Annotated in this window: 47 protein-coding genes, 1 tRNA gene and 2 rRNA genes (1 of these 50 running past the window's edge); 33 read left to right on the forward strand and 17 right to left on the reverse strand. The window is 44.9% G+C overall.

All coding sequences use genetic code 11. The features are described from left to right. The 4 genes from JJ941_RS00005 to JJ941_RS00020 form a co-directional block, all read left to right on the forward strand. Nucleotides 1-271: ribosomal RNA gene (locus JJ941_RS00005) — 23S ribosomal RNA — on the forward strand; the annotation flags it as partial. A 123-nt stretch (nucleotides 272-394) separates the two neighbouring features. Further along, nucleotides 395-504 (forward strand): 5S ribosomal RNA (rrf, locus tag JJ941_RS00010). A gap of 226 nt (nucleotides 505-730) precedes the next feature. Further along, nucleotides 731-3040, forward strand: a complete 2310-nt coding sequence (locus JJ941_RS00015; protein WP_290960607.1) for a two-component regulator propeller domain-containing protein — start codon at nucleotides 731-733, stop codon at nucleotides 3038-3040. A gap of 62 nt (nucleotides 3041-3102) precedes the next feature. Next, nucleotides 3103-5178: a glycosyltransferase gene (locus JJ941_RS00020; RefSeq protein WP_290960610.1), complete on the forward strand. Its 2076-nt coding sequence runs from the start codon at nucleotides 3103-3105 to the stop codon at nucleotides 5176-5178. Here JJ941_RS00020 and tgt read toward each other — a convergent pair. Then, on the reverse strand, nucleotides 5175-6302 hold the full coding sequence (gene tgt / locus JJ941_RS00025; protein ID WP_290960613.1) for a tRNA guanosine(34) transglycosylase Tgt: 1128 nt from the start codon (nucleotides 6300-6302) through the stop codon (nucleotides 5175-5177). The genes JJ941_RS00020 and tgt overlap by 4 nt on opposite strands. A 92-nt stretch (nucleotides 6303-6394) precedes the next feature. Here tgt and JJ941_RS00030 point away from each other — a divergent pair, with 92 nt between their 5' ends. The 11 genes from JJ941_RS00030 to JJ941_RS00080 all read left to right on the forward strand — a co-directional run bounded on the left by JJ941_RS00030 (nucleotide 6395) and on the right by JJ941_RS00080 (nucleotide 15077). Then, nucleotides 6395-7804 (forward strand): sugar transferase, encoded by a 1410-nt coding sequence (locus JJ941_RS00030; protein WP_255133313.1) that lies wholly within the window; start codon nucleotides 6395-6397, stop codon nucleotides 7802-7804. Nucleotide 7805: 1 nt separating this feature from the next. Continuing rightward, on the forward strand, nucleotides 7806-8534 hold the full coding sequence (locus JJ941_RS00035) for a polyprenol monophosphomannose synthase (RefSeq protein WP_255133311.1): 729 nt from the start codon (nucleotides 7806-7808) through the stop codon (nucleotides 8532-8534). A gap of 71 nt (nucleotides 8535-8605) precedes the next feature. Then, the gene (locus JJ941_RS00040; protein WP_290960619.1) at nucleotides 8606-9562 is read left to right on the forward strand and encodes an acetyl-CoA carboxylase carboxyltransferase subunit alpha; all 957 of its coding nucleotides are present in this window, start codon (nucleotides 8606-8608) and stop codon (nucleotides 9560-9562) included. A 5-nt stretch (nucleotides 9563-9567) separates the two neighbouring features. After that, the gene (locus JJ941_RS00045) at nucleotides 9568-10005 is read left to right on the forward strand and encodes a thioesterase family protein (RefSeq protein ID WP_290960622.1); all 438 of its coding nucleotides are present in this window, start codon (nucleotides 9568-9570) and stop codon (nucleotides 10003-10005) included. Nucleotides 10006-10050: 45 nt separating this feature from the next. Beyond that, a complete protein-coding gene (locus JJ941_RS00050) occupies nucleotides 10051-10479 on the forward strand; it encodes a DUF2085 domain-containing protein (protein ID WP_290960626.1) in 429 nt (142 codons plus the stop codon). An 8-nt stretch (nucleotides 10480-10487) separates the two neighbouring features. Beyond that, nucleotides 10488-11039: a hypothetical protein gene (locus JJ941_RS00055; RefSeq protein ID WP_290960629.1), complete on the forward strand. Its 552-nt coding sequence runs from the start codon at nucleotides 10488-10490 to the stop codon at nucleotides 11037-11039. A 9-nt stretch (nucleotides 11040-11048) separates the two neighbouring features. Beyond that, nucleotides 11049-12005, forward strand: a complete 957-nt coding sequence (locus JJ941_RS00060; protein WP_290960631.1) for a type II CAAX endopeptidase family protein — start codon at nucleotides 11049-11051, stop codon at nucleotides 12003-12005. Next, a complete protein-coding gene (locus JJ941_RS00065; protein WP_255133299.1) occupies nucleotides 12002-12283 on the forward strand; it encodes a DUF2007 domain-containing protein in 282 nt (93 codons plus the stop codon). Before JJ941_RS00060 ends, JJ941_RS00065 begins: the two co-directional genes overlap by 4 nt. 12 nt (nucleotides 12284-12295) lie before the next feature. After that, nucleotides 12296-13117: a phosphatidate cytidylyltransferase gene (locus JJ941_RS00070; protein WP_290960635.1), complete on the forward strand. Its 822-nt coding sequence runs from the start codon at nucleotides 12296-12298 to the stop codon at nucleotides 13115-13117. Further along, nucleotides 13104-14129: a dipeptide epimerase gene (locus tag JJ941_RS00075; protein WP_290960638.1), complete on the forward strand. Its 1026-nt coding sequence runs from the start codon at nucleotides 13104-13106 to the stop codon at nucleotides 14127-14129. The genes JJ941_RS00070 and JJ941_RS00075 overlap by 14 nt, the downstream gene beginning before the upstream one ends. Nucleotides 14130-14180: 51 nt before the next feature. Further along, complete coding sequence (locus JJ941_RS00080) at nucleotides 14181-15077, forward strand: TIGR01777 family oxidoreductase (protein WP_290960641.1); 897 nt, start codon at nucleotides 14181-14183, stop codon at nucleotides 15075-15077. Between the two features lie 167 nt (nucleotides 15078-15244). Here JJ941_RS00080 and JJ941_RS00085 read toward each other — a convergent pair whose 3' ends face one another. Beyond that, complete coding sequence (locus tag JJ941_RS00085) at nucleotides 15245-17878, reverse strand: hypothetical protein (RefSeq protein ID WP_290960643.1); 2634 nt, start codon at nucleotides 17876-17878, stop codon at nucleotides 15245-15247. A gap of 108 nt (nucleotides 17879-17986) precedes the next feature. Here JJ941_RS00085 and JJ941_RS00090 point away from each other — a divergent pair, with 108 nt between their 5' ends. From JJ941_RS00090 to tsaD, 9 genes are all read left to right on the forward strand, one after another. Beyond that, nucleotides 17987-20089 carry a BatA domain-containing protein gene (locus JJ941_RS00090; protein WP_290960646.1) on the forward strand — a complete coding sequence of 701 codons (2103 nt, stop codon included), beginning with the start codon at nucleotides 17987-17989 and terminating at the stop codon, nucleotides 20087-20089. Continuing rightward, nucleotides 20089-20673 (forward strand): hypothetical protein, encoded by a 585-nt coding sequence (locus JJ941_RS00095; RefSeq protein ID WP_290960649.1) that lies wholly within the window; start codon nucleotides 20089-20091, stop codon nucleotides 20671-20673. The genes JJ941_RS00090 and JJ941_RS00095 overlap by 1 nt, the downstream gene beginning before the upstream one ends. A gap of 16 nt (nucleotides 20674-20689) precedes the next feature. Beyond that, nucleotides 20690-21979, forward strand: coding sequence for a GTPase HflX (hflX, locus tag JJ941_RS00100; protein ID WP_290960652.1), 1290 nt, complete (start codon nucleotides 20690-20692; stop codon nucleotides 21977-21979). Nucleotides 21980-21985: 6 nt separating this feature from the next. Continuing rightward, a complete protein-coding gene (locus JJ941_RS00105; RefSeq protein WP_290960654.1) occupies nucleotides 21986-22651 on the forward strand; it encodes a CBS domain-containing protein in 666 nt (221 codons plus the stop codon). A 36-nt stretch (nucleotides 22652-22687) separates the two neighbouring features. Beyond that, nucleotides 22688-25684 (forward strand): tetratricopeptide repeat protein, encoded by a 2997-nt coding sequence (locus JJ941_RS00110; RefSeq protein ID WP_290960657.1) that lies wholly within the window; start codon nucleotides 22688-22690, stop codon nucleotides 25682-25684. Beyond that, nucleotides 25681-26970 (forward strand): 3-phosphoshikimate 1-carboxyvinyltransferase, encoded by a 1290-nt coding sequence (aroA, locus tag JJ941_RS00115; RefSeq protein WP_290960659.1) that lies wholly within the window; start codon nucleotides 25681-25683, stop codon nucleotides 26968-26970. Before JJ941_RS00110 ends, aroA begins: the two co-directional genes overlap by 4 nt. 248 nt (nucleotides 26971-27218) lie before the next feature. Further along, on the forward strand, nucleotides 27219-27653 hold the full coding sequence (locus tag JJ941_RS00120) for an Hsp20/alpha crystallin family protein (RefSeq protein ID WP_255133280.1): 435 nt from the start codon (nucleotides 27219-27221) through the stop codon (nucleotides 27651-27653). Nucleotides 27654-27767: 114 nt separating this feature from the next. Next, entirely contained in the window at nucleotides 27768-29723 is a 1956-nt protein-coding gene (gene dnaK / locus JJ941_RS00125) for a molecular chaperone DnaK (RefSeq protein ID WP_290960663.1), read from the forward strand. A 493-nt stretch (nucleotides 29724-30216) separates the two neighbouring features. Further along, nucleotides 30217-31200 carry a tRNA (adenosine(37)-N6)-threonylcarbamoyltransferase complex transferase subunit TsaD gene (gene tsaD / locus JJ941_RS00130; RefSeq protein ID WP_290960666.1) on the forward strand — a complete coding sequence of 328 codons (984 nt, stop codon included), beginning with the start codon at nucleotides 30217-30219 and terminating at the stop codon, nucleotides 31198-31200. Between the two features lie 69 nt (nucleotides 31201-31269). Here tsaD and rnhA read toward each other — a convergent pair whose 3' ends face one another. Together rnhA and pyrF are read right to left on the reverse strand one after the other, a co-directional pair. Continuing rightward, nucleotides 31270-31713, reverse strand: a complete 444-nt coding sequence (gene rnhA / locus JJ941_RS00135) for a ribonuclease HI (RefSeq protein ID WP_255133274.1) — start codon at nucleotides 31711-31713, stop codon at nucleotides 31270-31272. Next, the gene (gene pyrF, locus JJ941_RS00140; RefSeq protein WP_290960672.1) at nucleotides 31706-32545 is read right to left on the reverse strand and encodes an orotidine-5'-phosphate decarboxylase; all 840 of its coding nucleotides are present in this window, start codon (nucleotides 32543-32545) and stop codon (nucleotides 31706-31708) included. Before pyrF ends, rnhA begins: the two co-directional genes overlap by 8 nt. 413 nt (nucleotides 32546-32958) lie before the next feature. Between pyrF and JJ941_RS00145 the strand changes: the two genes are divergently transcribed. Continuing rightward, on the forward strand, nucleotides 32959-36294 hold the full coding sequence (locus JJ941_RS00145; RefSeq protein WP_290960674.1) for an amidohydrolase family protein: 3336 nt from the start codon (nucleotides 32959-32961) through the stop codon (nucleotides 36292-36294). Between the two features lie 69 nt (nucleotides 36295-36363). On the opposite strand, the gene JJ941_RS00150 is transcribed toward JJ941_RS00145, so the two are convergent. The 8 genes from JJ941_RS00150 to JJ941_RS00185 form a co-directional block, all read right to left on the reverse strand. Further along, nucleotides 36364-37038, reverse strand: a complete 675-nt coding sequence (locus tag JJ941_RS00150) for a hypothetical protein (protein WP_290960677.1) — start codon at nucleotides 37036-37038, stop codon at nucleotides 36364-36366. 220 nt (nucleotides 37039-37258) lie between these two features. Continuing rightward, entirely contained in the window at nucleotides 37259-39442 is a 2184-nt protein-coding gene (locus tag JJ941_RS00155; protein ID WP_255133267.1) for a sodium-translocating pyrophosphatase, read from the reverse strand. Between the two features lie 60 nt (nucleotides 39443-39502). Further along, nucleotides 39503-40060: an aminoacyl-tRNA hydrolase gene (gene pth, locus JJ941_RS00160; RefSeq protein ID WP_290960680.1), complete on the reverse strand. Its 558-nt coding sequence runs from the start codon at nucleotides 40058-40060 to the stop codon at nucleotides 39503-39505. A 44-nt stretch (nucleotides 40061-40104) separates the two neighbouring features. Continuing rightward, the gene (locus tag JJ941_RS00165; RefSeq protein WP_290960683.1) at nucleotides 40105-40824 is read right to left on the reverse strand and encodes a 50S ribosomal protein L25; all 720 of its coding nucleotides are present in this window, start codon (nucleotides 40822-40824) and stop codon (nucleotides 40105-40107) included. A 19-nt stretch (nucleotides 40825-40843) separates the two neighbouring features. Then, the gene (locus JJ941_RS00170) at nucleotides 40844-41776 is read right to left on the reverse strand and encodes a ribose-phosphate pyrophosphokinase (RefSeq protein WP_290960685.1); all 933 of its coding nucleotides are present in this window, start codon (nucleotides 41774-41776) and stop codon (nucleotides 40844-40846) included. 103 nt (nucleotides 41777-41879) lie between these two features. Further along, nucleotides 41880-41950: transfer RNA gene (locus JJ941_RS00175), tRNA-Gln, on the reverse strand. 48 nt (nucleotides 41951-41998) lie between these two features. Further along, on the reverse strand, nucleotides 41999-43168 hold the full coding sequence (locus tag JJ941_RS00180) for a DUF2851 family protein (protein ID WP_290960688.1): 1170 nt from the start codon (nucleotides 43166-43168) through the stop codon (nucleotides 41999-42001). Continuing rightward, the gene (locus JJ941_RS00185) at nucleotides 43161-43472 is read right to left on the reverse strand and encodes a YtxH domain-containing protein (RefSeq protein ID WP_255133258.1); all 312 of its coding nucleotides are present in this window, start codon (nucleotides 43470-43472) and stop codon (nucleotides 43161-43163) included. Before JJ941_RS00185 ends, JJ941_RS00180 begins: the two co-directional genes overlap by 8 nt. A 123-nt stretch (nucleotides 43473-43595) precedes the next feature. On the opposite strand from JJ941_RS00185, the gene JJ941_RS00190 reads away from it, so the two are divergent. The 3 genes from JJ941_RS00190 to JJ941_RS00200 are packed head-to-tail and all read left to right on the forward strand — an operon-like array spanning nucleotide 43596 to nucleotide 46332. Then, entirely contained in the window at nucleotides 43596-44099 is a 504-nt protein-coding gene (locus JJ941_RS00190) for a phosphoribosyltransferase family protein (RefSeq protein ID WP_290960692.1), read from the forward strand. A gap of 17 nt (nucleotides 44100-44116) precedes the next feature. After that, nucleotides 44117-44992 carry a DUF3078 domain-containing protein gene (locus JJ941_RS00195; RefSeq protein ID WP_290960695.1) on the forward strand — a complete coding sequence of 292 codons (876 nt, stop codon included), beginning with the start codon at nucleotides 44117-44119 and terminating at the stop codon, nucleotides 44990-44992. Then, the gene (locus tag JJ941_RS00200; RefSeq protein WP_290960698.1) at nucleotides 44992-46332 is read left to right on the forward strand and encodes an aminotransferase class I/II-fold pyridoxal phosphate-dependent enzyme; all 1341 of its coding nucleotides are present in this window, start codon (nucleotides 44992-44994) and stop codon (nucleotides 46330-46332) included. The genes JJ941_RS00195 and JJ941_RS00200 overlap by 1 nt, the downstream gene beginning before the upstream one ends. On the opposite strand, the gene JJ941_RS00205 is transcribed toward JJ941_RS00200, so the two are convergent. Continuing rightward, nucleotides 46323-46538: a hypothetical protein gene (locus JJ941_RS00205; protein WP_290960701.1), complete on the reverse strand. Its 216-nt coding sequence runs from the start codon at nucleotides 46536-46538 to the stop codon at nucleotides 46323-46325. The two genes, JJ941_RS00200 and JJ941_RS00205, sit on opposite strands and share 10 nt — an antisense overlap. A 238-nt stretch (nucleotides 46539-46776) precedes the next feature. Between JJ941_RS00205 and JJ941_RS00210 the strand changes: the two genes are divergently transcribed. After that, nucleotides 46777-47643, forward strand: coding sequence for a DUF3667 domain-containing protein (locus JJ941_RS00210; protein WP_290960704.1), 867 nt, complete (start codon nucleotides 46777-46779; stop codon nucleotides 47641-47643). A 101-nt stretch (nucleotides 47644-47744) separates the two neighbouring features. Then, nucleotides 47745-50303, forward strand: coding sequence for a CotH kinase family protein (locus JJ941_RS00215; protein WP_290960706.1), 2559 nt, complete (start codon nucleotides 47745-47747; stop codon nucleotides 50301-50303). Between the two features lie 12 nt (nucleotides 50304-50315). Here the strand turns inward: JJ941_RS00215 and JJ941_RS00220 are convergent, their stop codons facing one another. Beyond that, the gene (locus JJ941_RS00220) at nucleotides 50316-50819 is read right to left on the reverse strand and encodes a cupin domain-containing protein (RefSeq protein ID WP_290960709.1); all 504 of its coding nucleotides are present in this window, start codon (nucleotides 50817-50819) and stop codon (nucleotides 50316-50318) included. A 68-nt stretch (nucleotides 50820-50887) separates the two neighbouring features. Continuing rightward, on the reverse strand, nucleotides 50888-52396 hold the full coding sequence (locus JJ941_RS00225; RefSeq protein WP_290960711.1) for an aldehyde dehydrogenase family protein: 1509 nt from the start codon (nucleotides 52394-52396) through the stop codon (nucleotides 50888-50890). A 220-nt stretch (nucleotides 52397-52616) separates the two neighbouring features. Between JJ941_RS00225 and JJ941_RS00230 the strand changes: the two genes are divergently transcribed. Further along, the gene (locus tag JJ941_RS00230) at nucleotides 52617-53390 is read left to right on the forward strand and encodes an RNA methyltransferase (RefSeq protein ID WP_290960713.1); all 774 of its coding nucleotides are present in this window, start codon (nucleotides 52617-52619) and stop codon (nucleotides 53388-53390) included. A 197-nt stretch (nucleotides 53391-53587) separates the two neighbouring features. Next, a complete protein-coding gene (locus JJ941_RS00235) occupies nucleotides 53588-54919 on the forward strand; it encodes a PhoH family protein (RefSeq protein WP_290960716.1) in 1332 nt (443 codons plus the stop codon). An 83-nt stretch (nucleotides 54920-55002) separates the two neighbouring features. Here the strand turns inward: JJ941_RS00235 and JJ941_RS00240 are convergent, their stop codons facing one another. Next, entirely contained in the window at nucleotides 55003-55245 is a 243-nt protein-coding gene (locus tag JJ941_RS00240; protein ID WP_290960718.1) for a hypothetical protein, read from the reverse strand. A gap of 283 nt (nucleotides 55246-55528) precedes the next feature. On the opposite strand from JJ941_RS00240, the gene JJ941_RS00245 reads away from it, so the two are divergent. Next, on the forward strand, nucleotides 55529-57577 hold the full coding sequence (locus JJ941_RS00245; RefSeq protein ID WP_290960720.1) for an oligopeptide transporter, OPT family: 2049 nt from the start codon (nucleotides 55529-55531) through the stop codon (nucleotides 57575-57577). A gap of 73 nt (nucleotides 57578-57650) precedes the next feature. Here JJ941_RS00245 and murI read toward each other — a convergent pair whose 3' ends face one another. After that, nucleotides 57651-57671, reverse strand: the 3' portion of a protein-coding gene (murI, locus tag JJ941_RS00250; protein ID WP_290960723.1) for a glutamate racemase. 789 nt of this gene lie beyond the right edge of the window; the window shows 21 of its 810 coding nt (coding positions 790-810); its start codon lies beyond the right edge, outside the window; the stop codon is at nucleotides 57651-57653.

Raw genomic sequence — 57671 nt, forward strand, 5'->3', positions numbered from 1 at the left:
CTGTGGGCGTAGGAATATTGCGGAGAGCTGCTCCTAGTACGAGAGGACCGGAGTGGACGCACCGCTAGTGTACCTGTTGTGTGGTCGCATGCATCGCAGGGTAGCTATGTGCGGAAGTGATAAGCCGCTGAATGCATCTAAGCGCGAAGCACGCTCCAAGATAAGTATTCCCTAAGAGCCTCCTGGAAGACGACCAGGTAGATAGGTAGCAGGTGTACCCATGGTAACATGGTTAGCCGAGCTATACTAATTAGGCCACTGGCTTCGGTTATATGGTTTGCACGGGTCCCCGTGCATTCCCCTGTAATCAGCTAAGTTTATAAACCCCGTTACTATTGCTGGCCTCATCATGTCAAAGAACGTTTTTTTAGACAGTATACATACTGATTTTATTGAAGGTGACTCTAGCGCAGGGGTCCCACCCGTTCCCATCCCGAACACGGACGTTAAGCCCTGCAGCGCCGATGGTACTCCCGCAAGGGGTAGAGTAGGTCGTCGCCTTCTTCCTTTTTTTCCCAAAGCCTCTTCCACTCAACGAAGAGGCTTTTTTTATGTCGTTAATTTATTTTTTGATTTAATTTACCTACCTGATCTTTTTCCTTAAGTTATTAGCACTGAATAATTTCAAACATCAAATCAGGCATCATAGAAAACAGCTACGGTTAGTGACCATCTGCGAGCAACTGCTTGCATTCAATTACTTTAAGAAACCGACATCTAATTGGTTGATATGATTAAGAAATTATTCTTTCTATCTATTCTCTGTAGCCTTCCTTTTGTAACCCTATCGCAAGGTCTTGAAAGCTGGAACGCTTATCCTTCATATTCTACGGTAAATTCCATCACGGTAAATAAGGGCGAAATATTTAGTGCTACTTTAGGGGGTATATTCAGCGTAGACAATGGAGAGATCAGTCACCAATTAACGACCCTCGACGGGCTGTATCGATCTAACCCCACTTCGATTATTGCCGACACAGCCAACAATCGTTTGATCGCCGGATATATCGACGGAAATTTGGATGTTATTGTTCTTGAAACTAATGAAATAGAAAGAATAGAAGACATCAAAAGAGTTTCGAGATTTAATTCAAAAAGCATTAATGCGTTTCAGGTATATGAAAATCGGCTTTATGTAGCCACCAGTTTTGGTATTGTGGTATATAACCTTCAAAACCTGTTTGTCGAGAACAGTTTTCTTCAGCTGGGTGATTTTGATATCGGTGTTCAAGTAAATGATCTCGATATCGTTTCAGATACCATTTATGCTGCTACAGTTCAGGGGGTAGCTTACGGAAGTTTAAATACTAACCTGGTTGAAAGCGATAATTGGGTTAACTACACGGAAGCAGAGGGACTCCCGGCCAATAGTGTGCAGGAGATTAACTTTTTTAATTCCCAAATTAACGTTCTGATTGACGGTAGCATTTATTCGGAGGAGAATAGCGCTACATGGTCCTTACATCCTGAATTTCCGGCAAATGGTATCCGCAGTTTCCAAAAAAGCATGAGCAGTCAGGAATTGGGAGCTGCTTCAGCATCAAGACTTACGATTATAGACACAGAACAGAATTCTGAAAGCATTAACCTGAACCTGGAAAGTTCAATTACGGAATTGCGCTTTGATAGTGAGCGAATTTTTTTAGGGACAACCAATGAAGGACTTGTAGTGCTGGAGAACAGGAACAGCAATGCCGATTTTTATCTTCCCAGTGGGCCTTACCTCAATTTTTTTGGTAATCTACAAGTGGAGGATAATATATTGATTGGTACTTCAACCACCTCATTCCCAAGTGCAGACGCATTCGCTTTTCTAAGAGGGTATTATATTTTCGAAGACGGATTATGGAATAACTTTAACAGAAACACGAATCCCGCATTAAATAATACAGCCTATGCGTTTTCGGTAGGCTCAAACGATTCTTCCTATTTTTTTGGAAGCTGGGGCGACGGTATTATTAAGCATCAGAAATCAACAAACGAAATCACTCAATATGACAGGTCTAATTCGAGCCTGGTGGGGATTGATGAAAACCCCAATTATGTGGTGATTTCCGGACTGGGTGATGACAGCGAAAATAATATGTGGGCTGTTTCATATTGGGCTGAGTTCCCGCTATACGTTCAACTGAATGAAACAGAAGAGTGGATTCCTTTTAGAGGACGAGCCGGAAGCAGCTTATACTTTAATTTATTTATAGACTCTTTTGATCAGAAATGGATTTCGCTGGTTAATAGTGACAATGTAGGGCAAGGCTTGTTGATTTTAGAAACCGGGGAACCTACGGACCCCAATGATGACCGTTCGGTGCGATTATCATCAGCAATATCAAATGGAAATCTTCCTGATGATAAAATTAATGCCTTTATTCAGGATAAAAACGGAGAAGTTTGGATTGGCACCGGAAGGGGAATTGCCCGGTTCATCTTCCCGGAGCTAATTGTTGAAGGAGGTCCGGAAGAGCGGCAGGCTCAATGGCTGATTAATGAAGATACTACAGCTGCATCCCGCTTTTTACTGCGAGATGTAAATGTAAGCACCATGGCGGTTAATGATGCCAACCAGAAGTGGATTGGCAGTGTGAACCAGGGAATATGGGTATTAAATGACGAAGGCAGCCGGATCATAAAACGGTTTACCACAGAGAACAGTAACCTGATCTCAAATAATATTGAATCTATTTCCATAAACAATGAAACGGGTGAGGTGTTTGTAGCTACTGATTTGGGATTGGTGAGTTATCTCGATATTCCAAAAGCTCCGGTTAAATCAATGGATAAACTTAAAGTGTTTCCAAACCCATTTAACTATGCTAAACATAGCCGGATTGTGGTAGAGGGATTGAGCGAATCAACCCAGATAAAAGTGTTGGGCATAGATGGCATTGTGGTGAACGAACTTACGGCCCAAGGTGGAAGAATAAGCTGGGATGGATTTGATTACAGTGGCAACCGATTGGGAACCGGCGTTTATTTCCTGATTGCTTTTGAAGACAGTGGCCGGGAGACCGGAGTTGGGAAAGTAGTCATCGTAAAATAAGGGGGGGATATGTGTTGGAATAAAATATTGACTATCACCCCAAGAACTTAGGATTTTAAAGCGTGCAAAATGCAGCTCCTCATATCTCGGTGGTTATTGTTAACTATAAGGTTAAAGAGTATATAGCCAATCTCCTTAACTCTTTAAAAAAAGCACAGCACGACTTTGCCCTGGAAATATTTGTTGTGGACAATGACTCCGGCGATGATTCCGTTTCCTACCTCAAAGAGCGATATCCGGAAGTTAATTACATAGCCAATGAGGAGAATGTCGGTTTTGGGAAGGCGAACAACCAGGCCATCAGGCAGGCAAAAGGGGAGTTTACGCTGATCATTAACCCGGATACGCTGGTAAGTGAAGATACGCTTGATGTATTGGTGAACCACATGAATGAAAACCCGGAGTGTGGGGCGGCGGGGTGCAAAATTTTAAATCCGGATGGTACTTTTGCTCCGGAATCCCGGCGTTCGATCCCTACTATTTGGTCAGCTTCGTGCAAAGTTTTTGGGCTGAATACGTTATTCCCGGAAAGTAAACTGTTTAGCCAATACTACCTGAGCTGGATGGGTGAAGATGAGGCCAGTGAAATCCCAGTGCTTTCCGGATCCTTTATGTTCTGGCGAACCGATTTACTCAAAGAGCTGGACGGTTTCGATGAGCGCTTTTTTATGTATGGGGAAGATATCGATTTGTGCTACCGCGTTCAGAAAACAGATTTTCGAATTGATTACGTGCCCGATACCTCTATCATTCACTATAAAGGAGAGAGCACCAAGAAAGGTGATCTGCGGTACATCCGAATCTTTAATAAAGCGCTGTATCAATTTTTTGACAAGCACTATAGCGCCCGGTACAGTTTATTTTTTCGGATATTTATCTATCTGGCTATTTGGTTGAAAACGGCTCTTTCTTTTATCTCAACCAATCTGAAAAAACTGAAGCCCGTATTTGCCGACCTGATATTACTGAATTTGTCGGTGGCTTTAGGGTTTTTGATCCGCTACGGAATAAAGGGCACAAACATATTGACCCCGGAAGGAACCAAATACCTTTGGATAAACCTGTTGATGACGCTCTTATTCCTCTTTAGCGGAAGCTTGCTGGGGATGTTTAAAAAGAATAAGGAATCAATTTCAACGGCTCTTAAAGCGTTAAGTATTACTTATTCCGGAGTGGTAATAATCACGTTTTTTGTAAGGAATCTTGCTTACTCGCGGTTGGGGCTGATATTTGGATTTATTTTGGGAGTGATTTTTTTCGTCACCTTTAAACTCATCAGAGCAAACAGGAAGGATGCTGGAAACATGAACAGGGGCAGACTGAGGAATTCACGGGTAATTCTGGTTGGTGATGCCGGGCAGTCGGCTGATATCATTTCAAAAATACACACGCGTCCCGACTGGAGTTATGAAGTGGTAGGCTATGTGAATGTGGATGAAGATGATGAAAAAGCATTGGGAGGGCTGACTCAGCTTCGTGATCTGGTAAAAGCCTATCAGGTAGATCAGGTGTTTTTTGCGTTGAATTCCATCAGCTATAAGCAGATGCTGAAGGAAATATCCAATCTTCAGAAAGAAGAAATTGTATTTAAGCTGATCCCGGACTCCATGGATTTCATTTTGGGGAAATCTAATGTGGAATACCTCGAAGTTATTCCCCTGGTTGAAGTAGAGTTTGAATATTCCAAGCCCATAAATCGGTTGCTGAAAAGATTGCTGGATCTTGGGTTATCGGTTCCTTTGTTCGTGTTGCTGTTGTTGGTCTGCTGGCCGGCCGTGCTGTTTTCGAGACGAGACTGGGTTTTTGTGGATGGCATAAAACTGTACCGGCAGATAGAGCAAAATAAGTGGAAAAACCGGCTCCGGTTATTGTGGTATGTGATTTCAGGTAAGCTGAGTTTAGTCGGGGCGCCCATCAGTGAATCAGTAATGGAGCAATCAAGCACCGCCAAAAAGGGGGTTACGGGCCTCATTCAAATCAGCAAAAACCGGATTCAGCAGGAAGAGGAAGCCGAAAGCTTTGGCTTGTATTACCTGCAAAACTATTCGCTGTGGATGGATATTGATATCCTGATAAAAACCATATTTAATGGTCCGCATCCTTTAGAAATATTATCAGAAACAGAGAAAAAGGACTAAATCCTATTCTCCAGTCTTTCAACCATTCCCGGATACCATTCGCCAAAAGTGTCATCTGCTATTCGCTCCCGCACTTCTTCCATCAGCCATAAATAGAATGTCAGGTTATGGATAGATGCCAGCACCATCCCAAAAATCTCGTTATTCCGAATCAGGTGGTGGATATAAGCCATCGTGTATTTGCTGCACAAATCGCTGGGAAAATCAGGATCGAGATAATCGTGATGTTCTTTCCATTGCGCATTCCGGATATTCACTCTTCCGTTTCGGGTAAAAATGGTCCCGTTTCTGGCATTCCGAGTGGGCATCACGCAGTCGAACATATCCACGCCGCGGGCCACTCCTTCCAGCAAGTTGGCTGGAGTTCCAACACCCATCAGGTAGCGTGCTTTTTCTTTGGGGAGATAATCGGTGTTCAAATCGGTAAATTCGTACATCATGTCAATGGGTTCCCCTACACTCAGTCCACCAATGGCAATACCTTCAAAATCCTGATCGGCCATAAATTTGGAAGACTCAATCCGTAAATCCTTATACGTTCCTCCCTGGACAATACCGAACTGAGCCTGTTCGTGACCATACAGAGGTTCCGTTTCAAGAAATGCTTTTCTGCCGCGTTTGGCCCAGCGGTGTGTTAGTTCCATGGAGTTTTTGGCGTAGTCATACGAACTGGGATAGGGCGGACATTCATCAAGTAGCATCATAATATCGGACCCAAGAATACGCTGGGTTTCCACCACATTTTCCGGAGTAAACGTATGTCGGGAGCCGTCAATATGGCTTTGGAAGTGAGCTCCTTCCTCGTCCAGCTCCCGGTTATCGGAAAGGGAAAAAATCTGGTATCCGCCGGAGTCGGTAAGAATAGGCAGATCCCAGTTCATAAATTTATGCAATCCACCCGCTTCTTTGATTATATCACACCCCGGCCGCAAATACAGGTGATAGGTATTGCCAAGAATTATCTGTGCTTTAATCTGATCTACCAGGGTATCCTGTGAAACTCCTTTTACGGTTCCCAGGGTGCCAACGGGCATAAAAATGGGAGTCTGAATAGTACCATGTGCCGTTTGTAGTTCGCCAAGCCGTGCTTTTGTGGTAGATGCTGTCTTTTTAAGTGTGTACAATCTAAATTAAATTTAAGTTTTAGAAGTTATGCAGCCTATCTAAAATTGCTTATTTTGGCAATCTTAAAAATGAAAGGCCTCATATAAATATAGTGCTGAAGTTAAAAAGATATCGGGAAGTAATTTTTACCAGTATTCTGGATTTCCTCATCGTATTGGCCAGTTGGTTTGTATTTCATTCCTTCTATCCGAATACGATGAATATTCTGATTCAGGATTTTAACCTGGATTTTATTTCCGGCGGTATCATTATAAGCTTTTATTGGCTGGCTATTTTTGTGGTGATGGGGTCATATAAAAAGCTATATCTCGTATCCCGCCTCGATGAGTTTATAAAAGTACTGAAAGCCAGTGTGCTTGGGGCGCTCATCTTATACTTCATCATTAATATCAACGAGAGTATATCCATCAGCGAACAGCGGATGATTATCATCACCTATTGGGCTACCATTTTTGTGCTGTTGGCGTTAAACCGGTTTATCGTTCGTACCATCCAGAAATACTATGCGCAAAGAGGAAAAGGACTGCACCGTACGGTGATTATCGGTACCGGCCAAACTGCCAAAGCGGCCTACGATGATTTGAACCGTAATAAAATACTGGGGATGCAGGTGCTCGGGTTTATACAGGTGAATGGAAAAGCACCCGACCCCGAAACAGGTATTACCGAAGAGGACGTAATCGGTAACCTCGATCAGATTAAAGAAATACTGGAAGAACGGCAGGTTCAGGATATTTTAGTAGCCCTGGAGCCTGACCGCCGGCAGGATTTGGTGGATGTTATTTCTAAAGTGGATGCTCCCGAGATCTCACTCAAATTATTACCCGATTTTTATCAGCTGGTGAGCGGACTCAGTAAAACCAACCAGATTTTTGGAATGCCGCTGGTTGAAATTTCCCCGGAACCGATGCCTCTTTGGGAAAAAACGATTAAAAGAGCATTTGATATCATTGTCTCTGCGGTTGTTTTACTGCTCACCTTCCCCTTCTTGATTTTGATAGGTTTGGCCGTTCGCCTTACATCACCGGGGCCGGCTATTTACCGGCAGAGAAGAGTGGGGAGAAACGGTAAGATTTTCACCATCTATAAATTCCGCACCATGCTGGATAATGCGGAAAAGCACAGCGGACCCACCTGGGCAAAGAAAGATGATCCTCGCGTAACCAAGCTTGGCTACTGGTTAAGAAAGCTGCGGGTTGACGAAGTACCACAGTTTATAAATGTATTGAAAGGCGATATGAGTTTGGTAGGCCCCCGGCCGGAACGCCCTCATTTTGTGGAGCAATTCAGTAAACAAATTCCCCTATACACTCGCAGGCTGAGAGTTCGACCAGGGATAACCGGCTGGGCTCAGGTAAAATGGAAATACGATGCATCACTCGATGATGTAAAAGAGAAAACAAAATTCGACCTGTTTTATATTGAAAACGCATCACTAAGAATGGATGCGAAAATCCTGATTAACACTATGATTACCGTCATAAAAGGAAAGGGACAGTAGCATGGCTTCAGATACCTTAATTATTGTCCCCACATACAACGAAGCGCACAACATAACCAGACTGATTGAGCGCGTGATGAATCTTGAAAACCAGGTGGATATTCTTGTGATTGATGACGGTTCACCGGATGGAACCGCTGATTTTGTACGGAAAGCCCAGAAAGAATATTCCAGTCGGGTGGCACTTATCGAACGTTCCGGTAAACTGGGGTTGGGCACGGCTTACGTAAAAGGTTTTGAGTACGCCCTGGATAAAGGCTACGATTATGTATGTGAAATGGACGCCGATTTCTCCCACGATCCTGATGATGCCGAGAGGCTGATTAACGAGGTGAAATCGGGTAAGGCTGATGTAGCCGTAGGCTCCCGGTATGCAAACGGAATTAGTATTATAAACTGGCCGTTAAGCCGTTTGATATTATCCTACTGTGCCAACATTTATGCCCGCACCATTACAGGGCTGCCCATTTTTGATACTACCGCCGGTTTTAAATGTATTCACCGGAAGGTACTGGAGTCTATTTCTATTGAGCGGATAAAATCGAACGGGTATGCTTTTCAGATTGAGCTACACTTCAGAGCCTGGAAAGCCGGTTTTAAACTGAAAGAAGTTTCGATTGTATTCCGGGAGCGGGAAGAAGGGGTTTCTAAGATGTCGAAGGCCATTGTGAGAGAAGCCATCTGGCGCGTTTGGGCGCTTAAATTCCGCAGTATTTTTGGTGCTCTGTAACTCCTAATTGAAACTCTCACCTCAGGTGAGGATTCCTTATATTATTGCTGATAAAAAATTAAAAATCAGATATGCAGTATTTAGATTTTGAACAACCCATTGCCGAACTCGAAGGTAAAATTGAAGAACTCAAAGAACTTTCAAATGTAAGTGATGGCGTATTGGATAAAGAGATTCAAAGCCTGAAAAAAAGGGTTGATAAGCTCAGAGAATCTATCTTTAGTAATCTCACCCGCTGGCAAAGAGTACAGCTGGCCCGCCACCCGGATCGGCCTTACACACTGGATTACATCTACAAAATCACGGAGAATTTTGTAGAGCTCCATGGAGACCGCTACCATGCTGATGATAAAGCTATTGTTGGCGGACTGGCTACCATTGACGGGCAGTCGGTTATGATTATCGGACACCAAAAAGGTCGGGATACCAACAGCCGTAAATACCGCAATTTTGGAATGGCCAATCCGGAGGGATATCGGAAAGCCCACCGGCTGATGAAGCTTGCCGAAAAGTTCGATATTCCCATCATCACGCTGTTGGATACACCCGGTGCTTACCCCGGCCTGGAAGCCGAAGAACGCGGTCAGGCTGAAGCCATCGCTAAAAACCTGAAAATGATGGCGATGCTGAAAGTGCCTTTCGTGACCATTGTAATTGGTGAAGGAGCAAGTGGCGGAGCGATTGGTATAGGCATGGGGAATGAAGTTTATATGATGGAGAATACCTGGTATTCGGTTATTTCTCCGGAATCCTGTTCTTCCATTTTATGGAAAACCTGGGACTACAAAGAGCAGGCTGCAGCAGTTTTAAAACTGACAGCCGTTGACCTTGAAGAACTTGATGTGATTGACGGTGTGATACCCGAGCCTATGGGCGGAGCTCACCGTGATCATGATGAAGCCGCTTCCGCTCTCAAAAAACAAATTCTGCAGAGCCTCAAGCGTCTCAAAAAACTTAAACCTGAGAAACTCATCGAACAACGCATCGACAAGTACGCTGCCATGGGTGAGTGGAAGGTAGTTAAGTAACGATTGTGGAATTCCCGGACAAGCAGCCTATCATTGAATATACGCACCGACTCCGAAGCCGGTATGGTGAGACCGATAGGATGGGATACGCGTATTATGGTCGTTACCTGGAATATTTTGAAGTAGCCCGTACTGAGATGATTCGCTCATACGGGCTTTCATATCGGGAGATGGAAGATTCCGGTGTGATGTTGCCAGTGATTCATGCCGAGCTGGAATATAAAATGCCCATCACCTATGACGAGGAAATGCATATTAAAGTGATGGTATATGATATGCCCACCGTTCGGCTTCAAACTTTTTATGAAGTAAGAACTTCAGCATCCGATAAGGTGCATGTGTTTGGGGAAGTCAGTCTTTGTTTTATGGATCGTGAATCCCGAAAACCTCTGCGCGCACCCGAATCTTTTCTTCAGGGTATTAAAGGTCAGCTAAACGGGTAAAATGTGTGGAGCCTGCAGGCACATAACAAGACATTGTACTGGAGTTTGCTGTCGGCACTGTTGTTTCTGGATATTGCAGCCCTGGGCCCCGGTCTGTTTTCATCTTCATCAATAGCTATAAACAGCTGGCAATTTGCCATATTTGATGTGCTATGCCATCAGGATCCTGCCCGCTCATATACTCTTTCCGGGGTTCAAATGGCCGTTTGTGCAAGATGTTTTGGTATTTATGGGGCATTGTTGGCCGGCTGGATTTTACTGCCTGTGTATGCCCTGTTAAAAAAGCGGGGACAAAACATAGAAAAGGGCTGGTTAATTGCTGCTATTCTGTTAAATTTAGTTGATGTTTCGGGAAACTATTTCGGCCTTTGGACGAATACCCTTACCTCAAGATTTATTATGGGTGCCTTATTTGGATTACCGCTCGCATTTATCTTGGTACATGAATTTTTCACACTTAATAATTCGGAGTAACAATGGATATGGAAAACGAACAGATACAAGAAAACCCAAGTTATTGGAATTCAGTAATAATAGCCTCACTGGTAGTAGGGATTGTAGTTACAGCCTTTGCAATTATCGGCGGGTATATGACTTTAGGTTCTGAGCCATCAGGATCATTTTTTAGTTCAGCTCAACTTCTTGGTACCATAGGGTGTTTGGTCGGGGCCATTGGTGGAGTGCTTGCAAACTGGCACTACACTAAAGAGTATGACATTACCTACAAAATCGGCAAAGGTGCATTAATTGGACTTTTCGTTGGTCTGGGTGCTACCATTGTTTCTGTTATTTTAGGACAAATCTGGAATATTATTGATCCAAGTTTTCAGCAAGCTCTTGTAGACTGGAACATTCAGAATATTGAAGCCATGCAAATGCCGGCCGAAGCAAAAGAGCAAGCTATTTCCGGGATGGAAAATCCCAATTCCGCTAAAAACATAGGTCTTCAGGCTTTGTTTACTTTTATTGGTCTTGGTGTTATGAACGTAATCTCGGGCTTAATCGGCGCTAAAATTTTCGCATCAGAAGAGTAAAAGAAGTTAATGAATCAGGAAAAAGAGACGGCATCTTCGCACAGTGAGTATCAGCAAGTATATGAAAACAGTAAGCCAACCCCGTGGGTAGAACGTAATGGTTTTGCCCACTGGGGAATGGCTATTGCCTGGGTTTTTGTAGCACTAATCGCGTTTAACGTTGTTGGAATAATTGTTGGGTTCGTAGGAGTTTTAGCTACAGCTGAAAGCCTGGATGTGCAAACCATACTGGACGAGCTTTCCACCAACTTTGACATCCTTTTTCTGGCAAACTCCTCGGGTCAAATTCTCATCATGGCCCTTGCTACACTGCTGGTTGTCAAACTTCACGCAGTAAAGGGAGACCGGAAAGAATTTCTCAGAATGAAGCTTTCCGGGAATGTGTGGCAGGTAACCGCTTTGGCCGCCGTTCTTTTTGTTGTTGCTCAGCCCACTATTCTCTTTTTAGGATGGCTGAATTCCTTTCTGCCGGTTCCGGAAGCCATGGCTCAAATGCAGGAGACCATGGCCGAAATGATTTCAAACTTTCTGAAATCAGATAATGCCCTGCTTTTGGGAGTATTTCATATTGGTTTGGTACCGGCGGTGTGCGAAGAGATTATGTATCGGGGATATGTGCAGCGGGCTTTTGAAAAAAGCTGGGGCATAACGGCTGCTATCTTAATATCAGGGGCTATCTTCGGAGCCTATCACCTTCAAATTTCAAACTTTTTACCGCTGGCCACTTTAGGTGTTTTCCTGGCCTATGTTACCTACATCTCTGATAGTCTGATTCCGGCTATGGTTGCTCACTTTGTAAATAACGGCGGACAAGTAGTAGCCAGCAGCTTTTACCCGGAAATGCTGGATGAGAAAATTACCCCGGAAATGGACATCCCTGTTCTTTTGGTAATTGGCAGTGTCGTTTTAACCACAGGTTTGCTTTATTACCTGTACACGTTGAAACCAAAAGAGCAGGAATCATGAGTTTTTTCTCCAAATCCCCCAAGCCAAACGATATCGATAATTGGGTTTGTGTGCTTGAAGGCAGCACAGACCTCGAAATCGAAATGGCGAAGAACTACCTGTCTAACCTGAAGATTCCTTCCAATATCTTGTCCAAGCGCGATTCGGCCTACAGCCTGAATGTAAGTGAGATGGCGATGGTCTATTTATACGTGCCCAAAGAGTTTGAAAAAAAAGCCCGTAAGGCACTGGAAGATCTTGAAGAAGAAAATCCCGATTTCAATCCTGACACCGAATAACCGGAGCCTGACTTGAGTGAACTTGTAAAACGCATTCTTTTTGCGGTACCTGCAGCAATTTTATTCATTTTCTTGACATGGATGGGAGGCTGGTACTTCAAAGGCTTCATCATTTTTATAGGATTTTTTATTCAGCAGGAAGTGATGCGGTTGATGAGCAGTGCGGGCAATCCCACCGATCAATACTTTCCCTACACCATAGGTTTGTGGATTATGCTGTTCCCGGTACTTCCTTATGCTTTTGAAATAGGACTGGGCATTCTACTCCTCTTCATTGCCATTCAAACTTTTGATGTGTCCGAAGAGAGTATCACTAAATTGAGCACTTCTTTTTTTGCGGGATTGTATGCTCCCCTTGGTCTTCTTTGCCTGATGCTGATTCGGGATCTTGGCACCAACGAAACCGGCTTCCTGCTAACCCTGGCTGCCGTACTAATGGTGTGGGGCGGGGATGTGTTTGCCTACTTCGGTGGACGTTCATTCGGGAAAAGAAAACTGGCTCCTTCCATCAGTCCCAATAAAACCTGGGAAGGTTTTATATCGGGTTATTTTGGGTGCTTTGTGGGGTTGGCCATTGCCTTATATGCCATCCCATTTGAAACGAGTGTAACGATGACTCTGACTCTTCCGTTAATTTTGTTGGTGGGCACCTTTGGTCCCGTCGGGGATTTAATTGAAAGCAAAATCAAAAGAAAAGCCGGTGTAAAAGATTCTTCTGATTTACTTCCGGGGCACGGAGGATTCTTTGATCGTTTTGATGCACTGCTACTGGTAGCACCCGCCGTTTATATTTATTTACAGCTCATTCAGGAATTTGGATATGTCTCATTTTAAGGTCGATTGGGAAGTATTCCCGCTTAAGCTAAAAGAAGTTTTCACCATCTCAAGAGGATCAAAATCTCAGGTACCCAATGTATTTCTGTCTATAACCAAAGATGGATTTACCGGTTATGGAGAGGCCGGTCCTAATACGCGATACAATGAGACTCCGGAAAAAGTAAAAGAGTACTTTGATTCGCTACCCGATGACTTTTTTGATGAAATTGAACATGCGGAAGAAATAACTGAAAAGCTGGAAGGCCTGAATCTATCCTCCATTCAGTCAGCAAAATGCGCAATCGAAATGGCATGGCTGGATTGGTGGGCCAAATCCCAGGATCAACCATTGTGGAGGTTATGGGGTATAGGTTCTCCAACAGGCCCGGTGACCTCCTACACCATCGGCTTGGATAAGCCTGAAAGAATGCAGAAGAAAATTCAGGAAGCCGGTCAGTATCCGGTTTACAAGATCAAGCTGGGAACGGACAGGGACAGAGAGATTATTCAGGCTATCAGAGAAGTCACAGACAAACCCCTTCGGGTGGATGCCAATGAAGGCTGGACAAACCTTGACCAGGCCAAAAGAGAGATCGAGTTTTTAGCCACCCAAAATGTAGAATTGATTGAACAACCCATGCCTGCTGATGAGTTTGAGCTCATGAAAAAATTGAAGCAATGGTCACCATTGCCACTGGCTGCTGATGAAAGCTTTCGGGGAAATGAAGACCTCCGGGAAATAGCAGAAGCTTTCCATGTGATTAACATCAAACTGATGAAAATAGGAAGCTTGGTTAAAGCGAGACAGGTTCTGAAAGAAGCCCGTTCTTTGGGAATGGAGGTCATGATAGGGTGCATGATCGAAAGCTCTTTGGCGAACGCTGCAGGAACACTATTGGCCCTTGAAGCAGACTACGCCGACCTGGACGGCCACCTTTTGATAGGGAATGATCCGTTTAGTGGTTTAACAGTGCTGGAATCACGAGAAATTGAATTATCGGAGAAACCGGGTTTCGGGGTTAGTAAGTGAATGTTTTTGTAGCCGGATGTGGTTTGGTATGAAAACAAAGAAACCAAGATTATGAATATTCTTATTACGGGCGGAACAGGTTTTATTGGCGAAGAATTGAGAACTATGCTTCTCAAACAAGGTCATAACCTGGTAATTGTGAGTCGCAGCCCCAAAAAATATGAAGACGAAGCGGCCAAAAACCAGCGGTTTATTGGGTGGGATGATGATCTTGCCACCGAGATGAATGAAATAGATGGGGTGATAAACCTTGCGGGAGAAAACCTGTTCGGCCAACGCTGGACCGATGAAGTGAAGACGAGAATTATGGATAGCCGGGTTCGATCCACACAACAGTTGGTGGATGCCATGCGGGAAGCCGATCAAAAGCCGGATGTTTTTATATCCGCCTCGGCTTCAGGAATCTATGGAAACCGTGGTGATGATATTTTGGATGAAGAAGAAGCTCATGGAAGTGATTTTTTAGCTGACGTATGTGAGGCGTGGGAGGCGGAGTCTCAAAAGGCAGCCGGGTTTGGGGTTCGGGTAGTCAACCCGCGTATCGGAATTGTATTGGAGAAAGGGGGCGGAGCTCTTGGAAAAATGGTCCCGCCCTTTCAGTTTTTGGTAGGCGGACCCGTTGGCAGCGGTGAGCAATACATGAGTTGGATTCACAGAACGGATCTATGTAAAGCACTTACTTTTCCATTAGTGAATGAAGAGTTTACCGGTGCTTATAATGTATGTTCCCCTAATCCGGTTACGATGAATGAGTTTGCCGAGACTCTGGGTAACGTTATGAATCGTCCGTCCATATTCCGGGTACCTAAGTTTGCTCTGGATATTGTATTGGGTGAAGCCGCCAAGCCGGTAACCGACAGTATCCGCATGCAACCAAAGAAGCTGCAAGTTGCGGATTTTGAGTTTCATTTTGAGTATTTGGAAGAAGCCCTCGCTGACATTGTGTAGGAGGTGTTAGGGGCAAGGTTTTAGTTGTTAGGTTTTAGTGGTTCTTTAAATTGCCTTGACACTGCTAAAAGATTAGTACTAGAAAGTTAATGTGAAGACTTTTCGCTTACGATCCACATGCTCCACTAAAACCTAACACCTTGTCCCTAAAACCTATAACCTATAACCTAATTCTCCCTGTTAATCGTCCAGCAGCGAAGGCCTTCTCTTGTTTGAGCAATCAGTTCTTTTTGTCCATCACCGTTTAAATCTGTAATAATCGGATACTTCATTCCGGATGTGGGTATTCCAAATAAACGTTCTCCGGTCAGCACTTCCCAGGCATAAAGCCGGCCGAACTCAGCCAATGCAACCAGCTCAAGAGTGTTATCCGAATTTATATCGATAAGTTGCGGAGCAAATGTTGTGGAAGCAGGCTGACCGAGACTTTTTGTAAACCGGAGCTCTCCTTCCTTGTTGTATAAGAACAACGACCCATTTAAACTTTGGGTAATCAGTAAGTCATTCCGATAAAACCCGGTGCTGTCTCTGAGCAAAATGTTCTCCCGATAGTCAACGGATGAAAGCTCATTATTGGCTATGTAGAGTGAACGTATGGAAACGGAATCTTCAGAAATAGTAGTTGCCAGAGAATCACTGAAAACCGGATTAATCCCTAACGAATAAAGATAGCCATCAGCTGCACTGGCGGTTACCTGGTTTTCGAAAACGAGTGGGGAGTGGGTGAATCGAGCATTCACAAATTGTGGATATCCCGGGCGCGTGTTTCCACTTCTCAACCAGCTATGTAAGGCATTTTCAGAAAAAGCCCAGACCGACCAAACATCATCCAGAAGTGAAAATACCGGTTGTGACTGAACAGTTGCATTGGTGTTTTGAGGCCATCCGCGTACGTTTTCACCTCTCCCGTCCAGAACATGAACTTTCCTATCTTCGGTGGCTACGACAATTTCAGGGACACCGTTTCTAAGAACATCCTGAACTAAAATAGGAGCTGTAATTGGCTCGTTCATTTCAAGCGGGAAACGCGGAAGCAGGTTTCCGTTCTCGTTCCAGGCAAAGATTTTAGAGCCGGCCGCCAGGAAAATGATTTGTTGCCCGTTTCCGTACCAATCGTATAATTGAGGACCTCCAATGGGTGCGAGTCCATCGGTTGATGTTTGCATAGCAATGGTGCCGTCCAAAGCAAGAGCCATCACCCGGCCGTCCTGAGTTGAGAAAATGATTTCATCCGTACTGCTTCCAACTAAATCACCTAACACCGGTTTGCCGCTTAGCTCAAAATTGGATAGCGGCATGACCCATAATTCTTCATATGGCAGGCTCGACCCTTCTTTTGAGTAGGTGTTCAGCGTCAGGTTTATTGCATTGTTTTGGGTAGTCATCGTCATCGTTGTGATGTCGAAGCGACTGAGTAAACCGGCAACAGAAGTCTCCGTTTTCACATAGGGCCGGATGAATTGGAGAAAGTCGTTTGAGGCCGACCATACAAATCCACTCACTTCCTCAGGCAGGTTATCTCGTACATTTGAATAGGTTTCATCATAATAGATAACCCGCCGGCGGATTCGATCTGCATTCACGCTTTCAGCCAGTCCTTTTCGCTTTGCGATAACCACTATATCATTTGAAAAGGCAAGGTAAAAATCCCGCAGCGTGCTCATTTCAGATCCGATCAGCTTACCCATCACGCTGCTGCTGATTTGATACGTATTATCCTGAAAATTAATCAGTCCATCGCGTACCAACCTATTGAGTTGGCTCCGGAAAGAATTTCGGTCTTTAAGCTTTCGCATAACCAAAAACTCGCCGGTTGAGAGTAGCCCGGATTCCGGGAAAGCCTCGAAAGCAAATTCTGATGCCAGAGTGTTAGCCAGGTTTTGGTACAGGCTGATATTCTGAAGCAATACCGAATCAAGTTTAGTGGTGATGGTATTGGTTGGCTCTACAGGAACCGAAACGGGAGGTAGCCTAAACAGGGCAAAAGCTGCAGCGTTGCTTGCTATATGCCGATCGAGAGTGATGGGTTTGTTCTCATAAGAGAAAGCGTCCACTAAAATAGAATGCCGGTCTTCGGCCAGTTCGATATTTCCGGAAAGCTGGATATTATTGGTAGAGTCTGAATAGGAATCGAAAGTAAAGGCTGCGGGTTGAGTGCCCGAGAAAGAAGACATTACGGCCGGGCGATTAATGACCGTTGCAAACTGTTCAACCCAATGATCTAATTGCGGGGTATTCAACACAAGCGTGGAAGCCGGAGGGTTTTGCTGAAGCTGAATCGAAGGTTTATCACCGAGAAAAGCACGTAATGAGTTTTCTATAATCAGGCTCGATTCCGACAAAATAAGATAGTCATTTACCTGTGCTGCATAAATTTCCGTCTTATTGAAGAATAATTTATGAATGATGAACCCTTTAAATTCGTAATTATTCTGAGTGAACGGCTGATAAAACCTGGATGCCCATTGGCTCAAATCTGAGGAAGATGAACCCGTAATCCACAAAAAATTGGAGTGGAGGGAGGTAGCCGGATACAGAGCCACCGCTTTTATACTTAAGGGGTTATCCATTTCAGCATCGATGCCGGCCACTTGCTGCAGGGCCGATGGCGTTAAATCATCAAGGTAAGTGGCATACTCTTTGGTAATGATTTCTTGTACATTCAGTCCATCCTCGGGTACTACCAAAAAAGTGGCTTCCTCAGGAATTAATGCAAACCATTCATTATCCGGTGCGGATGAGCAGGCAGCTATAAGGCTAATGGAAAAAAAAGTAATTAAGAGTTGAAAAAGGCGTTGCATCAATAAGAAATAATAAGCTGTTTAGGTCTTGGTTCTGTATTGGCTAATTTCCGGGACTATAAAAAGTTCCGTATCAAAGAAATAAAGGTAACATTTTTTGAGCGCTAAATGAGTTTTCTAAATCCAATTTTTTTATTTGCGTTAATTGCGGTGGGTTTGCCCCTGCTCATTCATCTGCTTAACCTTAAGCGTCCGCAAAAAATAGCCTTTTCTACACTGGCATTTTTTCAGGAACTGAAGAACACCACCATCCGGCGAATCCGTATCAAGCGTTACCTTCTTTTGATATTGCGATTACTGGCTATTGCCTGCCTGGCGCTGGTGCTGGCACGTCCTTTTTTACCGCCCGGATTATCGGGTGGAGGAACTACCCAAGCCCCGGCATTAAACGCAATTTTGCTGGACAATAGTATAAGCATGTCGAGAATTGGGAAGCAAGGTCCCTTATTTGAATACGCCCGGGAAATTATCGGCGATATCGAAAGTTCTGCCAAAGATGAGGACCGGTTTATGCTGCAGCTTACAAACGGAGAAGGAGAATACAGCAATATTCTGAGCTGGGCCAACCTGCTTAGAACCGTGGATGAAGTTGAGATTAAATCCTCCGGCAATTTTACGCTGAACAGGCTGACGGGATTGATTGAGTCAGTCAAAGAAGCCCCCTATCAGAACAAGAATATTTTTGTGATTACGGATGGGCAGCTGAGTCAGCTGGATGACCTGCGTGACCTGGACATGGAAGATGTTTCTGTGAGTATTATTGATGTGGGAGAAGTAGAGGTTCAAAACACGATGATTTCTGATATTTCTACGTCCACCAATATGATTGGTACCAATATCCCATTTACCCTGAATGTGGAGCTGGCGAATGAAAGTGATGTGGCGGCGGTAAATCAATTTGTGTCGCTGGAATTTGAAGAGCAAAATGCCGGTCAGTACTCCATTGCTTTGGCTCCCAACGAGAGAAAAACCTACACTTTTGAAATCACTCCATCCCAAACAGGTTCATCCAAAGGAAAGCTGATTATTGAAGGAGATGAGTTTCAACCTGATAATGAGTATTATTTTACCGTTCAGGTTCCGGAAACGCGAAATGTATTGTGGGTAAGTGAGGAGAACCGAAATCCGCAGTTTATTTCTTATACCGGGGCTATGCTCCGTGTGGCAGGAGAAAATGACGCCCAGCTTTCTTATCAGGAAGCAACACCGGACATATTTGAAACCGCAAACCTCAGCGAATTTGATGCGGTGCTGCTGGATGGAGTAGAATCGATCCCCGAATACAGCTTTCAAGCCCTGCAAGAGTATGTGCAAAATGGCGGGGGAGTGATGTTTTTCCCTTCTGAAAACGGAAATATCAATAATTATAATAATCTGTTTGCTCAGTTCAATGCCGGAAGGTTTGCGGGTATTCAGGGAGAATATGCCTCCTTTAGCGCTGTGGCAACTGCAGATGAATTGCTGGAAGATCATCCCGCATTTACCGGACTGTTTGAACGGGAGCAAAATGAACAGCTTCGGTTCACCAATCCCGATATTTATTATTACCTGAAGTTAGTAACAAACTCTTCGGGCACCGGATTCGATTTATTGAGCATGAACAACGGGGATGTTCTGGTTCATGAAAAACGATTTGGCGAGGGAAGTCTGCTTATTGCAACCATAGGAAACGATCCGGGCTGGTCTAATTTTCCGGTCAAGCCTCTTTTTGCCCCTTTCTACTATCGCATACTGCTGTATTCGGCTTCATCCGACCAGGGTGGGTTTGCTAATCATCAATTGGGGAACACTTTTAGCTGGAGAGGAAACATTGACGGAGAAAATGCCGTTATTAAAGTAGGTGAAGACGAAATTAAGCCGACCGTAGATGTAGTTTCATCGGGCATCCGGCTCCGGTACCCTGCCGAAGAATGGACACCCGGCTGGGTTACGGTTACCGATGGTGAAAAACAATACGTATTGTCGGCAAACCTCAGCGCCGATGAATCTGATTTTTCAGAAACCAATGAGCAGCAGCTTGAAAATTTGATTGAAGACGCAGAAATAAGCTGGGTTCAAACAACCGAGCTCAATGAGGAAGAATTACAGAATGAAATTATGGCCTCAGGATTCGGTAAAGAAATATGGAGCTGGTTTATGTTGGCAGGCTTGTTATTTTTAATACTGGAATCGTTAGTGTCTATATGGTATAAAGCTGAAACCGTAAGTTAATGGAAGAGATACTCTCACTTTTTTTTCGCGGTGTGATTGTGATGTTTACCATTGCATCCACTTTGCTGGCCGGATATTCTTTTCAGAATAAACTTCGGTTACGGAAAGTGCGCCTGAGCTGGCGGGCCGGGAAGCTGCAGGGGTATCCGCTGTTTGCCACTGTATTTCTGGGAATTGTACTGGGGCTGTCGGCCATTGTGGTATTTACCGGCGACATTGCCCGGTTCCCGATTTTCTTTGCCTACGCCTGGATCGGCACGATGTGGTTTATTTCCAGTTATCTGGCTTCCAAGTATTATATCACCGACTACGGCATTGTGAAGAACATAAATGAACCCTCTCAAACTATTCCCTGGTTTCAAATTCTGGATTATGTGGAAAGGCCGGAAAAAAACGGGGTTGAATACCTGTTTAACTACTCAGAAATGGACAAATCGCTGATTGAAGGGTATAAACAGCTAAAACTATTTGTGCCACGGAACCGATATAAAGCAGTGAAAAAAATTGTATCTTTAAAACTGGAAAATAAGATTGAAGGACAAGCGATACCCGATATCGACCTCAAGAGAATTCAGGAAGACTAATTAAGAAAACACCCATTTGTTAGACGACGTTAAAAATTCCGATATAGAACGAGAACGAGTTGTATTGGTAGGTTTGTATGGACCTGAAACCACGAGATTTCAGGCGGAAGAATATTTAGACGAGCTTGAACTACTTGCCGATACAGCCGGGGGAATTACGGTAGAAAAAGTACTTCAGAACAAAACGCACCCCGACCCTTCCACGTATGTAGGTAAAGGTAAACTTAGTGAGTTGAAGCGCATCATGGGAGAGGAGCGCATTGATACCGTAATTTTTGATGATGACCTTTCTCCCACGCAAATACGAAATGTAGAAAAAGGCACGGATGCTAAAGTACTGGATCGAAGTTCACTGATTCTTGACATTTTTGCAGCCCGTGCTAAAACAGCTGCAGCTAAAACACAGGTGGAACTTGCCCAGCTGGAATACCTGCTCCCGCGACTTACCCGATACTGGACTCACCTTTCCCGACAAAAAGGAGGGATTGGAACAAAAGGTCCGGGTGAAACCCAGATTGAGACCGATAGAAGGCTGATTGGCCGGCGCATTTCTGTGCTAAAAGATAAGCTTGAAAAGCTGAGCAAGCAGCGAACCACGCAGCGTAAAGGTCGTGAGGGAATGAACAGAGTATCGCTGGTTGGATATACCAATGCCGGTAAATCCACCCTGATGAATGCCCTGACTGAAACAGGAGTGTTTGCCGAAGACCGGCTTTTTGCTACTCTTGATTCCACTGTTCGCCGTCATGAGCTTGAAAACCATTCGGTACTTCTGTCTGATACTGTAGGATTTATCCGAAAGCTGCCCCATAATCTGGTAGAGAGTTTTAAATCTACTTTAGATGAAGTTCGGGAAGCCGATATACTGTTACATGTAGTGGATGCATCTTCCAAAATGGCTCAGGAGTATATTGAAGTGGTGGAAGAGACCCTGGAAGAGATTGAAGCCACGAACAAAAAAACCATTTTAGTATTCAATAAAGTGGATAAAATGGATGCAAACCAGGTTGCAGATATGAAAAGGATGTATCCGAATGCAGTGTTTGTGTCTGCTGAACAGCGAATTGGCCTTAAAGAGCTGGAAAACAGTATCGAGGAGATGATTGAGCTCGATTATAGCCGTCATACACTGCAAATTCCGGTTTCAAAATACAAAGCAGTTGCTTTTATTCATGAAAACGCCAACGTTGAAGAGGAAACATACGATGGTACCGATGTTGAATTAACGTTCAGTATCGCCAAAAAAGATTTTAAGCAATTATCCCATTTGTTGGATACTATTGGTGCTAACGGCGAAGTTGTATAGTCACTTATGTTAATAAACGAAATCCTGAATACAGACATATCACCCCTTCATATCGAAGACACGGTAGCTACGGCACTGATGAAAATCGATTTGTTGCACACCACAAAGTTTGCCGTTGTGGATGCCGACAACAAGGTGGTGGGCATGGCTTCGCTGGACAAGCTGATTGAAGTAGTAGATGAAAATTCCCAGCTTTCGGATGTAGAGTTGGAAGACCCTATTTTTGTACCGTACAATCAGCATTTATTTGAAGCCTCCCGAATTATGCTGGCTAAAGAGTTATTTCTGCTTCCCGTCACTGATGAGGAGATGAAATTCCAGGGCATGATTAAAAAACGGGATGTATTGAGCGCTCTGGGTGATGTATTCAACCTTTCAAGTTTTGGATCTGTTATAACCGTGGAACTGGACCAGGTAGATTTTACCCTTTCAGATTTGGTTCGCATCATCGAAATGGAAGGGGCAAAGATATTGGGAGTGGCTGTTCAACAACCCAATGCCAAAAATCAGGCCTACCGCGTATCCTTTAAATTAAACCTCGAAGACTCTTCCGTAGTAAGCGCAGGATTGCGCCGCTTTGGATACACAATTACATCTGAAGCCAATAGCGAGGTGCTGGAGCATAATTTTTCTGACCGCGCGGATGAACTTATTCGCTATCTTGACATATAAGAAGTAACAATTAACCTTATTTATTCTGACGAGTTCATGCACGTCGTCCCCAAAAGCAGCCTTCTTACTTTTCTTATTACAATAATTCTGGTGAATGTGCTCCCCGCACAAGATATACCCTCACCGTCAACCCAATTATATGAAAGAGGGATTAACCTGTACGAGAATGGTTTTTTTGAGGAGGCCATTGAACGATTTGAGCAGTTTAGCTCCGAATATCCCAATCATGAAATGCGCATTTCGGCGGACTATTATTTAGCGAGAGCTAAAACCGGTGTCGATTCTTCCGGCATAGAAACCTACTACAAACAATTTGTGCAAGAATATCCCGGAAGTGATCTCTCCGAAAAGCTGCTTAAAGATCTGGGGCATCGCTTTACGGATACGGGGCGGTATGAGGAAGCCATCGGCTATTATCAGCAGGCTATTGAATCATGGATGAAAGACACCGAGTCTGCAAAAACGAAATACTGGATAGCGGAAGCAGCGGCTGAAAACAAAGATTATGCCGATTCCCGTGTTTATTTCATGGAATTGGCCAATGATTTTCCGGATTCTGAATGGGCACCAAAGGCCTTGTACGCCCGGGGAAGGCTCTACCTGTCACAACAGCAGTATAATGCCTCTTCTATTGCTTTTGAAGTGCTCAAAGAGCGTTATCCCAATAACGAGATAACCCGAAGAGTGGGTACTGCTTTGGGTGAGTCATATTACATGCAGGGCAAATATGAAGATGCTATCGAAGCATTAAACAGCGCTTTACCGTACCTGGAAGGGGAGTCTCAGCAAAAAGCTGTATTCCTGATTGCTGAAAGTCAGAATTTCCTGGGACTATATGATGCAGCATCGAAATCATATCTGCGCTACATCAATATGACAAAGGGAACACCGCAGGAGCGTATCGCCCATTATGGATTGGGATGGGTGTATAACAAACAGGAGATTTATCACTGGGCGGCAGAGTCGTTTGGAAAAGCAGCCGTTGGAGACGATGAAATAGCTCGAAAGGCTCAATACTATAAAGCGGCAAATGAAAAACTTGGCGGGCAGTATCGCAAATCCATCAATTCATTCCGGGAATTTGGAGAACGTTATAAAGACGGACTTTGGGTTGAAAGGGCTTATTATGAATGGTCGGTGTCGGCTTTTCAGGCGTCACTTTACGGAGAGGCCATTGAAGTGTTGTTAGATTTGGTGCGCAGTGATGTAGAACTTGAGGAGCCGGCCAAAATTTATACCATGCTTGGGGAAGCCTTTTTTGCTAATGCGGAATATACTCGTGCCATTCAGGCTTTTGAAGAAGCAGAGAAAGTAGGGAATATCGATCCCGCACTTAAGCGACAGGCGCGATTTCAGAAAGCCTGGATTTTATATAGAAATCAGGCTTATCAGCAGGCACAGCCTATATTTGAGTCGGTTTATGCAGAAACGCCCGATTCTGAGGTAGGGCGGGAAGCCTTGTTCTGGAGTGCCGACAGCTATTACAAAATGAACCAGTTTAGCAGCGCCGCTCAACGCTTCCGGATGTACACCCAAAACTACCCTGACAATGAAATGATGGGCCCGGCGCTGTATTCACTGGGCTGGAGTTATTTTGAAATGGGTCAATACGAAAATGCCGTTGGCCCGCTGGAAGATTTCCTCGAGAATTACGAAAAGCCGGAAACAGCTCTGTTCCCATATGACACGGATACTCAGCTTCGTGTCGGTGATGCCTATTATGCTTTGGGCCAGTACCGGCAGGCAATTGCCAGTTACAATCAGGCCATTGGTGCAGAGCCGGGTGGCGATTATGCCATGTTCCAGATAGCAAACAGTTATTACCGGGCAGGACGTACCTTTGAGGCAGTTTCTAACTTCCGGAAGATGCTGAGGATTTATCCTTTCAGCCGACTGAGAGAACAGGCTCAATATAATGTGGCCTACATCTACCTGAACACGAATAATTACTCGCAGGCGGTCGAAGAGTTTCAAACGGTGATTAACAAATATCCGGGCACCGATTGGGCGGCACGTTCACAATACAACATCGGGGATGCCTACTACAATGCAGGTGAATATGAGCGAGCCATAGCTGCCTACCAAAAAGTATTGGACGATTACCCGAGAAGCAGTTACATCATTGAGGCGATTAATGGTATTCAGTATGCGCAATTATCAGCCGGAAGATCAGACAGCAGTTCGGTGATTTTGGAAGAATTCCTGAGCGATAACCCAACCAGTTCCACTGCCGACCAACTGCGATACCGACAGGCATTGAATGTGTTTCAGTCAGGCGATTACGAAAATGCGATAAAAGAATTCCGGCAGTACCTGAGGGTTACGAATTCAGAAAGACTCATGTCCGAAGCCTATTCAAATCTTGGTGAAGCCTATCGTCAACTGGGTCAGATTGATAATGCCATCAATGCGTACCAAACCATAGTGGATGAATTTCCGAATGATGATTTGGCATCCTCGGCACTTACATCACTTGGAACGCTGAATTTTGAGCGGGGTGAGTACGACCTATCCCACGCAAACTATGCACAGCTGTTGGAGTCCGCTCCACGGTTCAGACAGGAAGCTTATGTTGGAATGGGTAACGCCAGTCTGGCCCAAGAAAAAATTGATCAGGCGAAAGAAGAATATGAGTCGGCCCTGCAGGTGAATGCGAACAACGAAGCTGCCAAAGTGGGACTGGGCAAAGTAGCGCTGGCAAATGATAATTATGACGAAGCCCGCGACCTGCTCTTCCCAATTGCCGAAAGAAGTACTACCGAAATTGGCGCTGAAGCCCAATATTATCTCGGTAAAATTCTTCAGGAACAAAACGACTTTAACACTGCCATTGAAGAATATGCCAAAGTGAAGGTTCTATTTGAGGCTTTTGATTACTGGGTTTCTGAGTCGATGTACGCCACGGCGGAATGCCATATTCGCCTGGGCAACCGCGGAGAAGCTATGACCGTTCTTAATTCCATTATCAATAATTACCCGGGTACCGAAGCAGAGCAAAAAGCTCAGAGATTGCTAAGCCAAACAGATTCATGATTAAAAAGATTACTCCGGCTTCATCCTTAAAAGGTGAACTCACATTACCTCCAGACAAATCAATCTCTCAACGCGCTGCCATTTTTTCGCTATTGCATGATGGCGTTTCGGAGGTGAAAAATTATTCACGGGCCCAGGATCCACAAAGCACATTAAGCTGCGTCCAGCAACTTGGAGCTGAAGTGAAAGAGGAAAACGGCACTCTCATTATAAAAGGAACAGGAAGAAAGAACATCAAAACCCCGGTTAAAGATCTTGATTGTGGTAATTCGGGTACAGCCATGCGCTTGCTTTCGGGAGTATTAGTTGGAGCCAAAATTTCAGCGAAGCTGGTAGGGGATGAATCCCTTTGCGGGCGCACTATGACACGAATTATCAAACCGCTGGAGAAAATGGGGGCACATATCCTGGCTCGGAACGGTGCTTATGCTCCGCTTTTCATTAACAGGAATGAACCGCTGAAGCCCTTGCAGTTTGAACTTCCGATTCCGAGTGCCCAGTTAAAGTCGTGTGTGTTATTAGCCGGTTTATTTGGAGAAGAGTTAACGCAGGTTATTGAAATTTTGCCAAGTCGTGATCATACTGAAAGGTTACTGAATCTCGACCAAAAAGTGGTTCAGGATCGCAAAATCATTTCGGCAAGTCTGGCGGATGAGATTCCCAATCAAAGCTACACCATACCGGGAGATTTTTCTGCCGCGGCTTTCTGGCTGGTTGCCGGCGCTATTCAAAATGATGCGGAAATTAAGATCGGGAACGTGGGACTGAACCCTTCCCGAAATGCCCTGCTGGATATTTTAGATGAGATGGGCGCAGACATCACCATAGAAAATGAGCGTATGGAAGGTGCCGAACCGGCCGGGGATATTATCGTGAAAGGTTCGGATTTGAAAGCGATTGAGATCGACCCAAAGATGATCCCCAACTGTATCGATGAACTGCCCATACTATCGGTGGCTATGCTTTTTGCAGAAGGTACTTCCACTATATCGGGCGCGGAAGAACTTCGCCACAAAGAAACCGACCGTATCATGGCAATGGCTAACATGCTGAATGCCGTGGGGGCCAACTTCGAGGAAAAAGAAGATGGTTTAATTATTCATGGAGACCCGGATTTTTCATTTTCCTCCGCGAATTTTGAATCCTATCATGACCATCGTATTGCCATGGCTGCTGCTGTTCTATCACTTAAAGGAAGTCAAGAGAGCTCAATCAAAGATGCCGAAAGTGCGGCCGTTTCCTATCCCGGCTTTTGGGAAGATCTTGGTGATTTGGTGATAGAGTGATAAAGTGATGAGTGATGAGTGAGTTTTGACTTATCACAGTTCAATTCAAATCATTAAAATAGAATGACCTGAAACAAGCTTCATTGTTTGAATGATCTACTTCATCACCTAATCACCAAATCACTTTATCACTAAACCAACCCCACTCCTGACAATACGTCCGTCAATACGTCAGTTTTCCCACCGCCCTCCCTGATTGGCATTGCTATTGCTTACTTAAGGGTGAACAAGAATAAATCGGCAAGCACATGGGAGATTTTACAGAATTTGGTATCGAAATTGAGAGACATCTCTCAAAGCTGGGTAAGGATATTCAGCAATTTGTAGAGAAAGTTGTGCCGCTGGCCAACGACGACAAAGATTTTGCTCCTGACTGTGATATCGTAGAGAGTGAAGAAGAATTTAAAATTCTGTTGGATCTTCCGGGACTATCCAAAAAAGAGATTGGAATTTCCCTTAAGAACAATGTGCTGACGGTTAAAGGCGAGCGTGAAATCACTGCCGGAGATGGCGAAGAATTTAAGCGACAGGAACGACGTCGCGGGGCTTTTGCCCGGGCATTTGCGGTACCGCAAAATGTGAATGCGGCCGAAGTGTCAGCCAGCTTCAGAAACGGTGTTTTGACCATCGCCATGCCTAAATCGGAGGCGTTAAAGGACTCACAATCCATACCGGTTAAATAGAATAGGGCCACGAAAGCTCTAAACCACGAAAGAAAAATTAATTTCGTGTTTTAGAGTTTTTGTGGCGAACAAAAGAATATTAAATCAAACAAATAAAACTCAGATTTTAGACCAATGGGAAAAATCATAGGAATTGACTTAGGAACTACCAATTCGTGCGTAGCCGTAATGGAAGGCAACGAGCCGGTGGTGATTCAGAACAGTGAGGGTGGGCGAACTACTCCTTCTGTTGTTGCTTTCACCAAAGACGGTGAACGACTGGTTGGAGCGCCTGCAAAACGTCAGGCCATTACTAATCCGGACAAAACTGTTGCTTCCGTAAAACGATTTATGGGCCGCATGTTTGACGAGGTTAAGGATGAAACCAAGCAGGTTAACTACAAAATTGTAAAAGGCGATGACAACACGGCACGTGTTGAAATTGAAGATCGCAAATACGCGCCTCAGGAAATCTCGGCAATGGTGCTTCAAAAAATGAAGCAAACTGCGGAAGAATATCTGGGCGAGAAAGTAACGGAAGCTGTAATTACAGTTCCTGCTTACTTTAACGATGCCCAGCGTAAGGCAACACAGGAAGCCGGGAAAATTGCCGGACTGGAAGTGAAACGTATTATTAACGAGCCAACAGCCGCTTCCCTGGCTTATGGACTGGACAAAAAAGATGATGACCAAACCATCGTAGTGTATGACCTCGGTGGCGGTACTTTTGATGTGTCCATCCTGGAATTAGGTGACGGTGTGTTTGAAGTGAAATCTACTAACGGTGATACACATCTTGGTGGTGATGACTTTGACCAACGCATCATCGACTTCCTGGCCGATGAGTTTAAGAAAGATGAAGGTATTGACCTTCGCAAAGATCCAATGGCCATGCAGCGACTGAAAGATGCTGCTGAGAAAGCTAAGATCGAACTTTCAAGCTCTCAAAAAACGAACATCAACCTGCCATTTGTGACGGCAACCGATTCAGGACCTAAGCACCTGAACATTGACCTGAGTCGTGCCAAGTTTGAGCAGCTGGCTGATGACCTGATCAAACGGTCTATCGACCCTTGCAAGAAAGCACTGGACGATGCAGGGTTTACCAAGAATGATATCGACCAGGTAATTCTGGTGGGTGGTTCAACCCGAATTCCGAAAATTCAGGAAGCGGTTAAAGAATTCTTTGGTAAAGACCCAAGCAAAGGCGTAAATCCTGATGAAGTAGTCGCAGTTGGTGCAGCTATTCAGGGTGGTGTAATGTCGGGTGATGTGGAAGATGTTGTTCTTCTGGATGTGACCCCGCTTACCCTCGGAATTGAGACCATGGGCGGTGTAATGACACCTCTTATCGAAGCCAACAGCACCATTCCAACCAGCAAGTCACAGACATTCTCAACAGCTGCCGATAATCAGAGCAGCGTAGAGATTCATGTGTTGCAGGGTGAACGAGCTAAGGCGCAGGACAACAGAACGCTCGGTCGTTTCCACTTAGATGGAATTCCGCCGGCACCACGCGGAGTTCCTCAAATCGAGGTTTCCTTTGATATGGATGCCAACGGTGTACTGAACATTAAGGCACAGGATAAAGGAACCGGTAAAGAGCAAAGTATCCGTATTGAATCTTCTTCAGGATTGTCTGATGAGGAAATCGAAAAAATGAAGAAAGCTGCTGAAGAACACGCAGAAGAAGACAAGAAGATTAAAGAGCGTGTTGAGAAACTTAATGAGGCTGACAGTCTTGTATTCTCTACCCGCAAGCAGCTTGACGAATACGGCGACAAGATCTCCGATGACAATAAGAAAGCCATTGAAGATGCTCTTGAAACCCTCGAAAAAGCACATAAAGAAGAAAACATGGACGAGATTGATTCAGCGATTGAAGCTGTAAATCAGGCTTGGTCCGGTGCTTCTGAAGAAATCTACAAAGCTACTCAGGAAGAAGTTGCTGCAGGTGGTGCAGCCGGAGCCGGAGCTGCCGGAGGTCCAACTCCCGGCGCTGATAGTGCATCCGCTTCCGAAGAATCTGATGAAGGCGATGACGCCGTAGATGCAGATTACGAAGTAGTTGACGATGAAGATAAGAAGTAAGTAAAGTATAGCTCACTTACTCACGCAGATAAATCTAATCCCGGCGGGTTTTCCCGTTGGGATTTTTTTGTTTGTGGTAATGATGCTTTGTGGAGTGAGCACGGGTAAGGTAGGTGTGATGGGTGATCTTGATATAAAGAGAATATTACATCAGTGAGGGTCGGTCAGATTCAACTCCATCACCCGGCTCTTTTTGAAAGTGCTATATGAACACGCTCCGGCAGAGCCGAATGATGGAGTTTGCTTTTATTTATAGTCCATCATTCCGCTCAGGTAATTAAGTTGATTTAGTTTGACCAAAAGGGAGCGGGGTGATGGATGGGGTTGATTCGATGTATTCGTTAATAATGCTTTTTGATGGGACACGAATGAGACAGATCGAGCTGATTTTCACCGATGTAGAATATTCTTATTCCGTGGTCATCCAACGTATCCATGTCATCCGTGTTCCATCAAAAGTGTCTTTCAAGCCCAACATTCGTATCTTTGAGGCATGAATATTCTCGGAATTGAATCCTCTTGTGATGATACTTCAGCAGCGGTTTTAACAGCTGAAGGAATAAAATCGAATGTTATTGCTTCGCAGTCTATACACCTCAAATTCGGGGGAGTGGTGCCGGAGCTGGCATCGCGGGCTCATCAAAAAACTATTACACAAACTGTAAACCAGGCGCTGCAAGAAGCAGACGTTTCATTGGATGAAATGGATGCCATTGCCGTAACCCAGGGCCCCGGATTGCTGGGCTCACTGTTGGTTGGAACCTGTTTTGCCAAAGGACTTTCCCTTTCCCGAAACATCCCGCTGATTGGGATTAACCATATGGATGCCCACATCTATGCTAACTTCATCGACCACAGCCCTGAGTTTCCCTTAGTGGCGCTTACGGTGTCGGGCGGGCATACACAGCTGGTGCATGTGCAGTCGGCCTTTGAGCACGAAATTATCGGGCAGACACGGGATGATGCTGCCGGAGAGGCTTTCGATAAAATCGGTAAGCTGCTCAGGCTGCCCTATCCGGCCGGGCCTCACATGGATCGTTTGGCTAAAGACGGGGACCCTAAGTTCCATAAATTTCCGCAGGCTTTGCTTCAGGAGGGATTGGATTTCAGCTTCTCGGGTTTAAAAACCAGTGTATTGTATTACCTGCAGGATAAAGAAGAGGACTGGATTCAGGAGCACATGAATGATATATGCGCCAGCGTTTCCTTTGCGATTGCTGAAGTGTTGGTGAAAAAGTTAAAACGCGCAATTAAAAAAACCGGGGTTAAAACAGTGCTGTTGGCCGGCGGAGTGTCGGCGAATTCCATGCTGAGAGAGAAATCAGAAAAAATGGCCAAAGAAATGGGTGTTCAGCTGTTCTCCCCAAAAATTAGCTATTGCACCGATAACGCAGCCATGATTGCCATCACCGGAAAAATGAAAGCCGAAGCCGGTCAGTTTGATGATCTGGATATGGTTCCCTACGCTTCGCTTTAGGGAATTAAAAATTTAAAGTGAAAAATTTAAAATTAGGGTGCATCCAATTTTAAATTTTGAATTTTTCATTTAAAACTTCTTCGATTCGGCTACGGCGAGTTGGTCTGCCCGTTCATTTAGTTCAATGCCGGCATGGCCTTTTACCTTCACCCATTTTACATCGTGGGGTTTCATAGCTTCCAGCATATCCTGCCACAACTCTTTGTTCTCAACCGGTTTTTTGTCGGCTTTTCTCCATCCGCGTTTCTGCCAGCTGTCAATCCATCCCTGGGTAAAGGCGTTAATAATGAGGGCGCTGTCGCTGTGGATTATGACCGTGCAGGGTTTATTCAATGCGTTTAAGGCCTCAGTTACGGCCTGCATCTCCATTCGGTTATTGGTGGTTTGTGGATCTCCTCCCGACAGTTCTTTCTCTTTTCCATTCCAAATAAGGACGGCTCCCCATCCTCCCGGACCGGGATTTCCGCTACAGGCACCATCGGTGTAAACAATAACTTCCGGCTTCTTAGACATATTTTTTCGTGATTGAACTTAATTTCTGTTTCATCGATTTGGCTTGTTCGGCTACATACTCAGGCCAGTCGCCTTCATCCTTTCCTGCGTAGATAATGCCCCGGCTGGAGTTAATAAGGGGAATTCCGGTATGATGAGTTAATGCTTTTTCAAGTTCCGAAATAGAACCGCCCTGAGCCCCGATGCCCGGAATAAGCAAAGCTCCTTCGGGGTGATACTTTAACACAGAAGAGGCCTCTTCCGCTTGCGTGGCGCCAATAACCATCCCTAAATGGGTATCTGAAAAACGTGATTTTTTCGACAGCTGATCTGCAATGTACTCCGACATGGACTCGAAGTTTTTATAGGGCTGTTTGAGGAAGTCGGAAGCCCCGGAGTTTGAGGTCAAGGCCAGTACATACATACCTTTGGTTTCATCTTTGGAAAAAGCTTCCATCGTTTCGAAACCCATCAGCGGGTTTATAGTGATGGCATCCACATTAAACTCGTCGAAGTATGCTTTTTTGTAATGGTCGGCTGTTGAGCTGATATCGCCTCGCTTGGCATCGGCAATAATGATTTTATTTTCCGGGATGTGCCTGATCACTTCCTCAAATACAGACAATCCGTCTTTACCCAAAGCTTCAAAAAAAGCCAGATTGGGTTTAAAAGCAGCGGCGTGCTCAGCCGTGTAATCGATTACGAGTTTACAGAAATAGCTGACTTGCTCCTCACGAGATTCAAACTGCTGCTTAACAGGATCAGGAAGAAGATCTAGGTTGGGATCAAGTCCTACACATAAGGTAGAGCCGGTTTCTTGTACTGAGGCTCTTAGTTTTTCTGTAAATGTCATGCCATGAAAATTTTTGCTGAAGATAACATTTCTGAAACCCAATGTTTTATTTGAAATGACTGTTAGTGACAAGGTATTAGGTGTTAGGTTTTAGTTTGTTCTTTTAGATAAAAAAGGCAAAAACTAAAACCTAACACCTTGGAACTAAAACCTTTCCTATAAATCATTCTTCTCAGACCCTGAAACAAGCCTGCCTGTCGGCAGACAGGTTCAGGGGTGACAACTTACTTACCGATACACAAAGTGGAAAAACTCTCAATTTTTTATAATCGAACTCAGATGAACAACTTTTTTGCGCTTTCGTGCTTTAGTGGCAAAAACAGAAGCGTTACTTGTATATACTTGTAAAACGATTGGGCTGGTTCGCTAAATTTTTTAGCTTCTTTCACTTCAAATTAAATAAGCCGAATACTATGGAAAAGCACACGTTTGTAAATAAATGGATCAAATTATTGTTCGCCGGGTTGCTGGTAATTTCAATACCTCAGTTGTCAGCTGCTCAGGATGGTGAAGCCGAAGCAGATAGTACCGAAGAAGAGAAGAATAATGATTTACCACTGGAACCCGGTCGTGAATTTTCTTTCAACCTGAATGAAGGATCCTGGATAGCCCTTGATGTGAGCCCGGATGGCAAAACCATAGTATTTGACTACCTCGGTGATCTCTATACCATCCCGATGGAAGGTGGGGAAGCTACCCAATTAACCGAAGGCATGCAGTTCGATAGTCAGCCACGGTTCAGCCCGGATGGGAAAAAGATTGCTTTTATATCGGATGCTTCCGGTGGAGAAGGTGTGTGGATCTATGACTTCGAAACCGAGGAGAAAGAACAGCTTACAAAAGGAAAAGATGATGAGTATCAGTCTCCGGAGTGGATGCCTGATGGCAAGTATGTAATTGCCTCGAAAGATGACCCCGGCAACCACAAGATTTGGATGTATCACATTGACGGAGGCTCCGGTGTGGCTTTGACTGATGAGCCCGGCAACCTGCGTATGTTGGAAGGAGCTTTCGGCGCGGATGACCGTTACATATGGTTTTCGAGACGATTCGGAACCTGGAATTACAATGCCAGTTTGCCCCAATATCAGATTGCTACTTATGATCGTGAAACAGGGGATATTACGGTACAGTCCAATCGCTATGGTTCTTCATTCCGCCCCACACTTTCAAGCGATGGCAAGTGGCTGGTGTATGGTACCCGCCATGATGAGTATACAGGATTGGTAAAAAGAGATCTGGTGACCGGAGACGAAAGCTGGCTGGCCTACCCGGTTCAGCATGATGATCAGGAATCACGGGCTTCCAGAGATGTACTGCCCGGGATGTCGTTCACCCCGGATAACAAGTTTGTGGTTGCCTCTTATGGAGGTAAAATCTGGAAGCTGCCCATTGATGGTGGAGATGCCATTGAGATTCCGTTTTCAGTAAACTCAACCATAGAGCTTGGCCCTGAGCTGGATTTCGACTATCCCATTGAAGATACGCCCCAGTTTGAAATCACACAGATTCGGGATGCTGTTCCTTCTCCGGATGGACGAAAAATTGCCTTCACTGCATTGAATGAAATTTACACCATGGTGCTTCCCGATGGAGAGCCTAAGAAATTGGTGGACCTGGACGAAACTCAGGCTCAACCCGTTTGGTCACCCGATGGAGAATGGATTGCGTTTGTTACCTGGACGCCCGAAACAGGAAAGGTTTATAAAGTTCGGCCAAATGGACGCCGGCTGCAACAACTTAATGAAGAGGAAGGGGTATTCCAGGATCCCGTTTGGAATAACGATGGCAGCCGCATTGTGTTGATCAAAGGTCAGCCTCAGGATTTTCGCAATGCAACTCGAAGGACGGCTTTTCAGGGAACCAGCGATTTAATATGGATTGATGCAGATGGAAGCGAAAACAATTTTATTACCTATACAAATGGTCGGGGAAATCCTCATTTTGTAAAAGGATCAGACCGGATTTATCTGTCGAGCTGGGGAGGGCTTTCCTCCATTCGCTGGGATGGAACTAATGAAAAAGAACACCTGGAAGTAAGCAGGAGCGGAGGAGGTACAGCTTCCTGGATCAGGATGGCTCCCGAAGGAGATCAGGCGCTGGCTCAGGTTCGTAACGACCTGTTTGTGGTGACTGTGCCAAAAGTAGGTGGTGAAGCCCCGGAAATTCGTGTGGGCGGTTCATCCAGTCAATTCCCGAGTAAACAACTTACTGATATTGGAGGGCAGTTCCCTGCATGGAGCTGGGATGCCAATCGTGTACACTGGTCGATCGGGAATGCACACGTTATTTATGACTTTGATGACGAGCAGGCCTATGAAGACAGTGTAAAAGCTGCCAAAGAAATGGAAGAAGAGAAGGCAGAAGATGAAGCCGGGGAGGCTGAATCAGAAGAAGAATCTGACGAAGAAGAGGAGAAAGAAGAAGACAAAGCATACCAACCTCAGGAAATAGAGATTACCGTAATGGCCAACCGTGATATTCCGGAAGGTATTCTGGTGCTTCGCGGTGCAAGACTCATTACTATGAACGGGGACGAAATTATTGAGAATGCCGATTTGGTTATTCAGGATAACCGGATTATTGGGGTTGGCAAACGGGGGGAAGTTACTATCCCGGAGGGTGCTGAGATCATGGAAATGAATGGCAAGACTATTATTCCCGGGTTTGTGGATACACACGCCCATTTCCGGCATCCGGTGAACTTGCACCGGGGTGAGTTTTGGTCGTACCTGACGAATCTGGCCTATGGTGTTATCACCACGCGAGATCCGCAAACAGCTACCACCGATGTACTCACCTATCAGGATTTGGTGCATGCAGGGAAGCTGTTAGGTCCAAGAGTTTACTCTACAGGTCCGGGTGTTTTCAGTAGCGAAGATATCAGTGATTTGGATCATGCCCGGGACGTGTTAACCCGATACAGTAAATATTATGATACCAAGACCATAAAAATGTACGGTGCCGGAAACCGTGAACAACGGCAGTGGATTATTCAGGCTGCGAAAGAGCAGGAGCTGATGCCAACTACAGAGGGTTCACTCGATTTCAAGGAAAACCTGACGCAGGTAATTGACGGTTATCCGGGGCATGAGCACTCTTTTCCGGTGTTCCCCCTGTATAAAGATGTGATTGATCTGGTTGCATTTTCCAGAACGGTTTACACGCCCACCTTGCTGGTTGCTTATGGCGGCCCGTGGGCAGAAAATTACTTTTATGCTATCGAACGTCCACATGATGAACCCAAACTTCAGCGGTTTATGCCCCATCAAAACCTGGACGAGCGTACACGACGCCGAAATGCCGGTTGGTTTATGGAAGAAGAGCATGTATTTGAAGAGCTTTCTGTTTTTGTAAAAGACCTGGTTGAAGCGGGCGGACGTGCCGGAGTTGGAAGTCATGGTCAGCTTCAGGGACTTGGATACCATTGGGAGCTCTGGGCTATGCAGGCCGGAGGAATTTCCGAACACGATATTCTGAAAGTAGCCACCATTCAGGGAGCTGATGGCATTGGGTTGGATCAGGATTTAGGATCTATAGAAGAAGGAAAGCTAGCCGATCTTGTGATACTGAACAGCAATCCGCTGGATAACATCAGAAGTACGGCTGATATCTCACATATTATGAAAAACGGGTATATGTACGAAGCTGAAACGCTGGACGAAGTATTTCCGAATCAGCAAGAGCTACCAACCTTCTGGTGGCAAAATAATGAACCAAGTAATGTTCCCGGTGTCGAAAAGGAATAATGTGTTTAAGTGTTAACGTGTTTAAGATCAAACTACTCTTTAACACGTTAACACACTAACACTTTTCAATTATAGAACTGACTCTTTAAATACCTCTTCAAATCCGTGGGGAGGCCGGTCGAGTGTCCAGGTTTCGAAATAGAAGTGCCGTTCAGATCTGAATTTCTTGCCGTTAATGCTGAAAAAGCGGAAAGTTTCCGGTACCAATTCCTGCAGCGGATAGAACATCTCCGTGTACACGTTCTCCTTTGAGAATATGTGTAGGTCAAATCCGTCTTTCGCCTGCTCTTTGTACACAACGATATGCCCATCCTCCAGGGCTTCTTTCAGCTCCTCCTTCAGATGCCCTACGTTGGAGTTGATATCAATGTGCAGGCTTTCGATGTCCAGGTCTGTTGTTTCTGCAGCCGAAAGCACACATACTTCACCTAATTCCAGCGCAGAGACTGCGTTAGAAATTGAAGCAGCCTTCCCATTTGCTGTGAACACGTTCTTGTCAGGAAATGCCTTCTCAAGGGCAGTTATTACTTTTTCATACCCGGAAATCATGTTCAACCCAAATCGCTCTTGAGCCAAATCGGTTCCCGTTAAGTAGAACTTTGAATAGGTGGGGTCAGGCTTCATGAAATCTTCGAGGGTCGATTCCATCTCATCCGACTTTTTGTTGGGCGTTCGTTCGGCAAGTTTATCCAGCCGCTGGTCGTGATGAAAAAAGAGTTTGAAGATGTCGGTCGAAGTATTCATTGATTAGGGTAACATTCTTTAATAATTGAGTCATTCTGAGGCTTTGCCGAAGAATCTTCAAGAGTCTGATAGTACATCACAATCACTTTATGCAGTTGAAGATCCTTCCCCCGATTCTCGGGATCAGGATGACTTGAGAAAACAAATTGTTTGATTCAAATAACAAAAAAGCCCCGCCCATAATTTATGGGCGGGGCTTTAAAATACGTGCTTTTTAAGCTTAAATCATGGTTGCAATAACAAGGGCTACTACTGACATCAGCTTAAGCAGGATGTTCAGTGAAGGACCGGATGTATCCTTGAAAGGATCACCAACCGTATCACCAACAACACCGGCTTTATGAGGCTCAGAGCCTTTTCCATACTCAACACCGTCGATGGTCACGCCTTCTTCAATCATCTTCTTGGCGTTATCCCATGCACCGCCGGCGTTAGACTGGAAGAGGGCCATAAGTACACCTGCAGAAGTAACACCTGCAAGAAGTCCACCCAGCATCTCCGGTCCGCCAACAAAGCCAAAGAGTACAGGAACGATCACGGCAAGAAGGCCGGGAAGTACCATTTCACGAATGGAAGCTGTGGTTGAAATCTCAACACACTTCTCATATTCAGCTTTACCGTCTGCGGCTTCAAAAGTAGCGCGATCTTCATCTGACCAGTCAGCAAGTTTCTTGCCTTCATTTCTGTTCATCGCACTCAGAGCTTCAGTAAGCTCGGGAATATCTCTGAACTGACGACGAACTTCTTCAATCATACTCATTGCCGCGCGGCCTACAGCCTGCATGGAAAGAGCTGAGAAAAGGAATGGTAGCATGGCACCTACAAAAAGAGCAGCCATTACAGAAGGACGGGTAACGTCAATTCCGGTAAGAGCTACTTCATGAGTTGCGTTATACGCTGTAATGAATGCAGCAAAAAGAGCAAGTGCGGTCAGAGCAGCAGAACCAATCGCAAACCCTTTACCGATAGCAGCCGTAGTGTTTCCTACAGCATCAAGCTTATCAGTACGCTCACGTACTTCCGGCTCAAGCTCAGACATTTCAGCAATACCACCGGCGTTATCAGAAATTGGGCCGTATGCATCAACAGCTAACTGAATACCTGTATTTGAAAGCATACCCACGGCAGCAATTGCGATACCGTAAAGTCCGGCAAATTCATAAGCTCCGATAATGGCAGTAGCAATAATGATAATTGGGATAGCTGTTGAGATCATACCAACACCTAAACCGGCAATAATATTTGTTGCAGATCCGGTTACGGACTGATTGACAATCGACCAAACAGGTTTTGTGCCTGTTCCGGTATAATGCTCGGTAATAAGTCCGATTAACAATCCGGCAGCCAATCCAAAAATAGTGGCCCAGAAAACACCCATAGAGGTAAGGGTTTGTCCACCGAATGTCCATTCAGCAGGAAGCATCCATTGGATGATAAAGAAAGATGCTACCAGCATAACTGCTGCAGAAGCAAATTCACCAATATTCAGTGCAGTTTGAGGATTTCCACCTTCTTTAACGCGTACAAAGAAAGTCCCCAGGATGGAAGTAATGATTCCTGTACCTGCAAGAACCAGAGGAAGTAATACAGCGGAAAGACCGTTGAAGTTGTCACTCCACTCAGGAATAGTCATGAACGCAGCACCCAGTACCATAGAACCAATAATCGATCCTACATAAGACTCAAAAAGGTCGGCTCCCATACCGGCAACATCACCTACGTTATCACCCACGTTGTCGGCAATAGTTGCTGGGTTTAACGGGTGATCTTCAGGAATGCCCGCTTCAACTTTACCTACAAGGTCGGCACCAACATCGGCTGCTTTGGTGTAAATACCACCACCCACACGTGCGAACAGGGCGATAGAAGAAGCACCGAATGAAAATCCGGTTACAATAGCGAGTACTTTATTTACAGCAGCTGCGCCTTCAAGACCGAACAGGTTTCCAAAAAGGATGAACAATCCACTCAATCCTAAAACTCCAAGGCCTACCACGCCAAGTCCCATTACGGAACCACCGGCGAAGGCAACTTCAAGTCCTTTACCAAGGCTGGTACGAGCAGCATTTGTTGTTCTTACATTTGCCTTAGTGGCAACTTTCATTCCAATAAAGCCTGCAAGACCTGAACACAGGGCACCAATTACAAATGAGATGGCAACCATCCAGCTGGAAGTGGTTGGGTCGGCACTGAAAGCAAGAATTACAGCTACAACGGCTACAAAGATAGAAAGTACTTTGTATTCAGCTTTAAGGAAGGCCATGGCGCCGCTCGCAATATGCTTGCTGATGCGTTCCATTTTTTCGGTCCCGATATCTTGTTTAGATACCCAGGAAGATTTAAATGCAGTGTACAAAAGTGCGAGCACCCCTGCCACCGGTATTAGATAGACTAAAGTATGCATTGTTTCCCGTTACGTTAGTTTAAGTTCAATGTGCTGAAGTCTGGCTTCAGTCAACATTCATTAATTAAAGTTGTTCATGGTTTTTGCGATGCCTTCCCGTGCAAAATGCAGGCAGGCATCATGGGCTTTTTGAATACCCTCTTCCAAATACTTTTGATCTGAGTTGTTGAACGGCGAAAGTACAAAATCAACCTGCCGGCCTTTGGGAAAATCATTTCCGATGCCAAACCGAAGTCGCGGAAACTCACGTGTTCCCAATAACTCAATGATGTTGGCAATCCCATTGTGACCGCCGGCGCTGCCTTGAGGCCTTAACCGAACGTCACCGACGTCAAGATTAAGGTCATCATATACAATAAGGCAGTCCTGTTTGTCTGTTTTGTACTCAGAAAGTGCTTTTCGTACCGCGACACCACTTTTATTCATATAAGTAGTTGGCTTAATTAACACCACCTTCCGCCCGCGATGCCTTCCTTCTGCAACCACAAAAGGCCCGTTTCCAGGCCTAAATGTGGTAGAAAGAGTTTCAGCTATCGCGTCAACAATTTCAAAACCGATGTTGTGACGTGTTCCTTCATATTCTTGCCCGATATTTCCTAATCCAACAATAAGGGACATATCAAGCAGGGATCACGTTACCGTTCTCGGGTATCAAATAAATGTTATTCTTCTGTTTTTTCTTCAGAAGAATCTTCTCCTTCCTCACCTTCAGGAGCTTCTTCGCCTTCAGCAAGTTCTTCACCTTCGGCCGCTTCGCCTTCAGCAACAACTTCTTCTTCGGTCTCGTCGGTAATACCGGCCACAAGATTTTCGAGGAAGTCGGCACCTTTCGGAGGACGAATGGTTACGATGGTTCGGCTGAGGTCATCCAAAGGAATAATACCTTCCAGATCCAAATCAGAAATATGGAAAGACTGGCCGATTTCGAGTGGAGAAATATCAATTTCAAATTCTGCAGGAATGTCAGAAGGGAGTACACGAATTCGCACAAAATTCATTGGTTTGAATACGCGACCACCATTTTCAACAACCCCTTTCGCATTTCCTGTAATCTTGATAGGAACACGAAGTGTAACTTTTTGATCGTCAGCCAATACGTAAAAGTCGGCGTGGATCGGACGGTCAGTAACCGGGTCAAATTCCGTTCTTTTTAACAGAGTTTTGTAGGATTTGCCGTCAACAGTGAGTTCCTGAAGCTTGGTTTGAGGCTTTCTTAAAATCTTCTCTAATTCAAGTTCATCAATAGAAAAGTGAACATTTTCCTCAACATCAGGACCATAGAGAACAGCGGGGACACGTAATTCTTCCCTGAGCGCTTTATTCGCCTTTTTGCTGGTCTCTCTGACCTTTCCTTCAAGTTTTACTAATTCTGGGTATGCCATAATGCGTTTACCTTAATCATTAATTATCAAACAGTGCACTGATAGTGTCGTTAGTGTGAATGCGTTGTATAGCTTCAGCAAAAATATTCGCAATGCTCAGCACTTTAATCTTATCCGAAGGCTGGCGAAGCTGAACGGTATCCGTTACCAACAACTCATCAATAGGCGAATCTTCGATTCGCTGAAATGCCGGACCCGACAAAATCGGGTGTGTACAAATTGCGATAATACTGAGCGCGCCTCGTTCTTTCAAAGCTGCTGCAGCATTCGTCAATGTTCCGGCCGTGTCGATCAAATCATCGACGATTAACACATTCTTTCCTTCTACTTCCCCAATCAGGTTCATGATTTCAGATTGGTTGGCCTTAGGCCTTCTCTTATCAATAAATGCCAGCGTAGCGCCCAATTTTTTGGAGTAGGCCCGTGCCATTTTAAGGCTGCCTACATCAGGAGCTACCACTACCAGGTTATCGATAGGGTTGGAAGTAAAGTGGTCAATAAAAGCCCGACTTGCATATAAATGGTCAAGCGGGATATCAAAAAATCCTTGTATCTGAGCTGCGTGCAAATCCATCGTTAAGATGCGATCGGCACCGGCTTTAACCAACAGGTTGGCCATTAATTTTGAACCTATTGACACCCGGGGCTGATCTTTACGATCCTGCCGGGCATATCCAAAATAGGGAATAACGGCGGTTACCCTTTTCACTGAAGCTCGTTTAGCAGCATCCAGCAATAACAAAAGTTCGATAATGTTATCACCGGGAGGAGGCGTAGATTGTATAACAAAAATATCCTCGCCCCGAATGCTTTGCTCGTACTTAACGTACTGCTCTCCATCTGAAAACTTTTTAATAGTCACATCACCTAATGATGTGCCGTATTCTTCAGCAATTGCTCTTGCCAAAGCCGGGTTACTTGTTCCGGAAAAAATCGCCAGAGGTGTGTCCACTTTGCGCGGGCTTTCAGTTCAGGTTAATGCTGTGGATTACTCATGTAAACAACAGCTAATAAACAAAAAGGATGGCTTAACAGTCATCCTTTAGCTAAATATGTTGCCCGGGGAGGATTCGAACCCCCACTGACTGGACCAAAACCAGCTGTCCTGCCATTAGACGACCGGGCAATTCATGTCATTGACAGACTCCAAAGATAGAAATCACTTTAAAAGCAATCAAGACTGAATCGCTTTTTTTAGTACAAAACATTCAGAGCATCGGGAAGCTTTGCAATATGAATTCAATTGGTGGATTGAGCCCAGCTTTTTGCGATATCGTTTGTCCTGAAGATGGAAAGGGCGGAACTTTTTGAGCAAAGAGGCAGGTATCGGGGTTCTTAAATTTTTCCAGCTTGAGAGTGAAGCAGATTTCAGCGGGCCGGAAGCAAATAAATTTCCCAGCAAAAAGAGCGAGGGAAGATAGACCGTGCCAAATAAAATCTCGAAGCGGGCGGTTTGGTTGAGCGCGGCTTTCCGGAACCATTGCTCCCAGAGGTGAATCGCTTCAGTAGCAAGAAAATGATTAAAAGGTTCCTGAAGAATAGCCGCACTTAATTCTACAGCCTGTTCAATCCGCTTTTTAGGGTGATTGGCGGGGCGGACTGATTTATAATTCCAGTTCAGATCTGAATCGGAGTTTGCAAACCCGGCAATTTCCAGGCTCATTGCCTTAGCTTCTATTATATCCTGCCCATCCCATTTTTTTAACAGCTCTGCGGCAGTGGCAGCCATGGCTTCCCGATTGTGCGGAATGCCGAGCCCATCCCAAAGAGAAATAATGAGGGCTTGTTTCCAGGCTTTGGATGGGAGCAGGTTAGGATCGAAAAAGGTGAGAAAATCATCGGATTTCTTTTCAAAATACTCCCGGTGTGCTTGTTCTATCTGCTGATAAAAAGCCTCTTCAGAAATAAAGTGAAAACCGGAGGTGCAGGGTAGCTCAGGGGAGTGTTCTTCAAAATTCTTTAAGAATACGTGTAATTTTTCAGAGAGATAGGGTAGAATATTGAGCGTGTAAGGCCGGCTGCGATTTTGGGTCTGAACTTGTTCAGGATTTGAATCGGCTACAACATGCAGAACCACGCTATTGAAATTAGGATCAGTGTGGTGGGCATGGGATTTCCAGTTGGAGCTTTTGGTGTGAAGCTCAATATCACCATGCCAGCGAAGCCCGTCAATTTCGAGTGTAGCCTGCTTGAAATCAGGCCCGTCTGAGACGTTTTTCTTCCCGGGATTCAGGATGGTAACAGCATGCCCGGACGTTGTTTGCAAGTCCGAAAAATCAAAAAGCAGGTTTTCCCAAATCCATTGTAAAAAGGCTTCAGAATGTGCAAAGCCCGGTTTAGCCATGTCGGGTAATTTCTTCTACTTCTTCCCCCTCAGAAAAATGAAGATTTTCAGTGGCTTCGTATAAGTTTGGTACAGAATCTTTCAGCGTTCTTTTCACGCCTTTGGAAAAACGGTCAATCCTTTTCTCACTGTCTTCTTTCCATTTACGGCTTTTCTCTTCCAGAATGCCTTTGGTCTTTTTCCCCTGCTTGCTTACCCAGCGTCGGTTTACTTCGCCGCTTTTTGGGGATAGCAGTAAAGCGGTTACCATGCCTCCGGCAAAGGCGGTGGCACTTACTAATAATGTTCCAAGTACTCGTTTCATAGTTCTCTCTTTTGGGTTGAGGTTAACACTGTTAAGATAACAATTTGTGTCATGTTTTTTATGTTATTTTTTAACACTAAGTAAAGAAAACGGTACATTTGTTTAAATTTTTAAAGTCAGGTTATGAAAAAGCAGATTGTTTTAATGGATCGGGCGCGGATGGAGCGCACGCTTAAGCGAATGGCGATACAGGTTTGGGAGCGAATCAATAAAGAGAATGAAGGTGAAATGGTATTGATTGGCTTGAATGAACGGGGAGAAGCAACGGCCCGTCTTCTTGGGGAGAGTCTCGAAGAATTAATGGGAGCAGATATAGCAGTTCACCGATATGATGTACAGGGGAAAGCGTCCAAAAGCAGTCTCCCGGATTGCAACGATAAGTTTGTACTGCTTGTTGACGATGTGATTTTTTCCGGTAAAACCATGTTTAGCGCACTCTCGGCAGTTTGCAGTGTATATGATCCTGAAAGCATCGAGATTGCCGCTTTGCTGGATCGGGGCCATCGTAAATACCCGTTACGTACAGACCTGATGGGTATAACAGTGCCTACCAAACCCGGAGAGCATATTGAGGTAATGCTGAAAGACGGCAGCCTCAGCCAAGCCGTACTTTTCAAAAATAATTAACCAATCAAAATTGTAAAATGACTATCAGAATTAAAGCTTTAACAGCCTTTCTTTTTTTAAGTTTTATTTCACTAACAGCTTCAGCCCAAACCATTACCATCCCTGATACACTAAGCGGGTGGGAGCAAAAATGGGTGGCCAGTTTCAACGGTTCACAAGCAACCTACAGTAACTGGTCTCAGGGTGGGGCAAGCTCGGTAAGCGGAACCGGTTCATCCGTCCTTAATTTACTTTACCGCCAGGATCAATTTGCCTATGGATTCAGAACCAACGTGAAGTATGGGCAGTCTCGAATTAAAAACGAAGGGGTTCGCAAAACAGATGATCTTATTTCTATCCGAAACCGCTTTACTTATACCTTCAGAGAAGACGGTTCACTGGCTGCTTACGGAGTGGTAGGCTTTAAAACGCAGTTTGACAAAGGATATGAATATAGCAGCGAAGAGGGTGTTCCTGATGTGCTGATTTCTGATTTCATGGCACCGGCTTATATCAATGAAGGCGTTGGTTTGGCATACGAACCCGGAAATGCTTTTACCTTTGAGGCGGGTTTGGGACTTAAGCAAACCATTGTAAATGATGACAGCTTATCTGCCGTTTATGGCCTTGATCCGGGCGATAACTTCCGGTCAGAAGGCGGTTTAACCACCGGCATCACATTTGAAAAACAAGTGGCTGAAAACATTATGTACAGCAGCAGCCTCGAAACCTTCACCAATTTCCTGATACCCATCAGTGAAACAGACGTAATGTGGGGAAATGAACTGGTAGGGCAAATCAACAGTATTGTGAGTGCCTCTTTTCAGTTTGAACTTCACTATGATAACGACTTCTCCAGCGAAATACAGCTTAAGCAGGTGCTGTCTGCCGGTGTTTCTGTAAATCTTTACTAATGGATGAAAACTCACAAAAAGCGTTAGGCCGGGCTCTGGAACAGCTTTCAGAGTGGAAGTTCTCTTTTGGGGATTGGGAGCAGGACTCCACGCTTTCTGTTTCCGGAGAAAAAGAGCAGGAAGTTTTTAGGCGTTTGGTGCAGCGGCTAAAGTGCAATTTCCCATTCCATCATCCGGTTTATGCGGGGCAAATGCTGAAGCCTCCACATCCGCTTACATGGGCGGCTTATGCGATGGCGATGTCCATCAACCCCAATAACCATGCGTTGGATGGTGGACCTCCATCCTCAGAAATGGAAAAAGAAGCTGTGGCTGAGCTGGCTCAGTTTTTTGGATATGGAGAAGAGTTTTTGGGACACCTCACGGCAAGCGGAACCATAGCGAACCTGGAAGCTCTTTGGGTGGCTCGGGAATCTCATCCCGACAAAAAAATTGCCTTCTCTGAAAATTCCCATTACACCCACCAGCGAATGTGTGGTGTGTTAAGAGTGGAAGGAGTGAAGGTGCCGGTTAAACATAATGGTTCTTTTGATTTAGAAGCTGTGAACCCTGAGGAAATAGGAACGATGGTGGTTACCCTGGGGACCACGGGACTGGGAGAGGTAGAACCACTGGATGAAATTCTGCCCTGGGCAAAAAAGCATGGAATCCGGATTCACATCGATGCAGCCTATGGAGGCTTTTTCAGAACGCTCAAAGATTCCGGAATCATAGACGGTACATCCTGGAAACGGATAGAAGAAGCCGACAGCATTGTGGTGGACCCACATAAACACGGGCTTCAGCCTTATGGTTGTGGATGCGTGCTTTTCAAAAACCCGGCTGTGGGGAAATTCTATAAACACGATTCTCCCTATACCTATTTCACTTCGAAAGACCTTCACCTTGGTGAAATCAGCCTGGAATGTTCCCGGGCCGGTGCTGCAGCGGTGGCTCTTTGGGCTACCTTGCAGATGTTTCCCCTGAAAGAAAACGAGGGCTTCGGACCTATCCTGAAAAAATGCCTGCAAGCTGCCCGGAATATGTATGATTTGATTGGCTCGTCCCAAAAACTTAAGGCATTCAAAAAACCGGATTTGGATATTCTGGGATACTTTCCTGCGCAAGCAAAAACGACTTCAGAGATCTCTGAAAAATCCAAGGCCGTGTTTGATGCGGGGATGAGAGAGCAGTCATTTTATCTTTCCCTGTATAAAATTCCGGCTAACACGTTTAATCGCCTTCACCCCGAATATAAAGTGGATACGGAGCAGGTGACCATTCTGAGGAGCGTGTTCATGAAGCCCGAGCAAGAAGAGTTTGTAAATGAGCTGTTTGAACGAATCAAAAATTACTGCTGAGTGCTTTTGTTAGGAAACCAAGCTTTCCAGAACTCGTTTGGAAACTTCATGGACACATAGCCAAATAATAAAATTCCAGCTGCTATTCCCGATAAAAAGGTGAGAGACCTTTCACCCATAATCCCGGCATCACTAAACCAAAGAATAAAGGCAAAAAAAGTGGCTCCCAGAACACAACCTCGCATGAACAAAATTAACTTTTGCATAGTGATAGTTTTAAGCTTGTTTCAAGAATAGTGCAAAAAACAAAGCTTAAATAAAAGTTAGAAATAAGGGTAATTTTTATGGGTGAGGCGCGCTATAAGTTATTATTGAATGGAAGATTGAAGATTTAGTGTAAAGAAATGTTCGTTCACTTAGTCCAAATATTTATGAAATTAAATCGGTAAAAAAGCTTTCACAAAGCAGTTGCTCCAAAGGATTGAAAAAGCTATATAGTCAACCATGTCGGAATTGGTTGATATACATGAATGTCCCAACTGTGGCTATGAGCCTTTCACTACTTCGTATTGCCCCAAATGCGGACAGCGAAAATTATCGGAGAAAGACCACAGGGTTACAGTTCTCTTTAATGAATTTATAAGCGGCTGGCTGAATTTCGAAAACAGCTTCTTGAATACCCTAAAAGTATTTCTGAGTAAGCCCCACACGTATGTAAGGGAGTATCTATCCGGGGCACGGAAAAAATATATTTCTCCGATTAAGCTTTTCATATTGGCAAATGCCTTTTACTTCATATTTCCTGCAGTAGATACCTTTAAAACCACTTTGCATACTCAGCTGAATCGCCTTCCTTACAGCGAGTATACCGAAAATTTTATTAACTCCTTTATCGCTGCTTCCGGGATGAGTTATTCAGAGTTTGCTCCGGAATACAATGAGCTGACACAAGTTCTTTCAAAAGCACTGCTTGTAATTCTTCCCTTGCTTTTTTCTGTGGCCACGTGGGTGCTTAATCTGAGTGAAAGGGAGAAAAAGCCATTACTTTATCATATCAATTACAGCCTGGTTTTAAGTGCTTTTTTGGTTTTTATATTGTGTTCTGTGCTTCCGGGGTCGTATAAGCTGATCGCAGTATATTTTGAGATTGACGGGATGATGGAATTAGTTACTGAGATGAGCTTATCAGTTACCGTATTGTTGATTCTGAATGTGTATGGCTATTTCCTGTACAGGAATTTTTTTGCCGGAAATTTGCTGATAAAAGGATTTAAAGTGGTTCTGTTGAATGTGGCGTTCGTGCCCTTGATTCAATCTTACCGCCTCATCTTATTGTTTGTCACCTTAGGCTGGATGAAATTTTTTGGTTAGAGTACCCCCGGCAGGGATAAATCTTATTACATTTTATTTCACACCTTTTTTCTCAAAAGGCCTTTAATTGCAGGCCGTAAAATGTCAATAGCTTTATCAAAATGTACCGAGCCTATTTTCTAAAATCAGTCGCATTTCTAATCATCATTTGTTCTGTAGGTAAGGTGCAGGCTCAAAATGAAATCCATATTACCGACAGCGGCTTCTATTCAGATTCAGTGATTGTTCAAATTGAGGGTGTGTCCGATTCTTCATCCATTTTCTATACACTTGACGGAGCCTTCCCGGATACTGCAAGTGCGCTTTTTCAGGATTCATTGTCTATTACCGAGACTTCCGCTTTACGGGTCATGATTTTATCCGATGATCGTGCAGACACCTCGTTCTTTTTCAGATCATATTTTATAGATGAACCGACCGAAATGCCCATTCTATCCGTAACTACCAATCCTGCTGGATTTTTCTCAGACAGTGCCGGTATCTATGTGGAAGGTACTAATGGCATTCCCGGATACTGCAGAAGCACCCCAAAAAACTGGAATCAAGATTGGGAGCGTCCGGTCCACCTGGCTTTCTTCGAAAAAGATCACACTCCCGGTTTCAGCGTAAACGCCGGGGTGAAAATTGGAGGAGGTTGTACCCGGCTGTACGATCAAAAATCACTGGATATCTATTTCCGGGGAGAGTATGGTCTCAAGAAGCTGAATTATCCCCTTTTTGAGGATAAACCCTTTACTGAGTTTGACCGGCTGGCCCTGAGAAGTGGCGGGCAGGATTGGTACAGAGCTATGATCAGGAATGCTTCCATCCAGGCAATGATGAAAGATCGGATGGATTTAGGATACCAGGCTTTTAAGCCGGTTGTCGTTTTCTTAAATGGTGAATACTGGGGAATTCACATCCTGCGTGAAAAGCAAAATGAAGATTTCATTGAATCGAATTACGGCTATGATGAAGACGAACTCGATATCCTCACAGGAAATGCAAATGTGAAAGAAGGATCAGACACGCATTACCAGGCCATGATTAACTTCATGAAGAATAACGACCTGTCGGTACAGGAAAATTACGAGTGGGTTAGCCGCCAAATGGATATCGACCAGTATATCGATTATGTGCTTACTGAAATCTATATGGCGAATGGAGATTGGCCGGCTAATAACATTCGATTCTGGAGGCCTCAGGTTCCTGGAGGAAAGTGGCGCTGGATAATGTATGACATGGACATGACGATGAACAGCCACACTTTTGGACAGGATGATACCAACAGCCTGGAGCTGGTGGCTACAACCAACAACATCTATTATGCAAACCCGGGATGGTCGACGTTTCTATTCAGAAGTTTGCTAAGCAATGAACGTTTTCGGAATAAATTTATTCAGCGGTATAGTATTCACATACAGGCATCTTTCTCGCCGGGGCGGCTTTTGGGTGTTATTGACAGTACGGCCGCACTTATAGAATCTGAAATTCCCCGGCATATGGACCGATGGGATAAGTCATTCCGGTTGGGTTCGGGCATGAATTGGGAAAAACATCTGGAAAGAATGAAGGTTTTTGTGAGGAGCAGGCAAACTAAAGCGCGGACACATCTTCAGAATTTCTTTGAGGTTTCGGGGGTTACTAAACTGGAAGTCTCTTCAAGCCCTGCCGAGGGTGGCGCAGTGACTGTTGAAACGGTTCGTTCGGATACTACCGATTGGGTTTTGATTTATAAATCGATACCAACCACTATTAAAGCGATTCCGGCTCCGGGCTACTCTTTTGTGGGCTGGAGTGTTGAGGCTTCCGGCACCGACACTGAAGCAGATATTACCATTGAAAGTGAGGCATCTTTAACAGCGGTATTCAAAAGAAATGATCTATCCGATGATACTCCGGTTGTTATCAATGAGATAAACTATAACTCAGCTGAAGATTTTGATCCCGAAGATTGGATTGAATTTTATAATAATACCGAATCAAATATTGATTTAGGAGGCTGGTACTTTTCCGATTCCGACGATGAGCACATTTACACTTTTGCTGATGGCACTATAGTAGAAAGTGGCGGGTTTTTAGTGCTTACCAGAGACAGCACCCTGTTTACTTCACTATTTCCTGAAGTGAATAATTATGTAGGAGACCTCGATTTTGGATTTGCCGGAAGCGGTGAACTTGTTCGCCTTTTCAACAATACCGGAGATATCGTAGACCAGCTAACCTACAGTGATGATCCGCCCTGGCCGGCAGAGGCTGATGGAGAAGGGGCAACTCTTTCCCTGACCCATCCAAGGCTGGATAACTCAAAAGCGGAAAACTGGGCGGCTTCGGTGGGCCATGGAACCCCGGGAGCAGAAAACAGTGGAGTGCTGGTGGGAACCGAAGAGGAGCAAGACGAAGAAATTGCCAAAGGCTTTGAGCTGTATCAAAATTATCCAAATCCCTTTAACCCTACGACCACCATTTCTTACCGGTTAGATAAACCGGGCAGGGTAAAGATCGCGGTTTATGATATAATGGGGAGAGAAGTAGCGGTCTTGGAGAATGGAGTCAAGTCACAGGGAATTCATTCATTAAGGTGGGATGCCTCGCCCGGAAAATTTTCGAGCGGGGTTTATTTGTATAAACTGGATACCGGTAATCAATCACTGATTCGCAAGCTTACCCTTATCAAATAATTAATAAGGGATCTACCCTCGGGTAAGACGGGAAATCAGGTCTTTATGTTTGGAGAACTTACGGCTTAAACTTTCTTCTGCAGCCAATTCAAAATCTTGGAAATCAAAGCCGGGAGAAACGGTGCAGCCCACAAATGAATAGCTGTCCGCTTGGTTAACTTCAGCTGCAAACCAATACTCTTTGGGTACGGTGAATTGAGGAAGTTCTCCGTTGTCAAAATCCGACCCAACCACTTGCTTAGAGTAGTTTCCATCCGGACTGATCATGTGAATAGTAAGCGGCGAACCCTGATAAAAGTGCCACATCTCATCCTGCCTGATTCTGTGAAAAGCAGAGAAAGTATCTGAGGTCAAAAGAAAATAAATGCCGGTGCAGTAGTTGCGGCTTCCCTCAAACAAATCCGGGAAAACGGTTTCGGGAATAACACCCTCACTACGATACGTCTCTTTGAAATACCCGCCTTCCGGATGTTTTTGAAGGTCGAAGCGGGTGATTAATTTTTCTATTGTGGACATTATGTTTATTAGAATACCACGTAGAGATACAAAACCTTGTGGCTCTGCGTGTTTTCAATAGGAAAATATTACACATCAAAATCGATGCCTTGTGCCAGTGGTAGAGAATCTCCCCAGTTCATGGTGTTGGTCTGGCGGCGCATGTACGCTTTCCAGGCATCAGAACCGGATTCCCGTCCACCGCCTGTTTCTTTCTCTCCACCAAAGGCACCACCAATTTCAGCCCCGCTGGTACCAATATTGATGTTGGCAATTCCACAATCCGAACCTCGGGCACTCAGGAAGTTTTCAGCTTCCCGCATGTTCAGGGTAAACATAGCCGAACTGAGTCCCTGTTTCACACCGTTGTGCAGCTCGATGGCTTCATCCAGCGTTTTGTATTTGATGAGGTAAAGGATAGGCGCAAAAGTCTCTTCCTGAACAATATCATAATGATTTTTAACTTCAGCGATCGCTGGTTTCACATAAAAACCATCTTCGTCCAGAGGCTCGCCACCGGTTATAACTTTGCCACCTTCTTTTTCAATTTCCTTCAGGGCATTCTGCATTTGGTCAACGGCGCCCTGATCAATCATCGGCCCAACCAGCGTGTTTTCGTCAAGCGGATCGCCAATGGAGATATTTTCATAAATACTGAGCAGTCGTTCTTTTACCTGATCATAAACTGATTCCTGAACGATAAGCCGGCGTGTGCTTGTGCAGCGCTGGCCGCAAGTTCCAACGGCTCCAAAAACGGTAGCCCGGATCGCCATTTCAATATCAGCATCCTCGGAAATGATGATGGCATTGTTTCCTCCCAGCTCAAGAATGCTTTTTCCTAAACGTCCGCCCACGGTTTTGGCTACTTCTTTACCCATTCGGATAGAACCGGTTGCTGAAATAAGTGGGATTCGTTCGTCTTCGGTCATCCATTCGCCTACTTCGCGGTCTCCGGTAACCAGGTTAAAGATCCCTTCAGGCAGGTTATTTTCTTTGAGCACTTTGGCTACAATCTTTTGTACGGCAACTCCGCAAAGGGGCGTTTTTTCGGAGCCTTTCCAAATCATTACGTTTCCGCACACGGCAGCAATCATGGCGTTCCAGCTCCACACGGCAACCGGAAAGTTGAACGCGGAGATAATAGCCACAATCCCCAGCGGATGCCATTGCTCATACATACGGTGCTGAGGGCGCTCGCTGTGCATGGTTTTACCGTACAGCATGCGCGACTGCCCCACTGCAAAATCACAGATATCAATCATTTCCTGGACTTCACCGAGCCCTTCCTGGTAGATTTTACCCATTTCGTAAGTAACCAGTTTGCCAAGTGGTTCTTTGTACTCACGTAATTTCTGGCCAATCTGGCGCACGATCTCACCGCGCTGAGGAGCCGGCATTTGACTCCAAACTTTATATGCTTTCTGAGCTTCTTCCACAACCTGATCGTATTGCTCGCGGGTAGTTACCCCCACAGTAGCTATTTTATCACCATTGGTTGGCGTGAAGCTGCTGATGGTTTCTTTGCTCTCGTGATGTTTACGTCCGGTACTGGTTCCGGGATTAATACCTTCAATGCCTAATGTCTTCAGAAATTCCATAACGATATTTTAGCTCTTATTTTTGGGTGAAGATAGGGAAGTGAGTAGTCAGAAAACAGAACTCAGAATTCAGGAGGAGAAAATCTAAAAAGTCTTTCTCCATTAAACCTTTCCAGGGTTACTACACTTTCCCGGAATCAGGCTCATTTGGTTTAACCCTGGAAAGGTTGACTATAAGGGAAGACTGTATTCTAACTGCTGAGTTCTGTATTCTTCCCGCATGAGAAACGCATCAAATAATGAAATTAAATTACTTCGGAAGTTAGCCCGCAAAAAGTATCGCGAGAAAGAGCAGCGGTTCGTGGTTGAGGGAGAGCGCGCCGTTGAGCAGGTGCTTGAAAATGGGTTGGTGGAAGTGGAGACTGTGTTTGTGGTTGAAGGAAAAGCTGTCAGTGATGAATGGTCAGCTTTCAGTGCTTCTATAGAAGCGGATGTGTTTGATGAAGTGGCAGATACCGAAAATCCACAGGGGATTCTGGCGGTTTGTAAGATGGCGGATGAAATCAGTACCAATGAATTGAGAGAGAAAAGCGGAATCATCGTTGCAACTGATGCAATCCAGGACCCGGGAAATATGGGGACGATTCTGCGCACAGCAGCCTGGTTCGGAGCAAAAGCATTGATCGCCGGAAAGGGAAGCGTAGATGTGTATCACCCCAAAGTAGTGCGAAGTACGGCCGGAGCCACCGGAAGCATTCCGGTATTATCAGGCGAACTGGAAGAAATATTCACAGAACTTGAAGCAAACGGATGGCAAATTTTGCTGCTTGATGGTGGGGCAGAAAGTGTAAACCTGAGATCGGTTCAACCCGCAGAAAAAACAATCATTGTTGTTGGGAATGAAGGGAATGGAATCAGTGAAAGCTTATTGCATTCCAAAAGAAAGAAAGTAAGGATAGAGTCGGCACCAGGGCAGGATAAGGTTGAGAGCCTGAATGCAGCTATTGCAGTTAGTATTGCCTTGTGGGGGTTAAGTGATATGGTGATAAAGTGATGAAGTGGAGCTTTTTAAAAAATCACCGTATCACTTTAACACCCTATCACCCTATCACCAAACCCATCCATTAAAATTCCATTAAATAAGGGCTGTATATTGCAAATGGTGTGGGCTTTAGCTTTATTATAAAAGCCGCTCATACAATCATCTACCCGGCTGGTACATATGGCAAGACTAATCAAACATCCTCATCTATGCCTAAGAAGAAATCGAAGAAGATCTTCGTCCTCGACACCTCCGTTCTACTTTACGATTATGAAGCTGTCCGAAACTTTGAAAAAAACGATGTAGCCATCCCCATCACGGTTCTTGAAGAGCTGGATACTTTTAAAAAGGGGAACAACGTCATTAACCTGCATGCGCGTGAATTTATCCGGTACCTGGATGGGATTTCGGATGCCAATATGCTGCAAAACTGGATTCCGCTAAACGGAAGGTCGCATGGAAATCTCAGGGTGATAACGAACGGTGAAAACTCCATGGATGCCACCAAAGTGTACGGCTCCGATAAGAATGACCACCGGATTATTAATGCGGCGCTCCACCTGAAAGAAGAAAATCCAAGCCAGCGGGTGATATTGGTTTCCAAGGATATCAACCTGCGTCTGAAAGCCCGGGCATTGAACCTGGAGTCGGAAGATTATGAGACCATTCGGATTCAGGATATTGAGCATTTGTATAAAGGCAAAACGTCTCTCGAAATTGAAGATCCTTCAGTGGTCAGTAAGTTTTATGAAAAAGGGAAGATAAAGCCTGAAGAACTTATGGAAGCCGACCCGATTTGTAACCATTATTACATAATGAAAAGTCACGGTTCTTCGGGGCTTGGATGGTATAATGCGAAGAGCAAAAAAGTAGAAGTGGTGGAAAAGAACAATGCCTATGGCATTCAGCCAAAAAATGCAGAACAGACTTTTGCTATGCATGCCCTTCAGAACCCGAATATTATGTGTTGTACCATTACCGGAGCTGCCGGAACGGGAAAAACACTGTTGGCTTTGGCAAGTGCACTGGAGCAGCGGAGCAATTTCAAGCAAATTTATCTGGCCCGGCCCATTGTTCCCCTAAGTAATAAGGACATTGGCTTTCTTCCCGGCGATGCCAATGCCAAAATTGACCCCTACATGCAGCCGCTTTGGGATAACCTGAGCTTCATTAAAAATCAGTATAAGGAAACGAGTAAGCCATTTAAGAAGATTGATGAAATGCTGCAGACTGAGAAGCTGCGCATTGTGCCGCTGGCTTATATCCGGGGACGAAGTTTATCCAACGTGATTTTTATCATTGATGAGGCTCAGAATTTAACCCCTCATGAAGTGAAAACCATCATCACCCGGGCGGGCGAAAACACCAAAGTCGTGTTTACCGGGGATATCTTTCAAATCGATACGCCTTACCTGGATGCTCAAAGTAACGGACTCAGTTACCTCGTGGACCGCATGAATAACAATGAAATGTATGCCCACATCAACCTGGAGAAAGGGGAGCGCTCGGAACTGGCTAACCTGGCTTCAAAACTGTTGTAGGTGTTAGGGGAAGTTTTTAGGTGTTAGGTTTTAGTGTTTTGTTCAAGAACAACTAAAACCTAACACCTTGCCCCAAAAACTACCTACTTCTCCGGACTTAGCAGCTCTACGTGAAAACGAAACTTCTCGCTTTCCAGAGACATGGTGTCGTAAAGATCTTCGATTACTTCAAAAACCGTTTTGGGAGCTCCGATAATGGTTGTAGATAAATAGCCAACCTCTATTTCTACATCATATTGAGCCAGGTGCTCCAGCAATTCCTGTACTTTTTCTCGGGGATCATCTTCAGATAATGGGATGTACGTAAGCTGGGCAATAGTTTTCATAAATGAACTAATGATTTTATTTCAAAGTAAACGTTCACCTGAAAATAACGCAGATTTGGGTAAGAGGCTAACGAAACCTCCGATAATACATTCGTGGGAGTAAAATAAGTTTGTGCGTATTAAGAAAATTTTAGGTGTTAGGTTTTAGTTGTTTTTTAATGAAAACACTAAATCCTAAAACCTTGCACCTAACACCTATCAACTCACTCGCATCAAACATTATGCATAGAAGGTGAAAAATCGTTATTTACGGCAAACCCAATTTTTAGCCTAAATCGAACCTATGAGTAAGAAAGGATTTACCCCGTTTGTTTCTGCCGAAGACGACCTTCCCCAAATTACCGTCAAAGCCGTTGTGCTTGGTTTTGTTTTATCAGCAATCCTGGCCGGCGCCAATGCTTATTTGGGCCTAAAAGTAGGAATGACGGTGTCCGCTTCCATTCCCGCAGCCGTTATTTCGATGGCAGTGTTGAAGCTGTTTAAAGAGTCTAATATCCTCGAAAACAATATCGTGCAAACGGCAGCATCGGCAGGGGAATCGCTGGCGGCAGGGGTTATTTTTACCCTTCCGGCACTTATTCTACTAAAGTACTGGCTGGATTTTCCATTTATGGAAACGGCGGCCATCGCGATGTTTGGCGGGATTTTGGGGGTTCTGTTCACCATTCCATTACGGCGAGCTTTAATTGTGGAAAGCGAACTACAGTTTCCGGAAGGGGTAGCTACGGGTGAGGTTCTGAAGGCAGGAACCGAAGGCGGAGCCGGAATTAAAACGATTATTCAAGCGGGTGTTGCCGCTGCATTGTTTAAGCTTAGTCAGACCGGGTTAAAGGTTTTTGCAGGATCTGTAGGTGGTTCGGTCAAGGCCGGAAAGTCTATTTTTGGGATGGGTGCCGATTTATCGGTGGCGCTCTTAGCGGTGGGTTATATCGTTGGACTGAATATTGCGGTGCTGATTTTTGCAGGAGGTTTGATTTCCTGGCTGTTTGGAATCCCGATTTATATGGCAGTTACAAGCCCGGAAGAAATTTCAGCTATTGTGGGCGCTGCTGAAGGCTATGATGCCGCTCTTGCCATTTGGAGTCAGAAAATCCGTTACTTGGGTGTGGGCGCTATGGTTGTTGGTGGTGTATGGGCTCTTATTTCTCTGGCCAAGCCACTGGTGGACGGGATTAAATCTTCCATGGCAGCAGTGAAGGAGTTAAAAAACAACGGAAGCGGTAATATTCCCCGCACAGAACTGGATACTCCAATCAATATTGTTGTGTGGGGAATTTTAGGGTTATCTATCCCGATTTTTATCGTGTTTACCTACGTGATTGATATCGAGCATCTGGCTGTGAGCGGGGGAGCTTATTGGACGGCCATTACATTCGGAGTGGTGTTTTCGCTGTTTGCAGGATTTTTGTTTTCATCGGTCGCCGGGTACATGGCCGGTTTGGTGGGCTCATCCAATAACCCGATTTCAGGGGTGACTATAGCTACTGTGCTTGCTACGTCTCTGTGTTTGCTGGCGATTTTGGGAAGTCAGGTTGACTTCACCGCTGATATGGAAAAAGCAACCACAGCTGCTGCGGCAGCAATTATTGTTGGAGCCATGATTGCCTGTGCTGCGGCCCTTGCCGGGGATAACCTTCAGGATTTAAAAGCCGGACAGCTGGTGGGAGCTACTCCTTACAAACAGCAGATTATGCAGGTTGTGGGTGTGGTAGCTGCTGCTTTGGTGATTGCACCTATACTCAGCCTTTTATTTAATGCCTATGGCCTGGGCGGTGTTTTCCCGCGGGAGGGGATGAATCCCGAAGAAATGCTGACAGCTCCACAGGCCACGCTGATGCAGTCGGTAGCTGAAGGCGTGTTTGCGCGAAACCTGGAATGGGGGATGATTATCATTGGAGGTCTGATCGCTGTTGCGATTATCATTCTGGATCAGATCCTGAAACGAAAAGGAACGGAATTCAGAACGCCGGTTTTGGCCGTGGCGGTTGGTATTTATCTGCCGGTAGAGTTATCGGTTCCTATTTTTTTAGGAGGAATGATTGCCTGGACGGCAGCCCGCTTTGTCAAAAATCGTGCTATTGAAAATGGGGAAAGTCCCGAAGAGGCAGAAACTACAGCCGAGCGTAAAGGCTTGTTGTTTTCATCCGGGTTGATCACAGGTGAGGCTTTGATTGGTATTATTCTGGCTATCCCCTTTGCTTTATTCGAAAGCACGGACGCCCTGCGCATTATGCCGGAAGGTTTTGGCTGGTTAACGGATGTGTTAGGTGTGGGAGCGGCTGTCTGCTTCATGATCTGGCTGTACAAAGTGGCCGTGAAGAAAGGAGAATAGTTAGCTATAAATGATCAGCTGTCAGTTTCGGGGATAGAAAATTGACAGCTGAATCCTGTAAGCTGAGAGCTTTTCACCCCAAACTTACAACTTC

It is taken from the genome of Gracilimonas sp. (assembly GCF_017641085.1).
Taxonomy (GTDB): Bacteria; Bacteroidota; Rhodothermia; order Balneolales; family Balneolaceae; genus Gracilimonas.

Coding starts and splice junctions, on each gene's coding strand:
- JJ941_RS00015 (WP_290960607.1), top strand. CDS start 731: ATGATTAAGAAATTATTCTTTCTATCTATTCTCTGTAGCCTTCCTTTT.
- JJ941_RS00035 (WP_255133311.1), top strand. CDS start 7,806: ATGGCTTCAGATACCTTAATTATTGTCCCCACATACAACGAAGCGCAC.
- JJ941_RS00040 (WP_290960619.1), top strand. CDS start 8,606: ATGCAGTATTTAGATTTTGAACAACCCATTGCCGAACTCGAAGGTAAA.
- JJ941_RS00055 (WP_290960629.1), top strand. CDS start 10,488: ATGGAAAACGAACAGATACAAGAAAACCCAAGTTATTGGAATTCAGTA.
- JJ941_RS00060 (WP_290960631.1), top strand. CDS start 11,049: ATGAATCAGGAAAAAGAGACGGCATCTTCGCACAGTGAGTATCAGCAA.
- JJ941_RS00065 (WP_255133299.1), top strand. CDS start 12,002: ATGAGTTTTTTCTCCAAATCCCCCAAGCCAAACGATATCGATAATTGG.
- JJ941_RS00075 (WP_290960638.1), top strand. CDS start 13,104: ATGTCTCATTTTAAGGTCGATTGGGAAGTATTCCCGCTTAAGCTAAAA.
- JJ941_RS00080 (WP_290960641.1), top strand. CDS start 14,181: ATGAATATTCTTATTACGGGCGGAACAGGTTTTATTGGCGAAGAATTG.
- JJ941_RS00085 (WP_290960643.1), bottom strand. CDS start 17,878: ATGCAACGCCTTTTTCAACTCTTAATTACTTTTTTTTCCATTAGCCTT.
- JJ941_RS00090 (WP_290960646.1), top strand. CDS start 17,987: ATGAGTTTTCTAAATCCAATTTTTTTATTTGCGTTAATTGCGGTGGGT.
- JJ941_RS00095 (WP_290960649.1), top strand. CDS start 20,089: ATGGAAGAGATACTCTCACTTTTTTTTCGCGGTGTGATTGTGATGTTT.
- JJ941_RS00105 (WP_290960654.1), top strand. CDS start 21,986: ATGTTAATAAACGAAATCCTGAATACAGACATATCACCCCTTCATATC.
- JJ941_RS00110 (WP_290960657.1), top strand. CDS start 22,688: ATGCACGTCGTCCCCAAAAGCAGCCTTCTTACTTTTCTTATTACAATA.
- aroA (WP_290960659.1), top strand. CDS start 25,681: ATGATTAAAAAGATTACTCCGGCTTCATCCTTAAAAGGTGAACTCACA.
- JJ941_RS00120 (WP_255133280.1), top strand. CDS start 27,219: ATGGGAGATTTTACAGAATTTGGTATCGAAATTGAGAGACATCTCTCA.
- dnaK (WP_290960663.1), top strand. CDS start 27,768: ATGGGAAAAATCATAGGAATTGACTTAGGAACTACCAATTCGTGCGTA.
- tsaD (WP_290960666.1), top strand. CDS start 30,217: ATGAATATTCTCGGAATTGAATCCTCTTGTGATGATACTTCAGCAGCG.
- rnhA (WP_255133274.1), bottom strand. CDS start 31,713: ATGTCTAAGAAGCCGGAAGTTATTGTTTACACCGATGGTGCCTGTAGC.
- pyrF (WP_290960672.1), bottom strand. CDS start 32,545: ATGACATTTACAGAAAAACTAAGAGCCTCAGTACAAGAAACCGGCTCT.
- JJ941_RS00145 (WP_290960674.1), top strand. CDS start 32,959: ATGGAAAAGCACACGTTTGTAAATAAATGGATCAAATTATTGTTCGCC.
- JJ941_RS00150 (WP_290960677.1), bottom strand. CDS start 37,038: ATGAATACTTCGACCGACATCTTCAAACTCTTTTTTCATCACGACCAG.
- JJ941_RS00155 (WP_255133267.1), bottom strand. CDS start 39,442: ATGCATACTTTAGTCTATCTAATACCGGTGGCAGGGGTGCTCGCACTT.
- pth (WP_290960680.1), bottom strand. CDS start 40,060: ATGTCCCTTATTGTTGGATTAGGAAATATCGGGCAAGAATATGAAGGA.
- JJ941_RS00165 (WP_290960683.1), bottom strand. CDS start 40,824: ATGGCATACCCAGAATTAGTAAAACTTGAAGGAAAGGTCAGAGAGACC.
- JJ941_RS00180 (WP_290960688.1), bottom strand. CDS start 43,168: ATGGCTAAACCGGGCTTTGCACATTCTGAAGCCTTTTTACAATGGATT.
- JJ941_RS00185 (WP_255133258.1), bottom strand. CDS start 43,472: ATGAAACGAGTACTTGGAACATTATTAGTAAGTGCCACCGCCTTTGCC.
- JJ941_RS00190 (WP_290960692.1), top strand. CDS start 43,596: ATGAAAAAGCAGATTGTTTTAATGGATCGGGCGCGGATGGAGCGCACG.
- JJ941_RS00195 (WP_290960695.1), top strand. CDS start 44,117: ATGACTATCAGAATTAAAGCTTTAACAGCCTTTCTTTTTTTAAGTTTT.
- JJ941_RS00200 (WP_290960698.1), top strand. CDS start 44,992: ATGGATGAAAACTCACAAAAAGCGTTAGGCCGGGCTCTGGAACAGCTT.
- JJ941_RS00205 (WP_290960701.1), bottom strand. CDS start 46,538: ATGCAAAAGTTAATTTTGTTCATGCGAGGTTGTGTTCTGGGAGCCACT.
- JJ941_RS00210 (WP_290960704.1), top strand. CDS start 46,777: ATGTCGGAATTGGTTGATATACATGAATGTCCCAACTGTGGCTATGAG.
- JJ941_RS00215 (WP_290960706.1), top strand. CDS start 47,745: ATGTACCGAGCCTATTTTCTAAAATCAGTCGCATTTCTAATCATCATT.
- JJ941_RS00220 (WP_290960709.1), bottom strand. CDS start 50,819: ATGTCCACAATAGAAAAATTAATCACCCGCTTCGACCTTCAAAAACAT.
- JJ941_RS00225 (WP_290960711.1), bottom strand. CDS start 52,396: ATGGAATTTCTGAAGACATTAGGCATTGAAGGTATTAATCCCGGAACC.
- JJ941_RS00230 (WP_290960713.1), top strand. CDS start 52,617: ATGAGAAACGCATCAAATAATGAAATTAAATTACTTCGGAAGTTAGCC.
- JJ941_RS00235 (WP_290960716.1), top strand. CDS start 53,588: ATGCCTAAGAAGAAATCGAAGAAGATCTTCGTCCTCGACACCTCCGTT.
- JJ941_RS00240 (WP_290960718.1), bottom strand. CDS start 55,245: ATGAAAACTATTGCCCAGCTTACGTACATCCCATTATCTGAAGATGAT.
- JJ941_RS00245 (WP_290960720.1), top strand. CDS start 55,529: ATGAGTAAGAAAGGATTTACCCCGTTTGTTTCTGCCGAAGACGACCTT.